Origin of the sequence: Micromonospora sp. CPCC 205558 (assembly GCF_036902955.1) — a bacterium.
In the GTDB taxonomy this organism is placed as follows: domain Bacteria; phylum Actinomycetota; class Actinomycetes; order Mycobacteriales; family Micromonosporaceae; genus Micromonospora.
In genome coordinates this window covers 458741-516411 of the sequence record NZ_JBAKHR010000001.1, presented here as the reverse complement: position 1 = coordinate 516411, position 57671 = coordinate 458741, and the positions used below count along the sequence as shown (strand labels likewise).

Sequence of the window (57671 nt, the reverse complement as noted above, 5' to 3'; positions counted from 1 at the left end):
CGACCGGCGCCTGCTCGATCTGCGTGGCTGCGGCGACTCCAACGGGGTGTGGGCACCCGACCTGACGTACCACGACGGTCAGTTCCACCTCGTCTACAGCGACGTGGCCAGCTTCGCCAGCGGTTACTGGGATCCGCAGAACTTCCTGGTCACCGCCGAGGAGATCACCGGCCCCTGGTCCGATCCGGTGAAACTGCACGGTCGCGGGTTCGACGCGTCGCTGTTCCGTGACGACGACGGCACCACGTGGCTGCTGAGCATGAGCGCGGACTGGCGACCCGGCCGCGACCGCTTCGGCGGCATCGAGATCCAGCAGTACGACCTGGCCGCGCGCCGCCTGGTCGGCAGCCCTCGCATCCTGTTCACCGGTTCTCCGGCCGGGCTCACCGAGGGTCCGCATCTGTACCGCCACGACGGTTGGTACTGGCTGATCACCGCCGAGGGCGGCACCAGCTGGGAGCACCAGGTCACCATGGCGCGGTCCCGGGAGCTTTTCGGGCCGTACCAGGTGGACCCGGACGGGCCGCTGTTGACCTCCTGCGGGCGGCCCGACCTGCGGTTGCAGAAGGCGGGGCACGGCAGCCTGGTCCGCACCCAGCACGACGAGTGGTACCTGGCCCACCTGGTTGGCCGCCCGTACTCGCCGCTGGGCAACTGCGTGCTGGGCCGGGAGACCGCGATCCAGCGGGTCGAGTGGCCCTCGGGTGGCTGGCCACGGGTCGCCGGAGGGGTGCCCGCGGATGAGGTGGTCGCACCCGACCTGCCCGCGCACCCGTGGCCGGCGGAGCCCGAGACGGACCACTTCGACGCCCCCGAGCTGGGCCGGTGCTGGTCGACGCTGCGGCGGCCGGCCACGGCGGACTGGGTCGACCTGCACACCCGCCCGTCGTACCTGCGGATAGACGGCGGGCAGTCGCCGGTCGGCCGCCAGGCGCCCAGCCTGGTCGGGCGACGCGTCGGCGCGATGGAGTGTTCGCTGGAGACCGTGGTGGAGTTCGAACCGGCCGACCACCGTCAGCTCGCCGGGATCACCGCCTACTACAACACCCTCAACTGGCACCACCTCTACCTGACCCGGGCCGACAACGGGCGGAAGGTGCTGGAGCTGCTCAGCTCCGACAACGGGCGGCGCACCGCGTACCCGGAGCTGACCGTCGATGTCGGCGGTGTCACCCGGGTCGGCCTGCGGGCCGTCTTCGACGGGCCGGTGGTGCGTTTCGACCACGACCTCGGCACCGGTTGGCAGCGGCTACCGGTCGAGCTGGACGCGACCATCCTGTCCGACGAACACGCCGCACTGATCATCGACGGTGAGCCGGCGGCGTGGGGCTTCACCGGGGCGTTCCTCGGCCTGTGGGTTCAGGACCTGGGCGGCGGCGACGGCGTACACGCCGACTTCGACCTCGCCACCTACCGGGAGCAGTGACCACGCGGACGGCACTCGGCGGGTGCCGTCCGCGTTGCCACTCGTCCTACTTGACCTGGGCGGCGACCGTGCGCAGCTGGCCGAGGGTGGTGCGGAAACCGTGGCCGGACGCGCCCGGGTCCTCGGCGAGCAGGCCGCTGACGGCCATGGCCTGCGAGCGGGTCACGGCGACGGCCTCCGCGCCGGTGCCGCTCACGTCGAACACGCCGAAGTCGCCGCTGAGCGTCTGGAACGTCGGGGCCGCCGGGTCCTTGGCGAGGTAGAGCACCACGACCTGGCCCGCTTCGAGCTTGGACATGTTCGCCATGTCCGGCACACCGGCGGGCAGGCTGGCGAGCGTGATCCGCGCTCCGGCCTGCACGGTCGACCCGGTCGCCGCGCGCAGCACCTCGTCGACCCGGAAACCGGCCGCCTCGACCTCGCCGCGTACGACCAGGTCCGCGGCCTCGCTGAGCTGCTGCACGGTGCCGTACCCGCGCAGCTTGCCCTTGATCGGCGGCACGGCGTTGGTCGGTACGGCGTTGGTCGGGGCGGCGCTGCTCGGCGCGGCGCTGCTCGGGGCGGCGCTGCTCGGCGCGGCGCTGCTCGGCGCGGGTGCGGCGGCCTTGTCGGCGTCGGCGCTACCGCAGGCGGACAACGCCGCCGCGGCGAGCACGGCGGCGGCGGTGGCCACCAGAGGCCGGGTACGGCGCAGGTCGACTGCCATGGAACGCTCCTTGCGTCTCGGTGCCGTCCCGGGTCGTCTCGCTCGGAACGCGGCACTGCTTACGCCTTCTATCTGTGCGCCCCGGGTGCCGAGTTCCATCTTTTTCTGGGCTCAGCCGCGCTCGCGGGCGAGCTGGCGGAGCTCGGCCAGCGTGGTGACGAACGCGCGGCCCGCCACGGTGGCGTCCTCGGCGCGCAGACCGGTCACCGACATCGCCGACGATCGGCTGGTGGCCGTCTCCCCGGCGAGGTCGAAGATCCCGAAGTCGGCGCTGAGCGGGGCGTAGACGCGCGCCTCCGGGTCGCTGAGGGCCAGGTAGAGGACGGTCGGCTGGCCGGGTGGCGCGACCGATTCCGTGTCCAACGTGATCTCGGTGGAGACCGGGGCGACCGGCGCGCGGTAGAGCACCTCGGCCACCCGGTAGACGGTCCGCCCGTCCGTCACCGACACGACCTCGCCACGGACCACCAGGTCCGCCGTGTCGGTGAGTTGGCGCACCGTGCCGTACGCCTGGATCTTGGCGAGCGCACCCGGCGGCGTGGGCCGATCGGCCGAGCGGGTCGCGGCCGGCGACGGCTGTGACGCCGGGGGTTCGTCGCTCGATCTGACGGCGAGCCCGGCACCCCCCGCCGCGACCACAACCAGCGCGGCCAGCGCGAACGCGGGGCGCAGCAACGGCCGGCGCGATGTGTGGGTACGCGACTCCTGCGCGATCGCCGTCAGCAGCCGGCTCCGGTGCAGCTCATGCCGGCCCGCCGGCAGGTCGTGATCGCCGGGGTGGGGGGCGATCTCCGCCCACTCGGCCGGGTCTGGCGCGCTCACTGGCTGCCCTCCTGCACGAGCGAGGCGTCCACGACCGGCGGTCGCGCGGCGCGCGGCGGGGCGTCGACGAGGGTACGGAGCCGGGCACGGGCACGTGACAGTCGGGACCGCACCGTGCCGACCGGAACGCCCAGTGCCTCCGCCGCGGACTCGTAGTCGAGGCCCTCCCACAGGCACAGGGTCAGCACCTCGCGCTCGGGTCGGCGCAGCCGGGCCAGCGCGTCGATAGCGGCGGCGATGCGTCGGCTGTCGTCGAGTCGGCCAGCGACCTCGTCGGCGTGGTCGGGCAGGGTGAAGTCGGAGGCGAGCAACGCGGAGGCCACCCTGCGGTAGCGGCGGTTGCTGCGGGTGTGGTTGCGGGCCTCGTTGGTGGCGATGCCCAGCAGCCAGGGACGCAGCGACCCGCCCTCCTCGGTGACCCGCTCCCGGGACCGCCACGCCTGCAGGTACGTGGCAGCCATGACGTCCTCCGCCGTGGCCCAGTCGGCGGTCAGCCGGAACGCGTGGTTGTACACCGAGCGCGCGTACTGGTCGAACAGCTCGGCGAACGCACCGGGGTCACCGGCTCGCACCCGAGCGCGCAGACTCGACTCCATGACCATCTTCTGTCCGTCGGACGGTGCTGGTTCCGATGGACCGGCCCGTTGGTCAGTTACGGACCGACGATAGCCACCGGCACGGACACCCCGCCAACGACGGGGTGAACAGGCGGTGTCACGCCCTGCGGTCGCCGATTGACGAGATATAGACATGCTGGTATCTGTTAATACAGTTTCCTGATGCTTGGCCCGGCGCGGCAGTTCGGCGCCGCAGGGCACCGCGAACCGACCGGCTGGCGGCACGCCGCCCCTTCCCCGAGGAACACCATGGTTCACCAGAGAACAGCCGCCTACATCGTGGGAGCCCTGCTGATCGGCGTCGCCGCCGTCGGCTACGGCCTGCCGTCGGCGAGCGCCGCGACCGCCGGCCCGATCACCGGGCTCGGCGGTAAGTGCGTCGACGTGGCCGGCGCCAACCCCGCCAACGGCACGCCCGTCCAGCTCTACGACTGCAACGGCAGCGCGGCCCAGACGTGGACCGTCGGCAACACCGACACCTCGATCCGAGCACTCGGCAAGTGCCTCGACGTGACCGCCGCGTCGACCGCCAACGGCGCCAAGGTGCAGCTGTACGACTGCAACAACACCGGCGCGCAGAAGTGGACCGCCAGCAACGGCGCGCTCATCAACTCCGGCTCCGGCAAGTGCCTCGACGTCACCGACCGGAGCACCGCGAACGGCGCCCGGTTGCAGATCTGGACCTGCGGCGGCACCACCAACCAGCGGTGGACCCTGCCGGGCGGCGGCACCCCCACCACTCCCCCGCCCACCACCCCGACCGGCACCAACCTCGACGACCCGGCGAAGAAGAACGTCGCCATGCAACTCGTCTCGGCCGCGGAGAACTCCTCGCTCGACTGGCGCGCGCAGTTCTCCTACATCGAGGACATCGGCGACGGGCGCGGCTACACCGCCGGCATCATCGGCTTCTGCTCCGGCACCGGCGACATGCTCGAACTGGTCGAGGCGTACACCCGCACCAAGCCGGGCAACGTGCTCGCCGGCTACCTGCCGGCGCTGCGCAACGTCAACGGCACCCCGTCGCACTCCGGCCTCGACCCCAACTTCCCCCGCGACTGGCGGACCGCGGCCACCGACTCGGTCTTCCAGGCCGCCCAGGAGGCCGAACGCGACCGGGTCTACTTCAACCCGTCGGTACGCGACGGCAAGAACGACCAGGTCCGGGCACTCGGCCAGTTCGCCTACTACGACGCGGCGGTCATGCACGGGTACGAGGGCATGCGCCAGATCCGCAACCGCGCCCTGAATCGGGCCAAGCCGCCGGCCCAGGGCGGCGACGAGCGGACCTGGCTCAACGCCTTCCTCGACGAGCGGGTCATCGAGATGAAGAAGGAGGAGGCCCACTCGGACACCTCGCGCGTCGACACCGCCCAGCGGGTGTTCCTCAACAACGGCAACTTCAACCTCAACACCCCGCTGGTGTTCGCCGTCTACGGCGACCAGTTCCGCATCGGTTAGTTCGCAGAAATGGTGGCGGGGTCGCCGGCAGGGAGTTTCCGTTCGTCGACGGCCCCGCCACCTGGCGCGGCGCATCCAGACGTCCAACGAGCCGCGATCGCGGCGGCGGGGTGACACTGGCAGGCTTGGTCTCCATGAACGACGGCAAGGACTGGTACGCGTGGCACGGCCCTTACGCCGATGGCGACTCACCCCTGGCACGCCGGCTACGTCTGGTTCAGCAGCACATCGCCGCGTGGCTCGATGAGCGACCGGACAAGCCCAGGTCGGTGGTCAGTATGTATGCCGGCCAAGGTCACGACATTCTGGACGTACTGGCCTCGCGCCCTGGCGCTATGCGGGTCGATGTCACGCTGATCGAGTACGACCCCCGCAACGTCGCGGCGGCCCGAGCCAGAGCAGCCGCCGCGAACCTCGACACGGTGACCGTCATGCAGGCCGACGCGGGCGACCTCGGCTCCTACCGGCAGGCGGTGCCCGCCGACCTTGTCATCATGGCGGGAGTCCTGGGCAACATCAGTGACGCCAACGTCCACGCCACCATCAACGCGTTGCCACAGCTCTGCGCCGCCGAGGCCACGGTGATCTGGACCAGGACCCGACGCACGCCTGACCTCACATCAGAGGTCCGAACCTGGTTGGCCGACGCCGGGTTCGCCGAACAGGCCTTCCACGCCCCCGACGGCGTGCTGTTCTCCGTCGGCGTTCACCGCTTCACCGGCACCCCGCAGCCGCTGGCTTCCCAGGGCAAGATCTTCGAGTTCATTCAGGACACGGCGCGCAAGCGTGTCGGCACACCGCCGACAGGGACCCGACCCTGACATCGGATCAGATCTCTCAGACGGGCACTCAAAGTGTCGTACGTCTGTTCTAATCTCGGGTCATGGTTGAGGAGTTGGCGCAGGCAGACGACGCGATCGCCGCGTGCGTTGACGCCGCCGCCTGGGCTCTCAGCGAAGATGATCTGATCGCTGCTCTGGAGGCCGCGCACCGTTTGGAGCAGCGTTTCGCCGCCGTGAAGCTGGCCCTGGTCCGCGAGGTCGACGGCCGCGGCATCGCCCGCGTGCAGGGGGCGTGTTCCACGGCGGTCTGGTTGCGGGAACGACTGCGGCTCACCGTCCCGGCCGCCCGCCGGCTCGTCGACCTCGCCGCGGCTCTCGACACCGGCAATCCCGCCATCCGGCAAGCGCTTGCTGATGGCGCCATCAGCCTGGACCAGACCCGGGTCATCGTCGACACCGTCGACACCGTGACCAGGTCGGCCGACGCCGAGGCCGCTGACAAGGCGGTCGGTGTGCTCGTCGACTGGGCCGGGCAGTTCGACCCCACCCTGCTCCGCAAACTCGGCACCCGCATCCTCGACCACGTCGCCCCCGACCTCGCCGACGCCGCCGCCAAAGCGGCAGTGGACGCCGATGCCCGCCGCGCCGACCGCGACCGCCACCTCACCCTGTCCGAGCAGACCGACGGTCGACTCCGGCTCACCGGCACCCTCGACGCCGAAACCGCCGGCCTGTTCCGCGCCGCCATCGACCCACTGACCGCCCCGTCCGGCCCGGACGACTCCCGGTCCCCCGGTCAACGACGCCACGACGCCCTCGGCGAGGTGTGCCGACTCGCCCTCCGGACCGGCGAGCTGCCCGACAGCGGTGGCGATTCCGCCCAGATCGTTGTCACCACCAGCTACGACGGGCTGAGCCGGCAGCTGTCCACCGGCGCGCTCGACACCGGTCTACAGCTCACGCCCGAGGCCGTGCGTCGGCTCGCCTGCGACGCAGGCATCCTGCCCGCCGTCCTCGGCGGCACCGGCCAGGTCCTCGACGTGGGCCGACAACGCCGGCTCGTCGCCGGGCCGCTCCGCCGCGCCCTCGTGCTGCGCGACCGCGGCTGCGCCTTCCCCGGCTGCGACCGACCACCGCGCTGGTGCGCCGCCCACCACATCCGGCACTGGGCGGACGGCGGCACCACCAACCTCGACAACGCGGTTCTACTCTGCGGCCACCACCACCGACACATCCACCAGACCGACTGGGTCGTCCGGCTCGGCGACGACGGCCGTCCGGAGTTCATTCCACCGTCCTGGCTCGACCCCGACCAGCTCCCCCGGCGCAACCACTACCACCGACGCACATAGGATCCGCCAGCTGAGAAAGCCACCTTCGGGTCGGACGTCGTCCGCACCGAGTTGCCGCATTCCGCGCGGCGACTTGACCTCAAGCTCGGGTGAGGTCCTAACCTCCGGTATCGGAGGTAAGGCATGAGCATGGAAGTTACCGCGTGGACGTCCCTGCACCACGCGATGAACGCGCGGGACGAGCGACCACTGTCCCGCGCCACCTTGAAGCGGATCGCGCAGTTCGCGCGACCGCACCGTACTTTGATCATCAGATTCCTGTTGCTGAGCGTGGTGACGGCGGCCCTCACGGTGGCGGCACCCGTTCTCGCCGGCCGGGTGGTCGACGCGATCGTCGACGGCGCCGACAGCGGCGTCGTGATCCGGTTGGCGGTGCTGATCGCCCTGATCGCCCTCGCCGAGGCCGGCCTGGGTCTGGTGACACGGTTCCTCTCCGCGAGCATCGGCGAGGGGCTGATCGTCCAACTGCGCACCGCGGTCTTCGACCACGTTCAGCGCATGCCGGTGGCGTTCTTCACCCGTACCCGCACCGGTGCTCTGGTCAGCCGCCTGAACAACGACGTGATCGGCGCGCAGCGGGCCTTCAGCGGCACGCTTTCGAGTGTGGTCGGCAACGCCGTCACGCTGACCCTGACGTTGGCGGTGATGCTGACCTTCAGCTGGCAGATCACCGCTCTGGCGCTCGTTCTGCTGCCCATCTTCGTCATCCCGGCCCGGCGGATGGGTTCGCGGCTCGCCCAGTTGCAGCGCGAGGCGGCCGAGCACAACGCAGCCATGAGCACCCGGATGACCGAACGCTTCTCGGCCCCCGGCGCCACCCTGGTGAAGCTGTACGGGCGGCCGGCCGAGGAGTCCGCCGAGTTCGCGGCGCGGGCGCGACGGGTACGCGACATCGGCGTCCGCGCGGCGATGCTTCAGTGGGTCTTCATCACCGCGCTCACCGTTGTCGGATCGTTGGCGCTGGCCCTGGTCTACGGGCTGGGTGGTTTCTACGCCCTGCGGGGCAGCCTCGACGCCGGGACGGTGGTGGCTCTCGCGCTGCTCCTGTCGCGGCTCTACGCACCGCTGACGTCGCTGGCCAGTGCTCGGGTCGAGGTGATGAGCGCGCTGGTGAGCTTCGAGCGGGTGTTCGAGGTCCTCGACCTCAAGCCGCTGATCCTCGACAGGCCCGACGCCCGTCCCCTTCCGGAAGGGCCGGTGGCGGTGGAGTTCAACGGGGTACGGTTCGGCTACCCCTCAGCCGACAAGGTGTCGCTCGCGTCGCTGGAGGATGTGGCGAAGCTCGATACGCGCGGCGGTGAGGAAGTGCTGCACGGGGTGTCGTTCCGCGCCGAAGCGGGGCAGATGGTGGCGCTCGTTGGCTCCTCCGGGGCGGGCAAGTCGACGATCGCGCAACTCGTGCCACGCCTGTACGACGTCGAGGACGGTGCGGTGAAGCTGGCCGACGTCGACGTACGTGAGCTGTCGGCCGAGTCGATCCGTAGCGCGTTGGGTGTGGTGACCCAGGACGGGCACCTCTTCCACGAGAGCATCCGCGCCAACCTGGCGTTCGCCCGGCCGGACGCGACCGAGGACGAGATGTGGGAGGTGCTGCGGCGGGCCAGACTCGACGCCCTGATCCGCTCCCTCCCCGATGGGCTGGACACCGTCGTCGGCGAACGCGGATACCGGCTGTCCGGCGGGGAACGGCAACGGCTCACCATCGCGCGCCTGCTGCTGGCCCGGCCACGCGTGGTCATCCTCGACGAAGCCACCGCGCATCTCGACTCCACCTCGGAGGCGGCGGTTCAGGACGCCCTCGCCGAAGCCCTGACCGGTCGGACGAGCGTGGTCATCGCCCACCGACTCTCCACCATCCGGGCGGCCGACCAGATCCTCGTCGTCGAAGACGGACGGATCGTCGAACGCGGGCGGCACAGTGACCTGCTCGCCGCTGGTGGCAGGTACCACGAGTTGTACCGCACCCAGTTCGCCCAGGACCAGCCGACGGTCCAGGACCAGCCGACGGTCCAGGACCAGCCGACGGTCCAGGACCAGCCGACGGTCCAGGACCAGCCGACGGTCCAGGACCAGCCGACGGTCCAGGACCAGCCGACGGTCCAGGACCAGGCGACGGTCCAGGAGCAGGCGACGGTCCAGGAGCAGCGCGTCGCGCTCTGACGGCCCTCGCCCACCTGAGACGGTCGCGGCGGCCGGCCATCCACCGAGGACGAGCCGGACCGCCGCGTTGCCAGGTGAATCGGCAGCGCCGCCCGCCCGGGAGAGCATTCCTGGGCGGGCGGCGGCCGGTCAGTCGTTGGCTCAGTCGTCGTCGTTGTCCTCGTTGTCGTCGTCGTCGTTGTCGTCATCGTCGTTGTCGTCATCGTCGTTGTCGTCGTCGACCGGCTCCTGCTCGGCCTTGACCACCGACCCGTTGTCCCGGTCGACGTCCACCTCGTGCTCGGTGTCGCCCGCGACGATCTCGATGCTCCACACCGGACGGCCGTTCTCCTGCTCGGCTTCGACCTCGACGATCTGACCGCCACCGGCCTTGGCGAGCGCGATCTCGCCGGCGCGCTTCTCGTCGACCGCGCTGCCCGCCGGCGCGCTGCCGGTCGACGGCGTACCGGACGGCGTTGCGCTCGACGGCGTACCCGATGGGGTGCCGGCCGACGGCGTACCGGTGATTGCCGGCTCGTCGGTGGCGGTCGGCGCGACAGTCGCCGCGGCGAGTGCGGTGTCGCCGGTCCGCGAGCCGTTCGCGGCGTTGACGCCGAGCGCGACCCCGGCCACCGCCAGCACCGCCGACCCGCCGACCGACGCCAGAAGCAGATTGGTGCGCTTCATCGTGGTGTCCACCTTTCCTCGGTTGTCGACTCCGAGGATCGGCCAGATCGGGATAGCACCGCGCTGTCCGGACGCTAAGGCCGGGTTAAGACGGTCGACGAGCCGGGTCAGCCGCGCCGGTTGAGTTCCGCCTCCAGCCGCTGGACGAGCGTCTTGCGGTCCTTGCTCGCGCGCTCGTTGCGCAGCGCGGTCCTGAGCTGTCGCGTGTCGAGGCCGCGGACCAGCTTGGCCGCTTCCGCGACCGACATCTCCGACATCCGGCCAGCCGTGGTGGCGTCCCGACGCGCTCGTTTGGCCGGCCCGGTGTTGGCGACGTACTGCTTACCGGATCGGGACGCTTCGCGCTTCTTGGTGTCGGTTGCGCGTTTCTGGCTCTCGGACATCTCCTCCCAGGCCTTCTTGGGCAGGTAACGACTCGTCGTGTCGCCCTTGCGCGCCCGGGTGTCGCCCTCCTTCGTCTGCCACTTCTCGTTGCCCCAGCGCTGGAGAGACTTCTGCCGCTCGTCCTTTTCGCCCAGGAATCCGCCGCCGCGCTTCTTGTACTCCTGAGTGACCAGCTGCGACTTACGCGCCGACCACTGCCCCGGTCGTCCGCCCTTGTCGGAAGCCTTGACCTCTTCCTTGATCTGCTCTCTGAGCTCGGGTTTCGTATACCGCGCCATGACTGGCAGCTACCCGGCACCGCAGCGCCTATGCGTCCCGGCGCGGCGTCGGAGGCCCCAACCGGAGCAGCACCCGCGCACCGCCTCCCGGGCCGGCTCGCAACTCCAGCCGACCGCCGGCGGCCTGCGCGGCACGCCGGGCGATGTCCAGGCCGAGGCCGGTGGAGCCGGCCGCACTGGCCCCCCGCCGAACCGCGCCGGCTGGCATTCCCGGGCCCTCGTCGGCGACGGTGAGCAGCACCTCACCCGCGTCCTCGGCGAGCCGGACAGCGAAGGGCGACCCGTCGGGGGTGTGCGCGAAGACGTTGCCGAGCAGCGCGTCCACGGCCGCCGTCAGGTCGTCCGCGGGCACACCGACGAGCAGGGGTCCGTGGGCAAGGTCGAGGGTGACGGCCCGGCCGGTGTCCTCGGCCAGCACCGACCAGAACGCGACCCGGTCGGCGACGATCGCCGCCGCGTCCGCGACCACCGGTCCCGCCGCCGGTGAGTGGTGCCAGCGCGCCTGCCGGATCAGCCCGGTGACCGCGCGTTCGAGCCCGTCGGCGGCGGCGGTGATCCGCGCGGCGTCGTCCGGGTCGCGCAACGACTCCGCCTCCAGCCGCAACGCTGTCAGCGGCGTCCGCAACCGGTGCGACAGGTCGGCGACCTGCTCGCGCTCCTGAAGGAGAAGGACCTGGATCCGGTTGGCGAGGTGGTTGAGCGCGCCGGCCACCTCGCGTAGTTCGGGTGGGCCGGCGGGCGTGACCCGGGCGTCCAACTCGGCGTTGGCCAGCCGGTGTGAGACGGCCGAGAGGTCGCTGATCGGCCGGACCAGGGTGCGCGCCAGCCGGTCGGCGACCAGCAGCCCGATCAGCACGAGGATCACGCCGAGCAGGGCCAGCACCAGCCAGGCCCGGGTGACCCCGGCGGTCAGCTCGTGCTGCGGCACCGCGATCCGGATCACCCCGGTGCCGTCCGCCCGACCCTGCACGGCGATGACCACCTCCCGGCCGGCCGCCGACTCCCCGGTGAGGCTCTGTCCGCGCGCGGCGAGGGCCACCGCGGGCGTACGCGGTGTCTGGGCGCCGAGGACCGTGCCGTCCGGCAGGAAGACGCTCACCGGTCGACCGGACTCCGCGGCGAGTTGCTCGACGGTGAGCCGGATGGTCGCCGCGTCGGCGGTGCCGACCACCGGCACCAGGCTCTGCGCGTCGGCGGTGGCCCGGACGGTGGCCCGGTCCTCGGCGACGGTGCGGACCAGCAGTGCCAACGGCACCAGGAACGCGATGAGGGTGAGGACGCTGACCGCGGCGACCAGCAGCGCGAGACGCGCCCTCACGGCTGCGCCGCCGGGGCTTCGAGACGGACCCCGACACCCCGTACGGTGTGCAGGTAGCGGGGCTGCTGCGCGTTCTCCCCCAACTTGCGACGCAACCAGGACAGGTGCACGTCGACGGTCTTGTCGGCACCGCCGTACGGGATCTGCCACACCTCGGTGAGCAGCTCACGTTTCGTGACCACCTGGCCGGGTCGGCCGGCGAGGTGGTGCAGCAGGTCGAACTCGCGGGGCGTCAACTCGACCGTCGCCCCGTCGAGGGTGACCTGCCGGGCCCGGGGGTCGACGCGGAGCCCGCCGACGACGAGCGGCGGGTCCTGCCCGTCGACGCCGGAGGGGCCTCGCCGTAGCACCGCCCGGACGCGGGCGTCGAGCTGCGCCGCGGTGAACGGCTTGACCACGTAGTCGTCGGCGCCCGCGTCGAGCACCCGGACGATCTCGGCCTCGTCGTCACGTGCGGTGGCCACGATGACCGGCACCGAGCTGACCGCGCGCAGCATCCGCAGCAGCTCGCGGCCGTCCAGGTCGGGCAGGCCCAGGTCGAGCACGACGAGGTCGGGTCGGTCCTCCAGCGCGTCGCGGAGCCCGGCCATCGCGGTCGAGGCCGCGCCCACCGCGTGGCCGCGTTCGCGCAGGGCCCGGATCAGCGGGGTACGGATGGTCAGGTCGTCCTCGATGAGCAACAGGCGGGCCACAGCTGGCAGGCTAACCGCTGCCGCTGGCAGTGCGGCGCACGTTAACCATGCCTTAGCGTGCGGATGTGCCAACGACAAGGACGGATCGGGGATAGTCAGGGGATGGGCCGTCGTTCGTTCCTCGTCGCCACCGGGTGGGTGGCCACCGCCGCCATCGCGACCCTGATCGGCCTGGGCGCGATCCGGTTGGTTGGCGAGAGCCTCACCGGCACCCCGGGTGGGGTGCGCAGCGAGGCCGAGATCGAGCGGGCGCTCGCCGCACCCGAGCCAGCTCCGAGCAGCACCGCCTCGGCCAGGCCGGGCACGACAGGCACCGCCTCGGCCGGGCCGGGCACGACAAGCCCTGCGCCGAGCGCCAGTTCGGGGGCCCGCCGGGGTTTCGCCACCGACGGCGGCACGGCCGTCGCCGAGTGCGGCCCCGGCGGCGTACGCCTCGTCTCCTGGGCGCCCGCGCAGGGTTACCGGGTCCGCGACGTGGACCGGGGCCCGGACGACGACGTCGAGGTCACGTTCCAGGGGGCGACCCGGGAGTACGAGTTGAAGGTGCGCTGCATCGGCTCGGAGCCGGTGGCCGTCGCCGACGACTGACCACCTTCACTGACCCGTTGACTGCTCGCGGTCGGCGTCTCGGCCGAGGGCGACCATGTGCAGGGTCTCCTCTCGACGTCGCACGAGCAGTGCCCCGGCCAGGAAGGTCACCGGCGCGACGAGCACCAGCATCGCCCACTGCGCCGGCACCAGGGCGATGGCGCGTCCGATGTGAGCGGTCGAGGTGACCCACCCGGCAAGGGCGCTGTCGATCACCAGGGCGAGGGCTGGCACGGGCAGGAGCATGACGACGATCCGTCGGCGCACCTCCGGAGCGAGCGTGACCACCGCGATCACCATGGCCGACGCGACGACCGCCAGGCCCGCGACGTAGAGCCAGATGATCAGCTCACTGCTCGCCTCCAGTCGGCGGCGGCGGGTCGCCGCTGGCCCGGCCGCGCACCGGCGAGGAGCACGGCCAGCATCTCGTCCTCGTACACCCGATGGTGTTCCCATGGGTAGACGGCCAGCAGCCGGCGGTAGCGGCGCTCCAGATCGTCGCTGCTCATGCCGCCCCTCCGTTGGTCAGTAGGCCGCTACGGCGCAGCCGCGCCCGAGCGGCGTCCGCGTTGTGTCGCAGCCGGGACGCCTCTTCGGGAGTGACGGACGTGGCCGGCACGGATTACCGTGCCGGCCACGTCCGCTGGTGGTTCAGCTGGTGTACGCCTCCACCTCCCAGAGCGAGTGGCCGTATCCGGTGCCCCGGGCGGTGCCGTGGATCCGCAGGTAGCGACCGTTGGCGCCGAGCCCGGTGTGCTCGTCCACGCCGCCGTCGGCCCCGGTCACCGTCTTCACGGTGGTCCAGGTGGTGCCGTCGTTCGAGGTCTGAATCTGGTACGCGCTGCTGTACGCCGCCTCCCAGCTCAGCTTGACCCGGCCGATCGCCGTGGCGCTGCCGAGGTCGACCCGGATCCACTGCGGATCGGAGAACGTGCTCGACCAGCGGGTGGTGAGGCTGCCGTCGACCGCCTGGGCGCCGGTCACGTCGGCCCCCTCGTTACTGGACGTCGTCGTCGGCTTGTTCAGGAGCAGATTGCCGGTCGGGCCGGTCGGGCCGCCGGTGCCGCCGTACACCTCGAACTCGAACAGCGAGTAGCCCCAGGGGGTCCCCCTCGTGGTGCCGAGAAGCCGGACGTACCGGCCGGACCCGCTGAGCCCGGTCAGGTCGTCCACCCCGCCGTCGCCACCGGTCACCGTACGGATCGTGGTGAAGGTGACCCCGTCCGGCGAGGTCTGGATCTGGTATCCGCTGCCGTACGCCGCCTCCCAGCTCAGCTTGACCCGGTTGATGGCGTACGTGGCGCCGAGGTCCACGTCGATCCACTGCGGGTCGGCGAAGGCGCTGCCCCACCGGGTGCCGGCCGCGCCGTCGAACGCGTTGCCCGCGACGAACGCGCCCTCGAAGCTGGACGCTCGCGCCGGCTTGCCCCGGGCCAGGTTGGTGCCCGGCTCGGGGTCCGGGTCCGGGTCCGGCCCGGGTCCGCCGGGGCTGGTGGAGAGGGTGAACTCGTCGATGTCGAAGTACGGGCCGGTGCCCTTGAAGACCAGGAACAGCGTCCGGGTGCCGGTGGGGGCGGTGACCCCACCGGTGACCGTGGCGAAATTGGCGTACCCGCCGGTCGGCACCACGGTGGCCGAACCGACCAGTGGACCGGTGGGCGAGTCGACCCGCAACTCCAACGTGCCGCCACCGCCGGCCGGTGCGCCGACCCGGGCACTGAACGACTGGACGCCGGTCAGGTTGTACGGGCGGAACGAGATCCAGTCGTTGTTGTCGACGTAGCCGACGGCGGCCCCGCCGTGCCCGGCCGCCCCGGCGACGATCTGGATGCCGGACGAGTCACCGAAGTGCTCGGCCTGGCGTACCCGTGGTTGCAGCACCGCCTGGGTGTGCGTGGTCAGCGGCGGCTGGCCGCCCCCACCCAGGTCGGTGTACTCGGCGTCGATGATGCCGAAGATGTTCGCCGCCGTGTCGTGCTCGCCGTCGGCCGAGGTCTGGATGACCCCGGTGCAGCCCTGCACGCTGCCCAGCTGGTGGCCGTGCGAGTCGTGGCCGAGGACGTAGTTCACCTTGACCCGGGCGCAGTTGATCGACCCGTCCTGGGCGTCGGTGACGGTGACGGAGAACGGCACCGCGTCCCCGAAATTGAACGTCTGCCCGTTCAACGGGGTGTTCACGGTGACCACCGGGGCGCTGTTGCCGACGGTGACGACCACGCTCGCGGTGGCCGTCTTGCCGGTGGTGTCCCGGACCGTCAGCGTCGGGCTGCGGGTTCCGTTGGTGGTGTACGTGAAGCTCGGGTTCGCCGCCGTCGAGTCGGTGGTGCCGTTGTTGTCGAAGTCCCAGGCGTAGGTGAACGGATCACCGTCCGGGTCGAGGGTGCCCGCCGAGGAGAACGCCACGGTCAGCGGCGCGGTGCCGCTTGTCGGGGTGGCGGACACCTTCGCGACCGGCGCTCTGCCCTCACGGGCGTACTCGATGCGGTAGAGCGCCGAGTTGGCGTCACCGTTGAACCAGCCGGTGCCGTAGTCGAGCACGTAGAGCGCGCCGTCCGGCCCGAACTCCATGTCCATGACCTGGGTGCCGGTCCACGGAAACGGGTTGATCTTCAGCGGCTCGCCGGCCGGGTCGAGCTTGATGTTCTTGATCCAGCGGCGGCCGAACTCACCGGCGAAGTAGGTCCCGTCGTAGTACTCCGGGAACGCCACGGGCGAGGTGTTGCTCGGGTCGTACCGGTAGACCGGCCCGCCCATCGGCGACAGACCACCGCCGGTGAACTCCGGCGGCGAGCCGGAGCCGCCGTACGGCAACCAGGCGGGGATGGCCGGCGGCAGCTGGGTGATGCCGGTGTTGTTGGGCGAGTTGTTCACCGGCCCGCCGGCGCAGTTGAACTTCGCCCCGGACGGTCCGGACGGGAAGGTGTAGTCGTTGTAGGCGTCGTTGCGGGCGGTGCAGTACGGCCAGCCGTAGAAGCCGGGCCGGTCGATCCGGGCGAACTCGACGTTGCCGGCCGGCCCCCGGTTCGGGTCGGCGGTGCCCGCGTCGGGGCCGTAGTCACCGAGGTAGACGATGCCGGTGGCCTTGTCCACGCTCATCCGGAACGGGTTGCGGAAGCCCATCGCGTAGACCTCCGGGCGGGTCCGCGCGGTGCCCGGGGCGAACATGTTGCCGGCCGGGATGGTGTAGCCGCCGGCCGCGCTCGGCTTGATCCGCAGGACCTTGCCGCGTAGGTCGTTGCTGTTCGCTGAGGTGCGCTGCGCGTCGAAGGCGGGGTTACGCCCGGCCCGCTCGTCGATCGGGGTGAAGCCGGCCGAGTCGAACGGGTTGGTGTCGTCACCGGTGGACAGGTAGAGGTTGCCGGCCGCGTCGAAGTCCATGTCGCCGCCGACGTGGCAGCACATGCCCCGGCTGGTGGGCACGTTGAGGATCAGCGTCTCGCTGGCCAGGTTGATGGTGTTGTCCGCGTTCACCGTGAACCGGGCCAGCCGGTTGACGCCGTCCCAGACGGCGAAGTCGGCCGGGGTGCCGGTGGCCGGGGCACCGCCGCCGGGGGTGCTCAGTGGCGGGGCGAAGTAGGCGTACACCCAGCGGTTGGTGGCGAAGTTCGGGTCGGCCTTGATGCCCTGCAGGCCCTCTTCGTCGCCGGTGTAGACCGGCAGGGTGGCGGCGATCTTGGTGTTGCCCGCGGCGTCGGTGTGCCGGATCACGCCGTTGCGGCTGGTGTGCAGCACGCCCCGGTCCGGTAGGACGGTGAGGCTCATCGGTTCACCGGTCTCGGCCGCGCCCTTGGCCAGCTCCACCTGTTGGAAGCTGCTGGTGACGGTGGGGCCACAGTCGGCGGTGACCGCGCCGGCGGCCGTCCGGATGCCGCCGAGCAGGTGCTGGCGGAAGTTCGCCTCGGTGTACGACGCGTCGGTGTGCCCCAGGCCGGTGTACCAGGCTCGACCGCCGGAGTAGTTCTGGCACCAGGAGATCGGGTGGTCGGCGCCCATGCTCCCGCCCGTGTACGTGCTCTCGTCCAGGGTGGCCAGCACGTGCACGTTGCCACGGGGGTTGGTGCGGTAGTTGTACAACTCGTCGAACCGGCTCCACCGCTGCGGCAGCGTCGCGGTGGACGGGTGCACCTGGTCGGCCACCTTCACGGTGACGGTCTGCTCGGCCGGGTGCGAGGCGAAGTACGCCCCGACCAGTCCGCCGTACCAGGGCCAGTCGTACTCGGTGTCGGAGGCGGAGTGCACGCCCACGTACCCGCCGCCGCCGGTGATGTAGCGCTCGAACGCGGCCTGCTGGGCGGAGTTGAGCACGTCGCCGGTGGTGGAGAGCCAGATCACCGCGGCGAACCGGGCCAGGTTGGCGTCGGTGAACTGGGCGGCGTCCTCGGTGGCCTCGACGGTGAAGCCGTTGGCCGCCCCGAGTTGCTGGATCGCGGCGATGCCCGGGGTGATGGATCCGTGCCGGAATCCGGCGGTCTTGCTGAAGACCAGCACGGTGAAGGGCGCGGCGCTGGCCGTGGGTGGCGCGGCGACGATGCCGCCCGCCACGAGGATCGCGCTCAGCGCGACGCCGAGCCACGATCTCAGGGATCTGCGCACGGTGGGGGTCCTTTCGCAGTGCGGGGGGACGGCGTGCGCCGATCACGCCTGGCGGTGATGGAACCGGACATGCAAATGCATCGTTGCGCCTGGATCACGGCCGCGTCAAGCGCTTCCCCGCCATCCGTGAGAGCGTTATCTCCGCAGGTCAGGGGCGACCGTACGGAGTGAGATCGAATAACGGTTTTCGGGCCGGGAAACAGGTTGGCGAACCATCTGGGCGCGTGCCCGCTCAGCGGCCGCCCGCAGCCAGCTCGGCGATCATCCCCTCGCAACTACGAACCACGACCTGAGCCCCGCGCCGCTGCGCCAACGGGAGCAGCGGATCCTCCGCCCGGTCCCGCCACCGCCACTGCGCGTCGGCAGCGACCTCCCAGAGCCGCCGAACGTCGGCCTCATGCTCGACACCGAGTCGAGCCGCCAGGCCCACCCCGTCGCCGCCGACCAGCCGCTGCGCCTCTGCGGCCAGCTCCGCGTCGAACCCCAGCCGGGTGTTGCGCAGCGCCACCAGCAGGCGCAGCTCCCGGAACTCGTGCGCACCGGCGAGGATCTGCTCTACCGCGCCGACCAGCTCGGCGGACCCCCGGGTGGGCTCGGCCCGCAGCAGCGCCTCCACCGCGGCCAACGCGGACCGGGCCTTGAGCGCGTCGCGACGATCGATGAAACAGCGCGTCACCGACTCGCGCAGCTCGGTCAGACCGCTGCGCCGAATCAGTTCGGCGGACAGCTTCACCCGGCTGTCGAACCCGCTGCGCACCAGCGTGGCCGCCAGCCGGACACCGAAGACCCCGAACCGACCAAGCAGCGCGGCGCGCACCTCGGTGTCCAGCCGTACCGGCAGCTCGCCGCCGAGGAAGCGGTCGGCGGAGATGAGGTGGGCGTCCAGCTCCGCGCGGGGCACCTGGGCCAGGGTCGCGAGCGCGGCGAAGTCCGACTCGCCGAGCATCCGGCCCGCCAGGCCGAGCATTCCACTGCACGCGACGACGTTGACGCTGAGCGCGTTCACCCTCGGGTCACGGTGCTGCCGCCGGGCGAGCTGGCGTGCCGTGAGCAGGCCGTCGATCCGGCCTCCGCCGGTCTCGTCGGCACGGGACAACACCATGATCACGTTGACCGGGGCGGACTGCCCGACGGCGCTGTCGCGTGCGGACTCCAGCACCCGCAGATCGCTGTCCCGACCGTCGCGGGTCAGGTACAACACCGCGTCCGAGTCGCGCAGCACCCGCTCCAACACCGGCGCCCGGCCCTGCTCGGCGCCGCCGGTGACCGCCGGGGTGTCGATCAGCGTGATCTGCCGCAGCGCCCGCGTCGGCCACCGCACCACGATGTCCCGCACGTCCCCCGCGCCCCAGCCCAGATCCACCCGCAGCCCGGTCGCCGACTTCACCACGGCCAACTCCTGCGGTGGCTGCCCTTCCGGGTAGGCGGTGGCTCTCGGCGCGGCCCCGTCCTCGTACCAGGTGAAGGCGCCGTCAGCCCGCTCGACCGGGGCGACCTCCTCGCCCATCAACGCGTTCAACACCGTCGACTTGCCCGACCGCCACGGGCCGACGATGGCGATCCGCAGCGGCTGCTCCAACCGGGCCACCTGATGCCGAAGCTCCGCCACGGCCCGGGGATTGTCCTGGTACAGCTCGATGGCCTGGTGCAGCAACCCCCACGCCGCCTCGTCCAGGCGCACCCCGACCGTCATGCCTGCGGCTCCAGCAGCAGCGGGGCGGACCGGGCGGCGGTCAACTGCTGAGCCTGCTCGTACACCGCCGCCAACCGGGTCATCTTCAGCCGGATCTCACGCTGCCGCTGCTCGCGCAGGGAGGCATCGGTGTCGGCCTCCTGCTTCGCGCTGCGGAAGGACTGCACGATGGCCTCCTGAAGTTCCTCGGTCAGCCCCGTGAAGTGGTCCCGCAACATCCGCTGCACCTGCCGGGCGGCGTCACGGCAGTCTCTGATGATCCGGACGAAGAAGTCGTCGACATGCCGCTGGATGGCCGTCTTGACGGTCGCCTGCCGGCGACGCAGCAACTGCTTGCTCTCGTCGCGGATGCTCTTGCCGCCGAAGAGCGCCCCGATGCCGACCGAGACCGGATTGATCATCGGCATCCCGGCCAGGGTGGTCGCCAACCCGAACATCAGCATGCCGCCGTACGAGCCCTTCATGCCGGTGAACAACTTCTGGCCGGTGGTGAACCGGTCGATCGTCGGCCGTTGCAGCTCGGGCAGCCGCTCGCCGATGTCCTCCGGCATCGTCATGGACCAGGGCGGCAGCACGTCGTAGCCGTACCGGTCGAAGTTGGCGGCCACCCGCCGGGCGATCCAGTCGCAGCGCTGGATCAGCCACTCGTGGTTCGTCTCCGCCGCCTCCACCAGGCTCCGCTCCAGCCATTCCTGGAAGGTGTCCCAGGCGACCAACGGGTCGGCGGTGTCGAACGCCTCGTCCACCGCGCGCAGAATCTGACGGGTCCGGTCGCGCAGGTCGTACTCGAGGTCGGCGAGCAGGTCGGTGATCTCGTCGGTCAGCGTGTTCTGCCACCGGGTGGAGCACCGGCGCAGCTCGTCGACCTCGCGCTGCGCCGCGTGCAACCGGGAGATCGGCCCGGACTGCTCCTCGGCCTCCTGGGTGGCCAACTCGGCGCGCAGCGGCGCGGCCAACTGCTCCACCACCGTGCGGGCAACCGTCTGCACCGCCGCTCGGGCCAGGTGGTCCGCCTTACCGGCCAGGTCGTGTTGCAGGCGGGCGATCAGCGCGGGGAACCCGGACTCGGCGTTGAGAGCACGGTCGTCGGCAGCGGCGGCGCGCAGTCGCAGCGCCGCGGAGACCGGAATCAGCGTCGCCGCCACACCCGCCTCGGCCAGGTGCTGCCGGTTACGCTCCGCGACCGTACGCCAGTCCGCCACCAGATCGGTCTTGCTCTGCACCACGAGCACGTTCGGATGCGAACGCATGATGTGCAGCAGCATGTTCAGCTCGGCGACGGACAGCTCCCGGGTGGAGTCGGAGACCAGCAGCACGGTGTCCGCGCGGGCGGGCGCGGCGACCGAGGCGGCCGCGCCGATGCCGGTGACCTCGTCGGTGCCGGGAGTGTCCACCAGCACCACTCCGGCGCCGAGCAGGGCGCGGGGCAGTCCGATCTCGACGTACGCCGGGCCGCCGCCCGGCCGACGACCGACCAGACCGGCCACACCTGCCGCGACCTGGTTGAGCGCCACCGGGGTCCGCTCGACTGTCACCGTGGCGGCGCCGGCGGGCTGACCCGGGGCTGGTGGCGGCACCTGGGCCACCGCCACGGCGGGAGCCTCGGCATGCTGCACCACGGTCGGCAGCACGGTCGTACGGCCGTCGCCGACCGGGCAGGCCGGAGCGTTGATGATCGCGTTGATCAGCTGACTCTTGCCCTGGTTCGGTTCACCGATGACCAGGACACGCAGCGTCGGGTCAAGCAGTTGCGTACGCTTCTGCCGCACCGTCTGGAGCAGGTCACCGCGACCGTGTGCAGCGCATGTGCGGGCGATCTCGTCCAGCACGTCCAACCAGATCCCGGCCATCACCGCACCAAGTGTGCGGATTTCGGCTCAATTATCAAGAGGGACCGGATGTGGAACCCGAGAGGGCCGGATCGCCCGAGACGATCCGGCCCTTCGCTCCGCCCGGAGATCCGGGTCAGAGCAGACCGCCGGTGAGACCCAGCAGCCCGTGATCGGACGAGGCGTGCGGGTCGCCGCCGAGCACACCATCGGTGACCCCACCGGTCACGTCACCGACCGTGTCGGTGACACCGGGGAGGAGGCTGTCCACCTGGTGCGTCACGCCGCCCACCGCCGACGACACGTCGAGCGGCGGGACCACGCCGCCGACGACACCGTCGCCGTGCCCGAGGCCCAGCCCGCCAAGGGTGTCGTCGACACCGAGGGAGCTGACGACCCCGCCGAGCTGACCGTGGGTGCCGGAGAGGACACCACCGGTCAGGTCGCCGCCGATCAGATTCGGGTCATTAGCGCCGAGCAGACCGCTCGGGTCGCCGACCGTGCCGGTGACGTCGCCGAGCACCGGGTCCGCGATCGCGTCCACCGGCTGCACCACGTCCGCGTCGAGGGTGTTCGCCACGTCGGAGACACCGGCCAGGTCGGTGTCGAGGCCGGACGGACCGACGCCCAGACCGATGCCCGGCAGCACGGTGACCCCGGCGGCGGCGGTCGACGGGTCGACAGCGATGGCGCCGAGCACGCCGGCCTTGACGTCCACGCCACTGGGCGAGCTGGTGACGCTGATCTGCTGCGCCACACTCTGCAACTGACCCACCACGTCGGTGGTGTCGGTGAGCAGCGGGTCGAGCCCGAGCTGCCCGACCGGCGAGGCCAGCGGCGCGAGGCCCGCCCCCGGCGCGTAGTCGACGACCAGCGGCACGACGTCCTGCACGTCAGCGGCGGTGATGTCGGTGAGCCCGGCGCCCCGCAACGCACCCTCGGGGTCGAGGTCGAAGGCCGACCGCGCGTCCGGGTTCGTCAGTAGGTCGAGCACGAAGTCGTGGAGGGTCTGCTGCGAGTCCATGTACCGGTTCTCCTCGGATGGGGCATTGACACGGGGTGTCGTACGTCGACAGTGACGACGCTATTGCTGGGGGTCGCACCCGGGCATCGGGGCTGAGCCCGCATCCGGGCCGGTTGAACTAGGGGCTCCGCCACCTCGTACGTTAGGGGGACTGGGGGAAACCGTCCCGGCGAGATTAGGGTCCCGACCAGGGACTGATCTCTGGTACGAACGTAGGAGCCCGCGGGGTTCGCCGGGGGTGGGTCGTCGGGCAGCCGACACCATCGCCACCGACCGGCCGACTCACGGGGAGAGACAGAGACGATGCCGTACGTCCTGGGGATAGACATCGGAAGCAGCAACACGGCCGCCGCCGTCGCCCGCCGACGCGGCGCGACCTGGACACGTCCCGAGGCCGTCCCGCTGAGTGCCGACTCACCTCTCATGCCGTCGGTGCTGTGCCTGGCGGACGACGGTTCGCTGCGGGTCGGCGAGCCCGCGACCGACGACGGCAGCCGCACCACCCGGGACTTCGTCCACCGGATCGGCGACGACGTGCCGGTGCTGCTCGGCGGCGAGCCGTGTGCGCCGCAGACGCTGGCCGCCGAACTGGCGGCGTGGGTGGTGGAGCGGGTCTACACGCTGGAGGGCGGGGCCGCCGAGGCGATCGTGCTCAGCCACCCGGCCGGGTGGCGCCCCTACCGGCGGGAGGTGCTGCACCGGGCTCTGTCGGAGCTCGGCCTGCGGCACGTGACGTTGTTGCCCCGCACGGTCACGGTGGCCGAGAGCCACGCCGCTCGTGGGTTCGCCGGCAGCACGGCCGTGGTCTACGCCCTGGGGGGCAACAGCTTCGAGGCGGCTCTGGTGCGCCGCACCTCACGCGGCACCTACGAGACGTTCGGCACCCCGCAGGGTCTCGACTCGATCGGTGGCGCCGACTTCGACGAGGCGCTGGCCGAGCATTCCCGTACCGTGTTGGCCCGGGAGTTGGCCGCGACCGGACGTCGCGGGGCCCAGGCCGCGCTGCGCGGACTACGTGCGGAGTGTGACCGGGTCAAGCGGGTGCTGACCGTCGACCTCACGGCCGACGTGGTGCTGACCCTGCCCAGCGGCCCGGCCCGGGTGCCGGTGACCCGGGCACAGTTCGAGGCCATGATCCGCCCGACGGTGCAGGCCACCGTCGACCTCCTGCTCCGGGCCGTACGCAGTGCCGACCTGACCGCGTCGCAGCTCGACGGCGTCCTGCTGGCCGGCGGCTCCACCCGGGTCCCGCTCGTGACCGAGCTGATCGGCGCGGCCCTCCCGGTGCCCGTCGAGGTGGAGCCGGACGCACAGTTGACCGCCGCCACAGGGGCGGCGATGGCCGCCTGCCAGGTGGTGTCACCACGGCCTCGCCAGCCGGCGCCGGCCCGCGTCCCGGCCCCGGTCAGCGGTGCCGGGCGGGCCACCATCCCGGCGCAGCGCCGCCCCCAGCACACCGTTCCGGGTGATCCGCCACCGCGGCCCCCGGTCCATGTCCTCCCACTGGAACTGCCGAAGCCGTCCCGTCTGGCGCTGGCCCGCGCCCGGGGGCGCGAAGGATGACCCCAATGATCATGAATGACCTCGCCGTACCAGGGTTGACCCTGGACAAGGGGTTGCAGGCCCTGCTGGACACGGTCGCCCAAAATCCGGCCGGCCCGCTGGCCGTCGGCATCGCCGGCCCGGCCGGTCACGGAAAGACCGCACTGCTCGGCGAGCTGGAGCGCATCCACCAGCGCGCCGGGATCGCCGTGCAGACGGCCGCCCCGGAGCCGGGTGCGCCGGCCGACCCCGACACGGTGCTGCTGGTCGACGACGCGCACCTCCTCGACGACGCGCGGATCGAGGCGCTGCTGGGTCTGGTCGCCGGTCGTCGACACCGGCTGGTGGTCGCCCACCGCCCGTGGCCGCGGTCGGCAGCGTTCAGCGAGCTGGTCGACGCCCTGCGTCGCGACGGGCAGGCCGTGCTGCTCACGCCCTTCACCCGGGAGCAGACCGCCGCCTACCTCGCCGCCACACCCGAGCTGGGCCGCCCCGCCGACCTGGTCGACTTCGTCCACACGCAGACCGCCGGCGTACCCCGGGACGTCGAGCGGCTGGCCCGCGGACTGGCCGGCGCGGAGACCCGGCCCGGCGCGATCGTCGACCCACCCCGGTCCGTCATCCTCGACTTCGCACCGGACCTGGAGGTTCAGCCCACCGAGGTACGGCGACTGCTGCTCGCCGTGGCCGCCGGCGGGGCGCTGCCGGTCAGCATGCTCGGCGCGCTGCTGGGCCTGGACCCGGCCGGGGTGGACGAGTTGATCGCCACCACCAGGGCGGCCGGGCTGCTCGGCGCCGACGGCCGGATCGCGCCGATCGTCCGGCGGGCCGTCGCGACGCTCAGCCCCGCCACCGAGCGGACGGCGGTCTGGCGTCGGCTCACCGAGTTGCAGCTCGCCCGGGGCGGCGCCGTGCTGCCGCTGGTCCGCTCACTGCTCGCGGTCGGCGCGCTCGGCGACTGCCCGGCCGCGACCCTGGCCGCCGCGGCCGGCGAGGCGCTGGCCGACGAGCCGGCGTTCGCCGCCGAACTGTTCGCGGCGGCCACGGCCGCCGGACGGCCGCCCAACGCCCAGCAGGCGCTCGCCGCCGCGCTCGCCGGTGACCTCGACGACGCGCTTCGGTTGGCGGACCGACTGCTGGCCACGTCCGCTCCCCCGGACCGTTCCGAGGCGGCCATGGTCGCCGCCACCGCGCTTGCCCATCGTGGGCACGTCGGTCGCAGCGTCGAGCTGTTCCGGTGGTCGGGCACCGCCTCGGCGAGGGCGTTCGCCATCGTCGGCGGGCTCGCCACCGGCGACCTGGCCGCCACCACCGAGTCACCGGCGGGCGACCCGGCGGGCGAACCACCCACCCTGCACGCCAGCGCCGCCCGACTGATGGCCACCGGCGTACGCGAAAGCGTGACCGGCCCGCCGACCGCCGCGCTCTCCGCGCTCGTGCAGGCCGCCGCGCTGCTGGAGCCGGACGGCCGAGCGGCGCTCCTGCCGGACAGCCCGGCGGCCCTCGCCGCGTTGACGGCCGTGCACTCCGGTGAGCTGGAGATCGCCGAGCGGGTGCTGCACCGCGCCCTGGCCGCCGGTGTCGGCGGCCCGCTGATGGCACGCCGCCACCGGCTGTTGCAGGCCTGGATCCTGATGGTCCGTGGCGAGATCCACGCCGCCGGCGAGATCCACGCCACGGTGACGCTCGACGGGCGGCACCTGGAGTCCCGCGACCAGCTCTTCGCCGCCGCGATCCGGATGGGCATCGGCCGGCGCAACAGTGACCTCGGGGCGCTCAAGCGGGGTTGGGGGCAGGCGCTGGAGGCCGTGGTGCGGCACCCCGTCGACCTGTTCACCCTGCTGCCGCTGGGTGAGCTGGCCATCGCGGGCGCGCGGCTGGGTGACCTGGCCCGGCTGGAGCCGTACCTGCACCAGGGGCGTGCGCTGCTCGACCGCCTCGACAACCCACCACTGTGGAGCGTGCCGGTGCACTGGAGCGGCCTGCACGCCGCCATCCTGACCAGCGAGCCGACGGTCGCCGACGAACACGTCGCGGCGTTGCTCGCCGCCGCCGGCCACAGCCGGTACGCGGCCGTGGTGGCCGCCGCCGCGGAGAGCTGGGTGGAGGTGCTCCGGGGGGTCGTCGACCCGACCCGGGTGGAGGCCGCCGCCCGCGGGTTGCACGACACCGGGCTGTGTTGGGACGGCGCCCGACTCGCCGGGCAGGCCGCCATCCGCACCGCCGACCGGCGGGCGATGACCACCCTGTTGGAGTGCGCCCGAGCGTTGCAGGGGCGGCCCTCCGGTGGGCACGGCGGGCAGACACCGACATCCGGTGCGGGCACGACACGAGTCGCCGGCCCCACTCAGCACGGGCTCAGCGACCGCGAGTACGAGGTTGCCGAGCTGGTACTGGCCGGGTTGACCTACCGGGAGATCGGCGACCGGCTCTTCATCTCGGCCAAGACCGTCGAACACCACGTGGCGCGGATGCGCAACCGGCTGAACTGCGCCAACCGCACCGAGCTGCTGGCTCTGCTGCGTACCCTCGTCGCCGACCGGGCCAGCGACTCCGCTGGGCAACCATGGCCGCAGCGGGCGGGCCGATGACCAACAACGATGGTCGGCTGCTCCGGACCAGGCTGGCCGTGCTGGCCGCCGTACTGATCACGCTCTGGTCGTACGCGGCCTACGTGTCCAGCCAGGACGCCGTCGACCTGCTGCGCGTCCGGGCGTTGGCGGACACCCTGGGACAGCCCATCGACCGTTTGATCCTGAGCCTGCAGACGGAACGCCGGATCACCGCCGAGACGATCGCCGGGGCGGGCCAGGCGACGCCCGAGCTGGTCGAGGCTCGGGAAGCCACCGACCGGGCCGCCGCCGAGATCCGCGAGTTCACGAAGGGGCGTGACCTTCGGCTGCTCAGCGCCGGCGCGGTCCGGGACCGGGCCGGCGAGCTGGTCCGACGGCTCGACGGCCTCGGCACGATTCGGTCCCAGGCGGACACCGGGCGGCTCGGCCAGGCCGCGGCAATCGACGGGTACGACGAGGTCGTCGACGTCGCGTTCCGGGTGTACGGCCCGGAGTGGGGCGCGTACGAGAGCGGGTTGGCCGCCGACACCCGCGCGGTGATCGCGCTGGCCCGCGCCCGGGAGTTGCTGGCCCGGGAGGACACCCTGGTCAGCGCGGCCCTGACCGGCGCACGGCTCGGCGTCGAGGAGCGGCGTCGGTTGACCGCTCTGGTCGACATCCAGCGGTACGCGCGCGCCGAGGCCGCGGCCGACCTTCCGGCCGACGGTCAGGCCGAGCACCAGCGCCTCGCGACCGGCCCCGAGTTCACGGCTCTGCTCGCTCTGGAGGACCGGCTGCTGCTGCAGTCGGGCACCACCAACACCCTGGCCGGTCTCACCGTCGAGGGCTGGCGGGAAGCGGCGGACGCGGCCCTCGCCGCGCTGCAGACACTGGTGACGAGCACCGCCCGCAGCAGCGTCGAGCGGGCCACACCCGGTGCCGCCGCGCTCATCGCGCGTACCGGCGCCGTGGTGGGGCTCGGCCTCATCGTCGTGCTCGTGCTCCTGCTGAGCTGGGCGGGCACCATCCGACGCCTGACCGAGGAGCTGACCAGGCCGGCCGCCGGCCTACCGGCCCCGGCACAGGACGCTCACGCCCCGGCAGACGACGCTCCCGCCCCCGGGCAGGGCGCTCCGTCGTCGGGGGGTGACGCTGAACGGGAGCTGTTCCTGGGGCTGACCAGACGCAACCAGGTTCTGCTGCGCGACCAACTCAGCCTGCTGGACGGAATGCAACGTCGGGAGCGGTCCACCGAGGAGACCGGCGAGCTGTTTCAGCTCGACCACCTCACCACCCGGGTCCGACGCAACGTGGAGAAACTGATCACCCTGGCCGGCGCGACACCCGCCCGTCGCTGGCGACGCCCCGTGCCACTGCTCGACGTGGCACGCGGCGCGGTCGCCGAGGTGCCGGACTACCACCGCGTCCTGATCGCGCCGCACTGGCCGTGGTCGCTCGCGGGGCCAGCCGTCACGGACGTCATCCACCTGCTGGCGGAGCTGATCGAGAACGCGTTGACCTTCTCCGGGGCGGACACTACCGTCCGGGTCAGCGGCGAGCAGCGACCGCAGGGGTGCGCCGTCCTCGTCGTCGACGACGGACCCGGCCTGGACGCCGCCGCGCTGGCCGAGGCGAACCACCTGCTCGGCAACCCGCCACCGGACGGCCCGCCCACCGGCCTCACCGGTTGGTACGCCGCCGCCGTACTGGCCGGGCGCTGCGGCGCCCACGTCTCGCTGCGCCCCAGCCAGCGCGGTGGGACGGCCGCGATCGTGCTCCTGCCCTCCCGGCTGGTCACCGTCACCGACAGCGGCCACACACCGGCCAGCGCACCACCCGACACCCCGTACCCACCCGCCCGCGCCGACGCCGACCTGCCCGACCCAAGCGGCGACGGCGCGTTGCCGATGCGGGTCCGCCACCCCGGGCCGGTCGGCCCGGAGCACAGCAGGACCAGCCTCGACACGGTCGAGTTGCCCGTCGCGAGAACAGCAAGGAGACATCAATGACGTCTGCAGTGGTCACCGAGGACGGCCTGACCGACGCCCTGAACAGCCTGGTCGACCGCGTGCACGGCGCGGAGTTCGCCGTGGTGCTGTCGCCGGACGGGCTGCCGCTGGGCGGCTCGCGGCGGGTGGGGGAACAGCTGGCCGAGCAGATCTCCGGCGTGGTCGCGGGCCTGATCGCGTTGGGGCTGGCCGCCACCCGGACCTGCGACGCGGGTCGTCTGCGCCAGGTCGTGGTGCAGATGTCGCGGGCCTTCCTGTTCATCGCCACCATCCCGAACGGGACCATCCTCACCGTGCGGATCGCCGGTGACGACGTCGAGGTCGGTGACATGGCGTACGAGGTGGCGCTCTTCGTGGGCCAGGCCGAGCGGCACCTGCCGATCACTCTGGGGCCGGCCTCCTCGGTGACGATCGGGGACACTGGTGCACACCAGCGGCACCACTGACGAGGCGTGGTACGACGACGACGCGGGCCCGGTTGCCCGGCCGTACACGATGACCGGGGGGCGCACCGCGCCCGCACGCGGCCAGTTCGACCTGATCTCACTGGTCGTCGCCCGGCGAGGGGTCACGCCCCCCACACCGCTCTTCCCCGAACAGGCGCGGATCGTCGAGTTGTGTCACCATCCATTGTCGGTGGCCGAAATCGGTGCCGAACTGGACCTTCCGCTGGGGACCGTCCGGGTGCTGCTCGGTGACCTGCTCGCGGCCGGGCTGATCGAGACGCACGAACCGCCGATGCTGTCGGAGCTGCCGACCGAGGATCTGCTTGAGGCGATACTCGTCGGGCTTCGCGGGCTGTGACCGGGCAACTGCCGCCCGGGACCCGGACGGATCGTGGGCACGCGCCCGGCGACGAACTGAAGGAGAGACTGGCAGTGCCGGCAACACCACCCCAGCCACGCCGTACCGTGGCGATCATCCTGCTGGATCGGGTCGTGGCCCTCGTCACGGCCGCACGGCGGGTGCTCACCGGTCGGGAGGATGTCTCGCGGGCCACCTGGGTGGCGGTCATCGCAGCGCTCGGGGTGCTGATCGCGACGGCCGTGTCCGTCGTCGGGGTGCTGCGTACGCCGGAGAAGCTGACACCGGTGACCCTCGACCCGCCGCCGTCCGTGGAGCAGGTGGGCGTCTCCCCGCCCGACACGCCCCAGGCCCAGGCGCGACCGGGGTTCACCAGCCCGGCGGTGCCCGCTCCCCCGCCCGCCTCGGCCTCCTCGGTCCCACCGACCGCCAGCGCGTCGAGCCGGCCCACGCCAACCCGCGCGACGGCCGAACCCACCGCGGCGGCCCTGGGCGCCGACTTCGCCATCACGGACAACGCCCTGCTCAGCTACGGCGCGACCGTGACGATCAGCAATCCCGGCTCGGTCCCGGCGCCGCGGTGGACGCTGGTGGTCACGCTGCCCCGGGAGTCGCTGGGGGTCAGCGGGGTCGAGGGGGCGCAGGCCAGTCATGACGGTGCGGTGTGGACGTTCGTGCCGGACGGAGACACCGGTCAGGTGCCCGGTAGCGCCTCGGTCCGGGTGACGTTCCGGGTCAATGGCTCGTTGACGGGTTCCGCCCCCAGGGCGTGCACAATCGACGGGGTCGCCTGCGCCGGCCTGTCGAACTGAACCGAGACGCCCGGTCGAGCGAGGTACACCCGACGTTCCGGCGGCAGCCACGCATGATTGATCATTAGTTCGGGCGGGCTTCGTACCGTTCCGACCATGACTGTCCTACCCGTATCAACGTCGCTTCGCCGCGCCGGGTCGCGCCTCGGCGCCCTGCGTACCCGGGCCGCGGCCTCCGTCGCCGTCCTCGCCGTCACCGGCGCGGGCGTCGGGGTCGCCGTCGCGACCTCGTCGCCCGCCATCGCCGAACCGGGCCACGTCGTCGTCTCGGAGAACTTCTCGGCCGGGTCGCTGCCCGCCGGTTGGAACGCGGTCGACGGCACCTGGAAGGTCGAGAACGGCCGACTGTACGGAACCTCCGCCAGCTCCGGCGAGAACAACAAAATCACTTTCGGTCGGCACCTGAACGACTTCCGCCTTGAGGCGACGATGCGCTTCGAGTCGGTCTCGGCCGCCACCCGCTGGGCCTCGCTCGGCATCGACGTCCCCGCCAACGGCGCGACCCCCTGGTGGATCGCCACCATGCGAAGCGGCACCACAGCCGCCAACGGGCTCGAATTCGCCCAGCGGACCACGGCCGACGCCTGGGCGGTGACGAACACCGCCTCCGCCCCGTCCGCCGCCGGCACCGGTCGCGACGTCCGGGTCGCCGTGGAGGTGCACGGCAACCAGGCCCGCTGGATCTTCGACGGACGGGAGGCGATGCGCACGAGCAGCCTCCAGCGCTCCGCCGACGGCGTCCAGGGGCTCTTCGTGAACGGCGCGACCGTGTCGTACGACGACGTCACCGTCACCGAGCTGGCACCGAACGGCTACCTCCGCCCCGAGGGCAGCCCGTTCACCGTGATCGCCCACCGGGGCGCGTCCGCCGCCGCACCGGAGAACACCCTCGTCGCTCAGGAGATCGCCCGTAAGGGCGGCGCCGACTGGATCGAGAACGACGTCCAGCCGAGCAAGGACGGCATCCCGTTCATCCTGCACGACGGCACCGTCGACCGGACCACCGACGGCACCGGCAACATCCGGGACCTGACCGCCGCGCAGATCAAGGCACTCGACGCCGGCTCCTGGTTCGGCCCGCAGTACGTCGGCGAGCGGGTGCCCACCCTCGCCGAGCAGCTCGCCGACCTGCGGACCCGGGGTGGCAACCTGCTCGTGGAGATCAAGGGCAAGCACACCCGCGACGAGGTAGCCACGATCATCCAGGTGATCCGGGACGAGCAGATGATGGGCCGGGTCTTCATTCAGAGCTTCGAGGTCGACGCCCTGAAGGACACCTACGCGATCGCCCCCGAGCTGCCGCTCGGCCTGCTCCGCAGCACCCTCGACGCCGACCCGGTGGCGATCGCGAAGGAGCTGCACCTGACGGCGTACAACCCGGACGGCAACGCGCTGCTGGCCAAGCCGGAGGTCGTCGCCCCGCTGCACGCCGCCGAGGTCGCCGTGATGGCCTGGACGATGGACTCCGCCAACCTGTGGCAGCGCCTGGAGCGGATCGGCACCGACGCGATCATCACCAACCGCACGGCCGAGCTGGTCGGCTGGAACTCGGCGTTCCTCCAGCGGGCCTCCGCCGAGCCGACCGTGCAGATCACCTCGCCGGCCAACGAGGCTCGGTTGGACCGGGCGCAGTCCCCGGTGATCGCCGTCGCCGCGACCAACGCGGACACCGTCACCGTCACGCTGGACGGCAAGAAGTCCGCCGCCGGGCGCAAGCTCGACCTGGCCAAGCTGACCGCCGGCCGGCACACCATCTCCACCGAGGTGACCGGGCCCGAGGGCACCGCCACCGCGACCAGCACCTTCACCGTGACGGTGAGCCAGGCCGGCCTCGGCTACCTGATCCTCACCTCGGGCGCTGACCCGGCCGCCGTCACCGCGATGACCACCAAGCTGGCCCACGCCCAGTACCCCCAGCTGGCGTCCTACGTCGACCGGCAGGCCGGCAAGCTGGTGCCGGCCGAGGTCGCCAGCGTCATCGCCGCCGACGCCCGTACCCTCGCGTTGAAGTAGGAGCCTCCGGTCGCGGCGCTGGCCCCCCAATGACCTCGGGGCCAGCGCCGGCGGCTGCCTCGAACGCCGCGCCGGAGCACGCCGTGGAAGGGTTTTCGCGTACCTTGCCGGCGCGGTCAGGTGGCGAGCATGCTTCATGCTGGAGTGGTGATTCGTTTCGTACTCAATGTGCTGTGGCTCGTCTTCGGCGGTGGCATCGTCCTGGCGGCCGGCTACGGCATCGCCGCCCTGATCTGCTTCGTCCTGGTCATCACCATCCCGTTCGGCGTCGCGTCGCTGCGCCTCGCGGTCTACTCGCTGTGGCCCTTCGGCCGCACCCTGGTGCCCAAGCCGGGCGCGGGGGTCGGCTCCGGCCTGGCGAACATCCTCTGGGTGGTGCTGGCCGGATGGTGGCTCGCGCTCTCCCACATCCTCGCCGGCATCGCCCTCTGCGTCACGATCATCGGGATCCCGTTCGGCATCGCCAACTTCAAGCTGGTCCCGGCCGCGTTCTGGCCCCTCGGCCGCGAGGTCGTCGACGCACCGTGACCCGCACCGGGGGCGCCGGCCACCGGGCCGACGAACCGCCCTGAACACGAAAAACGGGAGACACCAGGTCTCCCGCCACTTCTAACTTATACCGCACTGGGGGGCTTGCGGCAAGACCCCGTTTATGACGCAGAATCGTCGGCCGAGGCCAGATTCTGCCGAAATGGAAGTCATGAATTGGATTCCTTGCCGCCTACCTCCGTCTTCGAACTCCCCGATCACCTCTCCCCCAAGGCCGAGCCGGCGCTCATCGCCTCAGACGAGCGGCACTTCGCGGCCATGGCGCAGAGCCTTGCGCAGCTGACCGCCGAGCTGTCCGACCGGCTGGACACGGCACGTCGGGCGCCCGGCGGCAAGGGTCGGCAGGCCGTCGACCGGGACGATGAGGTACGCCGGCTGACCGCCCGCCTGCGCTCACTGAGCCGCTACGGGCTGGACCTGTGCCTCGGCCACGTGGTCGAGGCGGACGACCCCGAGCCGACGTACGTCGGCCGTCGCGGCCTCACCGACAGCACGGGCCGACGGCTGCTGCTCGACTGGCGCTCACCGGCCGCCGAGCCGTTCTTCGGCGCGACCCACGCGAACCCGATGGGCCTGGCGAGCCGCCGCCGGTACCGCTGGACCCGCGGCCGGATCAGCGACTACTGGGACGAGGTGTTCACCCCGGACGGGTTCGTGGGGCACGCCGCCGCGCTCGACGACCAGTCCGCGTTCATCGCGAGCCTGGGCAGCGCGCGGTCGGCCCGGATGCGCGACGTGCTCAGCACGATCCAGGCCGACCAGGACGCCATCATCCGAGCGGGGTCGGCCGGCGCCCTCGTGGTCGACGGTGGTCCGGGCACCGGGAAGACAGTCGTCGCCCTGCACCGCACCGCGTACCTGCTCTACTCCGACCCGCGCCTCGGTCAGCGCCGAGGTGGGGTGCTCTTCGTCGGGCCGCACCAGCCCTACCTGGCCTACGTCGGCGACGTCCTGCCCAGCCTCGGCGAAGAGGACGTGCAGACCTGCACGCTGCGCGACCTCGTCGGAGAGGGGGCGGCGGCAACCGTCGAGCGCGACCCGGAGGTGGCCCGGTTGAAGTCCTCGGCCGAGCTGGTCCGGGCGATCGACGCGGCCGTCCGATTCTACGAGGACCCGCCGGTCGCCCCGATGACGATCACACTCGGCGACTCCGACATCCGGCTGAGCGCCGACGACTGGGCCGACGCGTTCCAGGCGCCTGGTCCGAGCACCCCGCACAACGAGGCGCGCGAGGAGATCTGGGAGGAGTTGCTCACCATCCTCACCGGCAGGTACGACGGCGACGAACCGGACGACGTGCTCCGCGACTCGCTGCTGCGCAAGCGGGAGTTGCGGGCGACGATCAACCGTGCCTGGCCCCTGCTCGACGCGGCCGATCTCGTGGGCGACCTGTGGTCGGTGCCCGCGTACCTGCGCAAATGCGCGCCGTGGCTCAGCCCGGAGGAGGTCCGCAAGCTGCAGCGTGACGAGCCCCGGGCGTGGACCGTGTCCGACCTGCCGCTGCTGGACGCGGCACGGCAACGGCTCGGCGACGCGGAACGCTCGGGTCGTGCCCATCGGCGTGACCCGGCCGCCGCCGTCGAACGTGAGCACATGGCCCGGGTCGTCGACGAACTGCTCGCGGCCGACACCTACGACGACGGCGAGGGCCTGCTGACGATGCTGCGCCAACCGGACCTGCGCGACGTGCTGGTCGACGATTCCGCAGTGCCGGACGCCGACCCGGACCTGCTGGCCGGCCCGTTCGCGCACATCGTCGTCGACGAGGCGCAGGAGCTGACCGACGCCGAGTGGCAGATGCTGCTGGCGCGCTGCCCGTCGCGCAGCTTCACCATCGTGGGCGACCGCGCCCAGGCCCGGCACGGGTTCACCGAGTCGTGGCAGGAACGCCTCAAGCGGGTCGGGCTCGACCGGATCACCCTGACCTCGCTGACCGTCAACTACCGGACGCCAACGGAGGTCATGGCGGAGGCCGAGCCGGTCATCCGGGCCGTCCTTCCCGACGCCAACGTGCCGACCTCCATCCGCGGCAACGGGCTGCCCGTCGTCCACGGATCGGTCGCCGAGCTGGGGTCGATCGTGGACACCTGGCTCGCCGCACACGACGACGGGATCGCCTGCGTCATCGGCGACCCGACGTTCCCGGCCACGGCCCGGGTCCGGTCACTGAGCCCGGAGCAGGCCAAGGGGCTGGAGTTCGACCTGGTCGTCCTCATCGACCCGGAAGCGTTCGGCACCGGCATCGAAGGGGCGGTCGACCGCTACGTCGCGATGACCCGGGCGACCCAGCAACTCGTCCTCCTGACCAGCGACTGAGCGACCTCAGCCCAGCCGGGTGGGCTCGCTCCTCCTCCTCAGGTCGTAGGCGCATTGCCGTCCTGCGCCAGATGGTTGGGGGCGCTCGCTCGAAGAGGCTTGTTCCAGGGCAGCGGGTGATGCCACACGGACCTGTTCCGGACACCCGTTCGCCCGGAAAGGCTTGGGCCCGCGATGCGTCCACTTTCTCTTCTTCCCACCCGCCCACCCCGGCCTGCCGTCCGGCTCGGCGCGGTGTTGGCGACCGCGGTCGTCCTCGCCGTGAGCTCTGCCGGCTGCGGCACGCCCCAGCACGACCCCGCACCGCCCATCCACGCTCCGGCGGCACCCGCCGCCGCGAGCGGGACGGCTTCCGCCCTGACCGACACCGACGTCAACGCCTGGCTCGACGGCCTGCTGCCGGCCGCGCTCGACCGCACCGGCATCGCGGGAGCCACGGTCGCCGTCGTGAAGGACGGCAAGATCGTCACAACCCGGGGGTACGGGTACGCCGACACCGGTGCCGGCGGCGACCCGGCCGTGCCGGTCGACCCGGACCGGCACCTGTTCCGGATGGGATCGGTGTCGAAGCTGGTCACCGCCACCGCGGTGCTGCAACTCGTGCAGAGCGGAAAACTCGACCTCGACGCCGACGTCAAGACGTACCTCGACTTCGATCTGCCGCGCCACTACGAGCGGGCCGTCACCCTGCGGCACCTGCTGACGCACACCGCCGGCTTCGAGGAGCGGATCGCCGGCCTCATCGGCACCGACGGCGGCAACGTCGACCTGCGCAAGGCCCTGGTGACCGACCCACCGGAGCAGATCTACGAGCCGGGCACCGTCCCCGCGTACTCCAACTACAGCAACGCGCTCGCCGGTTACATCGTCGAACGGGTCAGCGGGACGCGCTTCGAGGAGTACGTCCAACGCAACGTCCTGGACCGCGCGGGCATGCCGTCGTCGACCTTCGAACAGCCGCTCCCACCGGCGCTGCGCGACCGGATGTCCAACGGGTACGACACGTCCGCCGGGCCGGCCGCGCCGTTCGAGATCGTCGGCACGCCCCCGCCCGGTGCGCTGAGCGCCCCGGCGACGGACATGGCGCGGTTCATGATCGCCCAGCTCGGCGAGCCGGTGGGCTTCGCGCCTCTGCTGGACCAACCGACCCGCGAGCTGATGCAGCGGCCGGCACTCGACTCGACGTCGCTGGGCACGCTGGCCGACGGACCCCGGATGACCCTCGGATTCTTCACGGAGGACCGCAACGGTCACCGCATCCTCGGCCACGGCGGCGACACCAAGTACTTCCACTCCCACCTGCAGATCTACCCCGACGACCGGGCTGGCATCTTCCTGTCCCTCAACAGCAACGGCTCCGGCGCCCTCGACAGCAACGAGCTTCGCGAGTCGATCGTGAACGGCTTCGCCGACCGCTACTTCCCCGCCCCCGGCGACCGGTCGACCACCACTGTGGACCCGGCGACCACGGCCAGGCACGCCGCGTTGGCGGCCGGCACGTACGAGTCCTCGCGGGCGATCAGGAGCAACTTCCTCACGGCGATCGGCCTGGTCGGTCGGACGACTGTCAGCGTCGCCGACGGCGACCGGTTGCAGATCGAGCCGGGCCCGCTCTCCGACTCCCCCGCCCGTTACGAGGAGGTGGCGCCCTGGGTCTGGCGCGAGGTCGGCGGGCAGCGCACCATCGCCATGCGGGCCACCGACGACCGGGTCGAGGCGATCAGTTTCGACTCCGCGTTCGCGTTGCTGCCCGTCGAGCCCGCCCGTGCCTCCTCGGTGGCCGTTCCGGTGCTGGGCCTGTCGACCGTGGTGCTGCTCCTCACCGTCCTGTCCTGGCCGGTCGGCGCGATCGTCCGGCGTCGGCTCGGCCGCGCTCCCCGGGAGCGGTCGGGGCGTACCGCGCGGATCCTGAGCCGCCTCGCCGTCGCCGGCACGCTGCTCGCGTTCGCCGGTTGGGTGCTCAGCATCGGCAGCATCCTGGGCCTGCAGGACGTTCCCGACGCTGTCCTGCGCACCATCCAGGTGCTTCAACTGGTCGGCCTGCTCGGAGTGCTGCCCGCCGCCGTCCGGCTCGTCGACGAGGTGCGACGCCACGTCGGCTGGCGACGGATCGCCGGCAGCGGCCTGATCCTGCTCGCTCTCGCCGGGGCGGGTTGGTTCGCCGTGGAGTTCCACCTGCTCGCGCCTAGCATCTCCTACTGACCCGCCCGACCCGGGACGATCCGGAGCAAGGATGCGCACCGCATGAGGGATCACACCGACACCGAACCCGGCACACCCCGACTGACGAAGTGGCTCGACGGACGGCTCACCCGACTCGGGCTGAACGGAGTGTTCCCCCGGGACTGCCTGCTGGCGGCGACGCTGACCGTCCTGACCTTCGTACTGCTCACGGTGCTGTTCTGGTTCGTGGCACCGGCGGACGGGGTGTCGTTCGCGCCGACGCGGGCCTGGCTGCTCGTCGCCGTCTGCTGCGCGCAGGCGATGCTGCTGTGCCTGCGTCGGGTCCGGCCGCTGCTCTGCCTCGCGCTCATCGTCGGCCTCCAACTGCCCATCATCGGCGTCTCCCTGCCCGAGGCGACCATCCGGGGCATCGCCCCGTTCGTGGTGGCGTACACCGTCGGCTCGATGCTGCCGGTCCGACGTGCGCTGCTCGCCGTCGGCGCGGCCGTGGCGGTGGAGTCGATCGGCGCGGCCGCCGTGGTGATCCCGGATCTGCTGACGGCCGTCGCGTACGTCTCGGCGAGCGCCCTGACCTACGCCAGCGCGGCAGTCGTCGGCAGCTACCTGGCCACCTACCGGCGCTACGTCGAGTTGGTCCGGGTGCGCGCGGACGAGGCGATCCGGGAGCAACACACGAAGGTCCAGGCGGCGATCGGCGCGGAGCGCTCCCGGATGGCCCGGGAGTTGCACGACGTGGCGGCCCACCACCTCTCCGGAATGGTCGTGCAGGCGGCGGCGGTCGAGCGACTGATCGACCGTGACCCGGCGGCCGCGAAGGCCGGCGTGGCCTGGATCCGGAGCCAGGGCAAGGAGACCCTGGACAACCTGCGGCTGGTCGTCGGTGTGCTGCGCGGGAGGCCGGGGCACGAGGGCGGCGACGGTGCCGCCCCGGTGCCGGGGCTGGGCATGCTCGACGACCTCGTGCGCACCGCGGGTAACCTCGCCGGCCCGGTGGAGTTCGTCCGGGAGGGTGAGCAACGCGAGGTGCCGCCGATCGCCGACGTGGCGCTCTACCGGATCGCGCAGGAGTCGCTCAGCAACGCCCGCCAGCATGCGCCGGGCGCTGCGGCGCGGGTGGTGCTCCGCTTCGAGCCCCGCTCGGTGTCGCTGGAGGTGGTGAACGACCCGGCCGCGCCGCGAGGCGTACCGGCGGCCCGCACCGGTGGCGTCGGCCTGGTGGGCATGCGCGAGCGCGCCCAGCTGATCGGGGCGACGTTCACCGCCGGGCCGACGGCCGCCGGTGGCTGGTCGGTCACCGCGACACTCCCGACGAACGGTCCCGCCACCACGCGGGCGAAGGAAGAGGCCCCAGCATGATCAGAGTGATGCTCGTCGACGACCAGGCGGTCGTCCGCGCCGGCTTCCGCGTCATCCTGGAGCAGGACGGCGAGATCGAGGTCGTGGCCGAGGCGTCGAGCGGATCCGCCGCGGTCGAGCTGGCCCGCCGGCTGCAACCGGACGTCATCTGCATGGACGTCCGGATGCCGCACGGCGATGGGCTCACCGCGACCCGGCAGATCGTCGCCGAGGCACCCGGGACGCCGCCGGCGGTGCTGGTCGTGACGACCTTCGACCTCGACGAGTACGTCTTCGGCGCGTTGGAATCCGGTGCCAGCGGGTTCATCCTCAAGGACTGTGAGCCCGAGGACCTGATCGAGGCGATCCGTCGCCTCGCTAGTGGCTACGGGCTCGTCGACCAGGCCGTCACCCGTCGGGTGATCTCGGAGTTCGCCAGGCGTACGCCCGCTCCCCGCTCCGACGCTGCGGCGGCGCATCAACTGACCGCGCGGGAGACCGAGATCGTGGAACTGCTCGCGCAGGGTCTGTCGAACGTCGAGATCGCCGAGCAGCTCTTCATCGAGACCAGCACTGTCAAGTCGCACCTCGGGCGAGCCATGGCGAAGATCGGCGCACGGGATCGGCTACAGACCGTGGTGTGGGCGTACCAGAACGGGGTGGTCCAACGGTGACAACGACGCCGAACCCACCTCGCGACACGTGGGGCGGGGCCAGGCTGGCCAGGCCGCAAGTCCTACTGATTCAATAGGACTTGCCAACAAACGACACCCAGGGAGGACACCGGTGACGCTCTCCCTCCCGTCCCGCACGGACGCGACGATCGCCAAGCCGCTGCCCCCAGGGCTGCTCACCCCCCGCGACGGCAACGCCGAGATGCGCTGGGAGGCCATGGCGGGGCAGGGCTTCGCGGTCCCCACCGACCGGTTCTTCGTCCGCAACCACACCCGCAGTCCGCTGCTGGACGTGGACACGTGGCGTCTGCGCCTGTTCGGCACCGGCCTGCGGGGCGCGCCGACCAGGGACAACGCGATCGAGTTCGACTACGACGACCTGCGGGCCATGCCCGCCGCGGAGACCGCGGCCCTACTGGAGTGCGCGGGCAACGGCCGCCGCTTCCTCGCTTCCCAACAGGGCCGCCCCGCACCGGGGGTGCCGTGGGGTCTCGGCGCGGTGGGGGTGGCGCGCTGGCGGGGCGTACGGCTGTCGACGGTCCTGCGCCACGCCGGCCTCACCGAGCACGCGGTCGACGTGCAGCCCGAGGGCCTGGATCCGGACTTCCTGACCAACGGGGAAAACCTCGGCCGGGTGCGTCGCCCGATACCGATCGGCAAGGCCCTCGACGACGTGCTGCTGGCGTACGAGATGAACGGGGAGACGCTGCCGATCGACCATGGTTTCCCGGTGCGGGTCGTGGTGCCGGGGTGGATCGGCGTCTCCTCGATCAAATGGGTCGGCCCGATGGAGGTCTCCGCGACACCCCTGTCCTCACCGTGGAGCACCCGCTTCTACCGGCTGTTCGGACCGGGCCATCCGGTCGACGGCAGGTTCGTGACGACCCCGGTGGTCAAGAGCGCCTTCGAGCTGCCGTGGGACGTCCGCGTCCCGAGCGGCGACCAGTTGCTGATCACCGGCCGGTCCTGGTCCGGCAACGGCCCGATCCGCTCGGTCGACATCAGCACCGACGACGGGGTGACCTGGCACCCCGCCGACCTCGACCCGGACGACGAGGGCGTTGTCTGGCAGCGCTGGACGACGCTCTGGCGTCCGCCGCGACCCGGCCGATGGACGCTGAGGGCCAGGGCCACCGACGTCACCGGGGCCAGCCAACCGGACGAGGCCCGTCCCAACGCGCTCGGGTACCTGTTCGACGGTGTCGTCCGGCACCCGGTGACGGTGTACTGACACGCACCCGGATCACTCGTTCCACTCCTTGGCCAGCAGCTCGTAGGAGCTGACCCGGTCGGTGTGGGCGTGAGTGATCGTGGTGACGAGCAGCTCGTCGGCGGCGGTGACGTCCCGCAGGGTGCGCAGCCGCTCGACGACCGTCCCTGCTGATCCGACGAACTGGGTGTCCACCCGGTCGGCGACCAGCAGGCGGTCTTCGTCGGTCCAGGGCAGCACGGCGACCTGTTCCGGGCTCGGGAACGGGATCGCGCCGTCGCCGGTGCGGATGCTGCGCACCCACGGCCCGTACGGTGCGGCAAGCCGGCGGGCGGCGGCGTCGGTCTCGCCGACGACCACGTCGGCGGAGACCACCACGTACGGCTCGGTGAGCGCGGTCGAGGGTCGGAACGCGGCACGGTAGGCGGCGACCGCGTCGAGTACGGAGGAGGGGCTGACGTGGTAGTTGGCGGCGAAGGGCAGCCCGAGCGCACCGGCGAGTTGTGCGCTCTCCCCTCCGCTGCTGCCCAGCAGCCATACCTGAATGCCGGTGCCCTCCCCCGGTACGGCGTGTGCGTCCAGACCGTCGGCGTCGGTGTAGTCGCCGCGCAGCAGGGCCAGCACGTCGGCCACCTGTTCGGCGAAGGGCGGTGGCTGGGCGCCCGGTTGGTGCAGCAGGGCGTTGGTCAGGGCGAAGCGCGGTGAGGCGAGCACCTGAGCGTAGGAGAACGGCGATGGAATCAGCAGTCCGTCGACCACCCGGGCAGCCTCGACCTGCGGCGGGGTGGGCGCGGTGATCTCCCGGGCGGCTTCGACGCGCCGCTGACCGGAGCGGCCGAGCCCGAGGTCTATGCGGCCGGGGTGCAGCGCGGCGAGGGTGCCGAACTCCTCGACGACCGACAGGGCGGTGCGGTGACCGACCTGGACAGCTCCGGAGCCGACGCGGATCACACTGGTGGCCGCGGCGACCTGCCCGATGAGCACGGCCGGCGCCGAGCTGGCGACACCGGCGGCAAGGTGGTGCTCGGCCAGCCAGTAGCGGTGGTAGCCGGCCTGCTCCGCCCGCCGGGCCAGGTCGACGGTGTTGCGCAGGGCGTCGGTGACGGTGCCGCCGGCGGGCACCGGTGAGAGGTCGAGGATGGACAAGGGCGTGGAGGTCATGGTGGTCACCGTTTCTGGTCAGGCCGTGGCGACTGTGGTCACCGGCGGATGGAAGGGACGGCTGGGGATTTCCCGGCGCAGCACCGGCGCCACCTCGGCCTGGAACAACTCCAGGCTCTCCCGGTGCTGCTTGTCGGTCAGCCCGTCGTGGTCGGCCTGCAGGTGGATGACCTCGTGGCCGAACTGGTCGTGATAGCGCAGGACCTTGTCGACGAGCTGCTGCGGGCTGCCGACCAGGATCGAGCTGCGCTCCAGGGCGTCCTCCAGGGTGTCGAAGACCGGTGGCACGCCGAGCCGCCGGAAAGTGGCCAAGCGGGCGTCGAAGATCGGCCGGTACCGCTCGATCGCCTCCTGCGAGGTGCGGGCCACATGGAAGCCGGCGGTGCCCGCGCCGACGAGGGCGTCGGCCGGGTCGTGCCCGTAGTGCACCCACCGTTCCCGGTAGTGGCGGATGAGTTCGGCGTACGGCTCGATGGGGTTGGTGACGTTGGCGGAGAAGATCGGGTCGCCGTACCGGGCGGCGAGGTCGACGGAGTCCCGGCTGGTGGCGCTGCCGTGCCAGACCCGGATGGGCTGCTGCAGCGGGCGCGGCCAGGTCTCGGCCTCGGTCAACGACGGCCGGTACGTCCCGGACCAGGTGACCTTCTCCTCGCGCCAGAGTCGACGGAACAGCTCGTAGCCCTCCCGGTTGCGGTCCCACTGGTCCTCGGCGGTGACGTGGAACAGTTGCGCCTGAGCGGCACCGTTGCCCTTACCGATGATCAGTTCGAGTCGGCCGCCGGACAGGTGGTCGAGGGTGGCGTAGTCCTCGTAGGCGCGGACGGGGTCGAGCAGGCTGAGCGTGGTGACCGCGGTGAACAGCCGGATGGTGGAGGTGCGGGCCGCGATGTGGCTCAGCACCACCGGCGGCGACGATGAGATGAACGGGCGCTCATGCCGTTCGCCGACGCCGTACCCGTCGAACCCGAGCTCTTCGGCCAGGACTGCCGTGTCGACCACCTCCCGGAACCGCTCGGTGGTGCTCCGCCGCTGGCCGGTGACCGGGTCGGGCAGGTGGGTGATGAGCGTTATCAGTAGGAACTTCACGCCGCACCGACCTGGCTGACCGGCCGTGCAGCGCGGAGGCCCAGGTGGTCGCGCAGGGTGGTGCCGGCGTACTCGGTGCGAAAGACGCCACGTTCCTGAAGCAACGGGACGACCCGGTCGACGAAGTCGTCGAGCCCACCCGGGGTCAGGTGCGGGACCAGGATGAACCCGTCGGCGGCGTCCGACTGCACGAAGTGGTTCATCCGCTCGGCGACCTGCTGGGGCGTGCCGACGAAGGACTGCCGGCCGGTGACCTCGATGATCAGGTCCCGGATGCCCAGCCCCTTCTCCTCGGCGAGGGCCCGCCACTGCCGGGCGGTGTCGACCGGGTCGGCATACATTCCGGCCCGGCCGCGGCTGATCGCGTCGCCGGAGACGTCCGGGTCCTCGGTGGGCAGCGGGCCGTCCGGGTCGTACCCGGACAGGTCCCGGTTCCAGAGCTGTTCCAGCAGCAAGATCGCGGTCTGAGGGCTGACCTGCTGCCGGCGGATGTGGTGGGCGCGTTCCTGCGCCTCGGCGTCGGTGTCACCGAGCACGAATGTGACACCGGGGATGATTTTCAGATCGTCGGGTTGGCGGCCGTACCGGGCGAGCCGGGACTTCACGTCCCGGTAGAACTCCTGGCCGTCCTCCAGGGTGCCGTGCCGGGAGAAGATCGCATCGGCGCTGGACGCGGCGAACTCGCGACCGTCGGGCGAGTCGCCGGCTTGGAGGATCACCGGGTGCACCTGCGGGCTGCGCGGCACCGTGAAGTGACCCGCGATGTCGAACTGGTCGCCGTGGTGGGCGAAGGCGCCGGGCGCGGCCTCGGTGACGTACCGGCCTCCGTCCCGATCGCCCGCGATCGCCTCCGCCGGCCACGACTCCCACAACCTCCGCGCGGTACGCACGAACTCGGCGGCCCGCTCGTAGCGCAGCGCGCGGTCGAGGTAGCCGCCCCGGCGGAAGTTCTCCCCGGTGAACGCGTCGGAGGTGGTGACGACGTTCCAGGCGGCCCGCCCGCCGGAGAGGTGGTCGAGGCTGGCCAACTGCCGGGCCAGCTCATACGGCTCCCGGAACGTGGTGTTGAGGGTGCCGGCCAGGCCCAGGTGGGTGGTGACCGCCGCGAGGGCGGCGAGCACGGTCAAGGTGTCCGGTCGTCCGACCACATCCAGGTCGTGGATGCGGCCCCGCTGCTCGCGCAGCCGCAGCCCTTCGGCGAGGAAGAGGAAGTCGAACGTGCCGCGCTCGGCGGTGCGGGCCAGGTGGACGAAGGACGAAAAGTCGATCTGGCTGCCGGAGTCGGGGTCACTCCAGACGGTGGTGTTGTTCACGCCGGGGAAGTGCGCGGCCAGGATGATCTGCTTGGGCATGATGATCTCCAGTAGTCAGGTGGTCGACGCGGCGGCGTAGCGGCTGGCCGGTCGGGGCAGGCCGAGCAGATCGCGCAGCGTCCCGCCTGGATAGCCGGCGCGGAACAGGCCCCGGTCCCGCAGTGCGGGCACCAGTGCCCGGGTGACCGCGGTCAGGTCGTCCGGGAGCACGGCGGGCCGCAGCCGGAAGCCGTCCACGCCGGCGCGGCGCCACTCGGCGAGCAGGTCGGCCAGCTCGCCAGGGGTACCGGTGACGATCGTCGCGTCTGACGTGAACTCGTTGCCGTGCAGCTCGTCGAGGCGGGTCCGACGGTGCCGGGCCAGCGTCGACGTCTCGTCGAGCAGCACGACCAGGTCGGCGATGACGCGCAGCGGCGCGTCGGCCCGACCGACGGTCTCCTCGGCCGCCCGTACCTCGGCCACGATCGCGGCGGCGTGGCCGGGGTCGGTCGGGGTGACGAAGACGATGTCGGCGTGCCGGGCGGCGAACGCGTACGGCACCGACGAGTGCGCGAGCGCGGCGACGACCGGTTGCCCCTGCGGGGACCGGGGCACGATGGATGGACCCCTGACGGAGAACCACCGGCCGGTGAAGTCGACGTAGTGCAGCCGCTCCCGGTCGACGAAACGGCCGGTCGGCACGTCCCGGATCACGGCGTCGTCCTGCCAGCTGTCCCAGAGCCTGCGGACCACCTCCACCGCGTCACCGGCTTCGGCGAAGAGGTCGCCGACGACCTGCACGGCTGCCGGTTCGTCGAGCCGGGCCAGGTCCAGTGCCGGAATGTCACGGCGGCCCAAGTGCCCGGCCTCGGCCCTGCGCGCGGAGACCCGGGGCCGCCAACCGGCCCGCCCAGCACTGATGTGGTCGAGGGTGGCTATCGCAGTGGAGACGTGGAAGGGCTCGGTGTGGGTGGTGCTGGTGGTCGGGATCAGCCCGATGTGCCGGGTCAGCGGGGCGAGCCGGGCCGCGATCTGCACCGCGTCGAGGCGGCCCCGGACCTCGTCGACACGGTCGTCCGGGCCGTCGGGACGCGACGACTGGAGGTCGAGGGTGTCCTCGATGGTGAGCAGGTCCAGTGCGGCATGTTCGGCCTCGCCGGCGAGGGTGTTCCAGTAGCGGGCGGTCAGCGGCGCGGTCGCGTCGGCGTGCGAGAGCCGCCAGGCGGAGGGGTGCCAGCCGAGGCCGTCGAGGGCCACGGCCAGGTGCAGACTCTTCTCGGTCATGGGTTTCTCTCCTCCGGTCGGCCGGCGGTGACCAGCGTCGGCAGCGCGTTCAGCAGGGATCGCGTGTAGTCGTGTCGGGGGTAGGTGAAGACGTCGCCGACCGGGCCCTGCTCGACCACCGTGCCCTGGTGCATGACCAGCACCCGGTCGCTGAGGTGGTGCACCACGCCCAGGTCGTGGGAGATGAAGAGCAGGGCGGTGCCGTCGGTGGCGCGCAGCTCGGCCAGCAGGTCGAGGACCTGGGCCTGCACGGAGACGTCGAGGGCGGAGACCGGTTCGTCACAGATGATCAGACTCGGTCGGGGAGCGATGGCGCGGGCGATGGCGACGCGCTGCCGCTGCCCGCCCGAGAGCTGCCGGGGATGCCGGTCGAGCAGGTCCGCGCCGAGACCGACGCGACGCAGCAGGTCGACCACGTGATCGCGGCGGTCCGCGCGGCCGACGTCAGGGCCGAGGTTTTCCGCGACGACCCGCCCGACGGTGTAGCGCGGGTCGAAGGAGCTCAGCGGGTCCTGCGAGATCAGCTGCAACCTGCGCCGCAGCGGGCGGCGGGCCCGCTCCGCCACGCCGACCCACGGCCTCTCCTCGAAGGTGACGGTGCCCGCGTCGGCATCGAGCAGACCGGCGACGATGCGGGCCACTGTGCTCTTACCGGAGCCGGATTCTCCCACCAGTCCGAGCGTCTCGCCCCGGGCGATGGTGAAGGAGACGTCTCGCACGACTGTGTGCTCGCCGTACCTCTTGGTGAGGCCGCCCACGTCGAGCACGGTGTCGTCGGCGCGGACCTCGGGCCGGGCGGGCAACGTCGCCCGGACGTCCCCGGCCCGCGCGGGCCCGGCGAGCCGGCGGCCCCGCGAGATCGCTGAGGGCACCGCGGCGAGCAACTGCCGGGTGTACGGGTGCGCCGGTGCCCGCAGCAGCCGGTCGGTGGGGCCATGCTCGACGATCCGACCGTCGCGCAGCACCAGGACCCGGTCGGCGACCTGGGCGACGACCGCCAGATCGTGACTGATCAGCAGCAGACTCACCCCGGCGGCGCGTCGCTCGGCGAGCAGCCGCAGGATCTGTGCCTGCACGGTGACGTCCAGCGCGGTGGTCGGCTCGTCGGCGATCAGCAGGACCGGCTCCCCGGCGATCGCCGAGGCGATCAGCGCTCGCTGCCGCAGCCCGCCGGAGAGCTGGTGCGGGTACTGGCGGGCCCGGCGCTGCGGATCCGGTAGGTGGACCTCGTCGAGCAGGTGGCTGACCCGCCCGGCTCGTTCCCGCCGACGGACGATCTCGTGGGTGGTGAGCACCTCACCGATCTCGGCGCCCACGGTGCGCAACGGGTCGAGGGAGACCAGCGCGTCCTGCGAGACCAGCCCGGCGAGGCGGCCACGGACCCGCCGCCAGTCCCGTGGCCGGTGTCCCCGTACGTCCCGGTCGGCCAGTTCGAGCCGGGCGGCGCGGACTCGCGCGCTCGGGCCGGCGAGACCGAGCAGGGTACGAGCGGTGACGCTCTTGCCGGAGCCGGACTCCCCGACGACGGCCACGCACTCGCCACGCTCGACGGTGAAGCTGATCCCGCGTACCGCGGCCACCCGGCCGGTCGGGGTGTCGAAGTCGACGTGCAGGTCCTCGACCGTGACCAGGGGAGCCATCAGCGCCACCGCCCGTCGAAACGTGCCTGCCAGTGACGGCCGACGACGGTCAGCGACACCACGGTGGCGGTGACCGCCAGGCCCGGCAGGATGCTGATCCACCAGGCGACCTGGAGATAGTTGCGTCCCTCGGAGAGCATCGCGCCCCACTCCGGCGACGGCGGCTGTGGGCCCATGCCGAGGAAGCTCAGCCCGGCGGCGGCCAGAATCGCCTCACCGAGCCCGATCACCGCGAGCACGGGCACCGGGCCGACCACATTGGGCAGTACGTGCCGCAGCACCAGCCGGGGCCGGGACTGTCCGAAGGTGATGGCCTGCTCGACATAGCCGGAGCCGCGGACGACAAGTGTCTGACCACGGACCACGCGGGCGTGGTGCGGCAGGGTGGCGATGCCGATGGCGACGATCAGGCTCGCGGTGCCGGGGCCGGCGATGGTGATGAACAGCAGGGCCAGCAGGAGCATGGGGAATGCCGACAGCGCGTCGAACGTGCGGCTCAGCGCCTCGTCGGCGACCCGGTGCGTGAGGCCGGCGAGCAGGCCGAGCAGCACCCCGCCGACCACCGCGAGCGCGGTGGCGGCGACACCTATGGTGAGCGAGTGCCCGGCGCCGTGCACCACCCGCGTCAGAACGTCGCGACCGAGGTGGTCGGTGCCGAACCAGTGCCCGGGACCGGGCGGGCTCAGCACGGCCAGCGGATCGGCCGCGAGCGGGTCGCCGGGGGTGAGCGCCGCCGGCCAAACCGCGGCGACCACCAGCAGAATCAGGTACACCTCGGCAGCGAGCAGGCCGGGTCGCGGCCGGGACCGTCGGCGTACTGCCGGTTCCGACGGGTCGGCGAGGACCCGCGTGGGGGTTTCGGTGAGCGGGGGGCCCACTGTGACGGTCATCGGGGTCAGCTCCTTCGCAGACGCGGGTCGACCAGCAGGTACGCCAGGTCGGCTGCGGTGTTGACCACGACGTAGACGGCAGCCGAGAGGGTGACCACGGCCAGCACCACCGGCATGTCCCGGGCGGTGACCGCGGTGAGGGTGACCTGGCCGAGGCCAGGGCGACCGAAGACCTGCTCGACGATCACGGCGCCGCCCAGCAGGATGCCGAAGAGCCAGCCGGCCAGGGTGACCGCCGGCAGGAGTGCGTGCCGCAACGCGTGACGCACCAACACCGTCCGTTCCCGTACGCCTCTGGCACGGGCGGTGAGCACGAACGGCTCGTCGAGGGCCTTGTCGATGCCGTCACGCAGCACCTGGGCCAGCAGCCCGGCGATGGGCAGCGCGAGGGTGACGGCGGGGAGCACCAACGCGGCGATCCCCCGGTCGCCGGAGACCGGGAAGAGCCCGAACCGAAACGACAGCACGCTGAGCAACAGGAGCCCGATCAGGAACGGCGGGGTGGAGACCAACAGCAGTTCGGTGCCGGAGCTGACCCGGCGCAGCCACGGTCGCCGGTCCCCTGCGGTGGCCACCGCGATGAGCAGGGCGAGCAGCACCCCGAGCCCGGCGGCGGCGACCGCAAGGGTGAGAGTGGGGGCGAGTTGTTCCCCGATCACCTCGGCGACGGGGCGCTGCAACAGGTACGAGCGGCCGAGGTCACCGCCGCCGAGCCGCCGGAGGTAGTCGAGGTACTGCACGACGGCCGGCCGCTCCAGGCCCCACTCGGCGATGATCTCGGCACGGATCTGCGGGGTGTCGGCGCCGTCTCCGACGATGTTGTCCACGGTGTCGCCGGGGGCGGCCAGCAGCGCCAGGTAGGCGGCGGTGGCCGCGACCCAGAGGACGACGAGGCCGGCGCCGAGTCGGCGGGCCACGGCACGTACGGAAGGGCGGCTCATGTCACTTGCCGATCCACAGGTCGTACGCGCTGGCGGGAACGCCGGCGGTGGGCTCGAAGCGCACCCCGCCGACGCCGGTGCTGGCGGCGATCTGGTCTGCCGGGGCGTACAGCGGCAGCAGCAGAGCCTGTTCGGCGACGACCTGCTGTTGCAGGTCGGCGTAGATGCCGGCGCGCTTCGTCGGGTCGGCGGCGGCTTGACCGGCCTCCAGGAGCTGGTCGATCCGCGGATCGTCGACGTGGGTGCGGTTGATGCCGCCCTTCGAGTGCAGCAGTAGGTTGAGCGCGGCGCCGGCGTCGGTATCGGCGCGCGAGTTGTCGAAGACCTCGTACTCGTTGCGTTGGAACGCGTCGGTCGCGGTGCCCTGGTCGACCAGCGACACCTTGAGGTCGATGCCGGCGCTCTGCTTGACGGCGGCCTGTACGGCCTGGGCCAGGACATCGCGGCGGTCCCGGACGAAGGGCGCGGACTGCACGAGCCGTACGGTGAGCCGCTTGCCGGCCTTCACCCGGTAGCCGTCGTTGTCGCGGGAAGCCCAACCAGCCTGGTCGAGCAGGCTGTTCGCCTTGGCGGTGTCGCCGCTGTAGCGGTCTTCGAGGCGCTTGTCGTACAGCGGGCTGGATGGGCTGATCACGCTCCAGGCGCGGGTGGCGGTGTCTCGGTAGACGGACTTCAGGACGGTGTCGACGTCGACGGCCTCCCGGAACGCCTGCCGGATCCGCAGGTCGTCGAAGGGCGCACGGGAGGTGTTGAAGTAGTAGGAGTAGGCAGAGCCGGAGTTGAGCTCGCGGCTCAGGCGTAGCGTCCGGTCTCCGCTGATCAGCGGCTGATCGGTGGCCGGCACCCCCTCGATGAGCTGCACCTGGCGCGACGTGAGCGCGCCGACGCGTACCGCCGACTCCTTGAGGAACCGATAGGTGATCCCGTCGAGGTGGGCCGGGCCGGTGTGCGTCGCGGTGGGCGGTGCCCAGTCGTACCTGGCGTTGCGCCGATAGTGCAACTCCTGACCGGGGACGTAGCGGTCCAGCACGAACGGCCCGGTGCCGACCACGTCGATGCCACCGGCCTTCAGGTTCTTCGCCTGCTTGAGCGACGTCGGGGCGATCTGCGCGCCCTGCGGGGAGGCGAGGAAGTCGAGGATGAGCACGTCCGGTGCGCTCAGGAGGAGCCGGACGGTGCGCGGGTCGGCCGCCTCGACGGCCTTGAGGTTGCGTAGTTGGACGGCGGCGACGGCCGGCGCGTACCCGGGTTCGCGGAGCTTGTCGATGTTGGCCTTGACGGCGGCCGAGTCGAAGGGTGTGCCGTCGGAGAACGTGACCCGGTCACGCAGCGTCAAGGTGTAGGACAGCCCGTCCGGCGTGACCGTCCAGCCGGTCGCCAGCCAGGGCACCAGTTTGCCCTGCTGGTCGTAGGTAAGCAGCGACTCGAAGGTGTTCCAGACCAACAGGCGGGCCTTGGCCTGGGCGTACTGGTGTGGGTTGAGGGTGACCGGCTCGGTCTCCACGGCCCAGGTGAGGGTGCCGTCGGAGCGGGGCTGTCCGGCCGCCTCCGCGGCCGGGGCGGCGCCGGTGGAGCAGCCGGCAACGACGGCGAGCAATGGGGCGAGCGCGGCGGCGGCCAGGGTTCGCAGACGGTTCGCGGGCATGGTGAGATCTCCTGTCCAGGCAGGCGGAAGCGGGTATGCCGACACCCGGCTCGACGCATGGGCGTGGGCCGGTGAGGGTGTCGGGTGCGGCGGTGGCGCGGCGGTGCGCCCCACCCCGGCGGGCCGTTGCGGCGGGCCGGGCTACGGGCGAGGGTGCCGGGTCAGGCCAGACAGGAACTCGACCACACCCGACCGAAGTCGATGTGGCCGCGGATCGTCAGCCGCAGCTCGCTGGACATGAGACCGAGTCCACCTCCAGCGCGTGGGTGGTGTCAACGAATCCGTCGCTGGATGTCGGCTATCGCACGGGATGACGTCGATCCGTTGACGCATAACCCACTAGACCTATAGGGTTTGCAGGGATTGTGTCGCTCAGGCGGCCGGACGGCGGGCCACCCCGGGCTGGTCGCCAGCGAGCCCGGCGTAGCGCCCCCGGTGGTACAGCAGGGGCGAGCCGACGTCGGCGTGCCGGAGCACCTCCGGCTCGGCCAAGACCACGGCGTGGTCGCCGACGGTCACCCGGTCTACGACCCGACAGAGCAGCCAGGCCAGGGTGTCGTCGAGGATCGGCACCCCCTGCGGACCGGACTGCCAGCGGGTGGGCGCCGCGAACCGGTCGATGCCACTGGTCGCGAAGGTCCGGGCCAGATCCTGCTGATGGTGGGCAAGCAGGTGCACGGCCACGTGCCGGGCACGGGCCACCGCGGACCAGCTCGATGACCCGAGGTTCAGGCAGAACGAGACGATCGGCGGGGCCAGCGACACCGAGGTGAACGAGGTGGCGGTGAAGCCGACCGCCGGCGAACCGGGGGCGGTGACCACCGTGACGGTGCTGGCCTGGTGGCGCAGCAAGGTCCGCAGCGCGTCGCTGTCGGCGTCGATCGGGGCGTCGGTGGACTGGGTCATAACGATCCTCCCGAGGGTTGGTCCGCTGGCCTATCGACGGTCGGTGGAAGGGTCCGCCAGCCGCTCGTACGGGGTCTTCTCGCCGGCCTCGACGGCGATCGGCAGCCGGTTCTCCGCCGGGGGCAACGGGCAGGTCGCGAGGTCGGTGTACGCGCACGGCAGGTTGACAGCCCGGTTGAAGTCGAGCGTCACCCGGCCCTGCTCGTCCGGCGGGTCGATCGCCAGTGACCGGTTGGCCGGATAGGTGGTGACGCCTGACGTGCTGTCGGTGAACAGCACCGACAGGCTCCCCGGCCTCCCGCCGTCGAACGCGGTCAGGTTCAGCGGCAACCCGTCGACGGCGAACTCGATCCGACCGGGTGCGTCATAAACGTGCTCGAGCCCTTCCACCGCCGCACCGACGGTGGTCGGCCGCGGACTGTCGAACGGTACGTACCGTCCACTCACGACCCAGCGCGGGTGCGGCGGGTACGTCGGGGTGCCCCGGTAGCCGAGGCGCAGCGGGTGGTCCGGGCGTCGAGGGCGGAGGATGTCGTGCCCGCCCCGGCGGGCCACCTCCAGTACGCCACCGTCGATACCCACGGTGACGCCGGCACGCTCGGCGATCGGCCCGAACTCGTGGCGACCCCGAACCCGCCGGCCGTCGAGCACGAACACCTCGTCGTCGGCGAGAGCGACCACCGGCCCGCCCGTGCCGGTGTGCCACTCCCCCGGCAGGTCGGGGAACCGCCGCGGCACCGCGGTGAGCCAGTGCAGACTGGTGACGGCGAGGAAGCCGTGTGGGTCGGCCCGAGTCTCCTCGTGGCGCCGATGCCACTCCTGCCAGTCTTCCGTGAGCTCGCGCCGGGAATCCGCGGCGGTGGACGGTGCGGCATCAATACTCAAGACGGATCCTCTCGGCGAGGTGAACTCTGCACTGGCGGGTCACGGGGAGACCGGTCGGGAACGCGCGGCGGCGACGAGGTCAGCGGTGCCGGGGTACCGAGCAGGCGAGGGCCGGTACGGCCCGTTCAGGCCCGGATGGGCTCGCCGGGACAGAGCTGCGCGGCGACCCGCATCAGGTCGACGACCCGGCGGGAGGTGAACAACCGTACGGGCAGCATGCGGTCGATTTTCCTACCAACAAGGTAGGATTTCAAGCCCTTCGGGGCCGACGATGCCAACCGCCATTCGACAGTGGACATCGCCGGAGTACGATCCCGCTCGTACCGCTGTGGTGGACCTCCAGCTGACGACCCCTCGATAGGAGCCAGGCATGGCCGGCCCGGACCCCGAACTCGCCGCGAAGCTTCAACCCGACGTGCCGCACGCGGCACGAATCTGGAACTACTGGATGGGCGGCAAGGACAACTTCCAGTCCGACCGGGCTGCCGGCGACGCCGTCGCCGAGGTCTACCCGGAGATCGTCCTGATGGCGCAGCAGTCGCGGGTGTTCCTGGTACGGGCCGTGCGCCACCTCGCGGCCGAGGCGGGCATCCGGCAGTTCCTGGACATCGGCACCGGCCTGCCCAGCATGCAGAACACGCACGCGGTCGCGCAGGGCATCGCACCCGACGCGCGGATCGTCTACGTGGACAACGACCCGATGGTGCTGGTGCACGCTCGGGCGTTGCTGGCCAGCACGACGTCGGAGGGTGTCACCACCTACGTTCCGGCCGACTACCACGACCCGGAGAAGATCCTCGCCGAGGCGGCGCAGACGCTCGACTTCGACCAGCCCATCGCCGTGATGTACATGGGCGTGATGGGCTACGAACCCGACCTGAATGTGGTGCGTTCGATCGTCGGGCGCACGATGGACGCGATGCCCTCCGGCAGCCACCTCGTGCTCTGGGACGGCACCAACACCAGCCCGGCGGTGGTCGCCGGTGCCGACCGGCTGGCGCAGAGCGGCGGAGTTCCGTACATCCTGCGCAGCCCGGAGGAGCTGGCGAGTTGCTTCGACGGGTTGACCATGGTGGAGCCGGGCCTGGTGCCGATCCCGCTGTGGCGACCGGAAGACGATGACGCCGTCGGGATCGACGCCTACGGGGCCGTGGCCCGCAAGCCCTGACCGCGCCTGACGTCCGCCCCGCTCCCGCCGTCGCGCCGGAGCGGGGCGGACGTCGTTCACCGCTCGCAGGTCAGGGTCAGGGCGTCGGGCACGACGCTGGTCGCCACGAGCAGGCCGAACGTCGTCGCCCCGTCCAGCGCCAGCGTCCCGTTGTAGGGGGCGTTGCGGACCGTGACGTCGGCGCCGACGGTCTCGGCCACGCCACCCCAGACCGCCTGGATCCGCTCGTCACCGGACCATCGCCAGGAGACGCGCCAGCGGTCCAGCGATTGCGTCCCGGTGTTGCGGACCGTGACCGTGGCGACGAAACCGTTGCCCCAGTGGGCGTCGACCGTGGCGGTCGCCCGGCACGAGGTCAGCGGGGCGGTCCGGGCCGATCCGATCAGGTACGGATCCCGCTTGCCGTCGGGGTCGCTGAACCGGTACCAGTACTCGGTGTCGGGCCTCAGGCCATCGATTGTCACAGTGCCGCTGCGCTCCGGCCCGGAGACGGCCTCGGCCACCGGCTCCCGCCACTGTTGGGCGTCCTCCCGGCTGACGAAGAGGCTGACGGTCATCGGCGGGTCGTAGCCGCAGGGCGGGCGGAAGAAGATCGAGTACGAGATGGTCACGCTCGTGGCGGTGACCCCGGCGACGCTCGCGCTGATCGGCAGAGCCGGTGGGCAGGTGATGGTCGGTGACGGCGACGGCGTGGCCGACAGGGCGGGGGCCGGTGTCGCCTCGGCGCCGTTGATCGTTCCGGTCCAGACGGTGAGCGCCATGGTCGTGACAGCGAGGAACATGCGAAGCATCGGTACCTCCGTGGTTACCGGGGCACCGATGACCGAGGTGGTAGCCGGTGCCGCGCTCGGGTTTCCGGCCGCCGACGAGGGCTGCCCGGCACGGGCGGCGTGGCCACCTCGTGCGCCCCGTGGACCGGAGGAGATCTGGTGCGCGCTGGCTCCCCGAGCACGACCGAACCACAGCATGGCAGTCGACGCACATCGATACAAGCTGGTCCCAAAAGCCGCGTCGGGGTGCAACAGGTCCAGGGAGGCCCTGTTCTTCTCGGGGTGCCCGTTGCGGGTACCGTGGCGGCGTGGGCGACGCCGGCCGGCGTCACGAGCGTGGTGAGCCCCGCCGCGAGCAGCAGCGCCAGACGTGGGCGTCCGAGGTGCAGTGACCTCGTTGCCGCTCCCTTCCTGTTCCTGGCCTGGGCCGGGATGGTGGAGCCGGGCCGGCGGTCGACCGGACCGGCGATGATCTTCCTGGCCAGCCGATCATTCGGGGGTGAACACGGGAGGCTGTGGACGTGAACCGCCCGCACCGTCTTGATCAACTGCCGAGGCGGGTCGGTGGAGGCCGACGCGGTCCCCGGGGGCGCCAAAAAGTTTTGTGCACTTCCTACAACTGAGCGACGGTTGGTTCGGTGGTTGCGCCATAGCGCTGGCCGTCGCCACCCGGAAAGGTGATCACTGCGGGGAGCCGTCGTCTCGCAGCATGCAGGTCGAGGTCTAGCTAAGGGGTCTTTCGGGTGTTCAACCGTGTCGCCATCGTCAACCGTGGTGAAGCCGCCATGCGGCTCATCCACGCGGTCCGCGAGTTGGCCGCGGAGACCGGCATCCAGCTCGAAACCGTGGCTCTCTACACCGATGTCGACCGCAACGCCACATTCGTTCGCGAAGCGGACATCGCCTACGACCTCGGCCCGGCATCCGCCCGCCCGTACCTCAACCTGGCGGTGCTGGAGCGTGCGCTGACCGAGACCGGGGCCGACGCCGCATGGGTCGGCTGGGGCTTCGTCGCCGAGGATCCGGCGTTCGCCGAGCTGTGCGAGAAGATCGGCGTCACCTTCGTCGGACCGAGCGCGGACGCCATGCGCCAGCTCGGCGACAAGATTGGCTCGAAGCTGATCGCGGAGAAGGTCGGCGTGCCGGTCGCGCCGTGGAGCCGCGGTGCCGTCGAAACCCTCGCCGCCGCCCAGTCGGCGGCGGCCGAGATCGGCTACCCGCTGATGCTGAAGGCGACCGCCGGCGGTGGCGGGCGCGGCATCCGCGTGATCAGGAACGAGGCCGAGCTGGTCGACGCGTACGAGCGCACCAGCCAGGAGGCGGCACGGGCGTTCGGCAGCGGCATCGTGTTCCTGGAGCGCCTGGTCACCGGCGCCCGACACGTCGAGGTCCAGGTGATCGCCGACGGGCAGGGCACCGCGTGGGCGCTCGGCGTCCGCGACTGCTCGGTGCAGCGACGCAACCAGAAGGTCATCGAGGAGTCGGCGTCACCGGTGCTCGACCCGGCGCAGGCCGCCGAGCTGAAGACGTCGGCCGAGCGGCTGGCCGTGGCTGTCGGTTACCGCGGCGCGGCGACAGTCGAGTTCCTCTACCACCCCGGTGACCGGTTGTTCGCGTTCCTCGAGGTCAACACCCGGCTCCAGGTCGAGCACCCGATCACCGAGCTGACCACCGGGTTCGACCTGGTCAAGGCACAGCTGCACGTCGCCTCCGGCGGACGGCTCGAAGGTGCGCCGCCGGCCGAGCGCGGGCACGCCATCGAGGCGCGGCTCAACGCCGAGGACCCCGACCGCGACTTCGCGCCGTCGCCCGGCCGCATCGCCCGGCTGGACCTGCCCAGTGGCCCGGGCATCCGGGTGGACACCGGCGTCAGCGAGGGCGACACCATCCCGGCCGACTTCGACTCGATGATCGCGAAGATCATCGCGTACGGCCGCGACCGCGACGAGGCGCTCGGCAAGCTGCGCCGGGCCATGGCGAACACCACGGTGATCATCGAAGGTGGGGCGACGAACAAGAGCTTCGTGCTCGACCTGCTCGACCAGCCCGAGGTGATCGACGCCAGCGCGGACACCGGCTGGATCGACCGCGTCCGCAGCGAGGGCCGGCTCGTCACGCACCGCCACTCCGCGGTCGCCCTGGCGGCCGCCGCCATCGAGTCGTACGAGGAGGAGGAGCGCGTCGAGCGGCAGCGACTGCTGTCGACGGCGGCCGGCGGACGCCCGCAGGTGCAGCACGCCAGCGGCCGACCGTTGGACCTCAAGCTGCGCGGCGTCGGTTACCGCACCCGGGTGGCCCGCGTCGGCGCGCACCGCTTCCGCGTCGGCATCGAGACCGGTGCGGTCGTGCGCACCGCCGACGTCGAACTCGACCGCTTCGACCGGCACACCGGTCAGATCGTCGTCAACGGCATCCGGTACCGCCTGCTCACCGGCACGTACGGGCCCACCCACCTGGTCGAGGTGGACGGCGTGACGCACCGGGTCAGCCGGGACGAGGGCGGTGTCCTGCGCTCCCCGATGCCCGCGCTTGTCGTCGCCACGCCACTGGAGGTCGGCGCGGAGGTCGAGGCGGGCGCGCCGGTCCTGGTGCTGGAAGCGATGAAGATGGAGACGGTGCTGCGGGCGCCGTTCAAGGCGCGGCTCAAGGAGTGCGCCGTCTCGGTGGGCAGCCAGGTGGAGGCGGGTGCGCCGCTGCTGCGCCTGGAGCCGCTCGCGGACGATGCCGAGGAGACCGCGGACGACCCGAGCACCGAGACCGTCGAACTGGACCTGCCCACCGCCGCCGAGGACGTTCCGGCGGCCCAGCGCAGCCGACGCGGTCAGGAGGACCTTCGGGGTCTGCTGCTCGGCTTCGACGTCGACCCGCACGACGACAGCCGGGTGCTCGACGGCTACCTCACCGCGCGGCGAGCGGCCATCGAGGCGGGTCAGCCCACTCTGGCCGCCGAACTCGACCTCATCGAGGTGTTCGCCGACCTCGCCGAACTGAGCCGCAACCGGCCGACGGGCGAGGACGGCGGCGCCGCCCACGTACACAGTGCCCGGGAGTACTTCCACACCTACCTGCAGAGTCTCGACGTCGAGCGGGCCGGGCTGCCGGACGCCTTCCAGACCAAGCTCGGCAAGGCGCTCAGCCGGTACGGCGTCACCGACCTGGATCGCACCCCCGCCCTCGAAGCGGCCGTCTTCCGGATCTTCCTCGCCCAGCAGCGCGCCTCCGCCGACGCGCAGGTCATCGCGGCGCTGCTGCGCGCCTGGCTGCGGGAGACCCCGCCGGACGAGACACTGCGCGAGCCGGCCGGCCTCGCCCTGGAGCGGCTGATCGCCGCGACGCAGGTCCGCTTCCCCGCGGTCGCGGACCTCGCCCGGGGCGTGGTGTTCGCCTGGTTCGCCCAGCCACTGCTGCGCCGCAACCGCGCCCGCGTCTACGCCGAGGTCCGTGGGCACCTGCGGCACCTGGACGCGCACCCGGACGCGCCGGACCGCGCCGAACGCATCGCCGAGATGGTACGCAGCACCGAGCCCCTGGTCCGGCTGCTCGGCCAACGGCTCGTTCGCGACCACCTCGACAACGCGGTGATGTTGGAGGTGCTGACCCGGCGGTACTACG

44 protein-coding genes and 1 pseudogene (2 of these 45 running past the window's edge) are annotated in these 57671 nt (G+C 71.8%); 21 read left to right on the top strand and 24 right to left on the bottom strand.

The window, feature by feature from the left end; translation table 11 throughout:
- Nucleotides 1–1426, top strand: the 3' portion of a protein-coding gene (locus V6U86_RS02190) for a glycoside hydrolase family 43 protein (RefSeq protein WP_334497768.1). The gene continues 203 nt to the left of window position 1, outside the view; 1426 of the gene's 1629 nt are visible here — the last part of the coding sequence; its start codon lies beyond the left edge, outside the window; it ends in the stop codon at nt 1424–1426.
- Nucleotides 1427–1472: 46 nt separating this feature from the next.
- Here the strand turns inward: V6U86_RS02190 and V6U86_RS02185 are convergent, their stop codons facing one another.
- The 3 genes from V6U86_RS02185 to V6U86_RS02175 all read right to left on the bottom strand — a co-directional run bounded on the left by V6U86_RS02185 (nt 1473) and on the right by V6U86_RS02175 (nt 3550).
- A complete protein-coding gene (locus V6U86_RS02185) occupies nt 1473–2132 on the bottom strand; it encodes a hypothetical protein (protein WP_334497766.1) in 660 nt (219 codons plus the stop codon).
- A gap of 111 nt (nt 2133–2243) precedes the next feature.
- The gene (locus tag V6U86_RS02180; RefSeq protein ID WP_334497764.1) at nt 2244–2954 is read right to left on the bottom strand and encodes a hypothetical protein; all 711 of its coding nucleotides are present in this window, start codon (nt 2952–2954) and stop codon (nt 2244–2246) included.
- Nucleotides 2951–3550, bottom strand: coding sequence for an RNA polymerase sigma factor (locus V6U86_RS02175; protein ID WP_334497762.1), 600 nt, complete (start codon nt 3548–3550; stop codon nt 2951–2953). Before V6U86_RS02175 ends, V6U86_RS02180 begins: the two co-directional genes overlap by 4 nt.
- A 270-nt stretch (nt 3551–3820) precedes the next feature.
- Here V6U86_RS02175 and V6U86_RS02170 point away from each other — a divergent pair, with 270 nt between their 5' ends.
- The 4 genes and pseudogenes from V6U86_RS02170 to V6U86_RS02155 form a co-directional block, all read left to right on the top strand.
- Nucleotides 3821–5032: a chitosanase gene (locus V6U86_RS02170; protein ID WP_334497760.1), complete on the top strand. Its 1212-nt coding sequence runs from the start codon at nt 3821–3823 to the stop codon at nt 5030–5032.
- Nucleotides 5033–5166: 134 nt separating this feature from the next.
- Complete coding sequence (locus V6U86_RS02165) at nt 5167–5853, top strand: class I SAM-dependent methyltransferase family protein (protein ID WP_334497758.1); 687 nt, start codon at nt 5167–5169, stop codon at nt 5851–5853.
- Between the two features lie 62 nt (nt 5854–5915).
- Complete coding sequence (locus V6U86_RS02160; protein ID WP_334497757.1) at nt 5916–7166, top strand: HNH endonuclease signature motif containing protein; 1251 nt, start codon at nt 5916–5918, stop codon at nt 7164–7166.
- A 123-nt stretch (nt 7167–7289) separates the two neighbouring features.
- Nucleotides 7290–9239, top strand: a pseudogene (locus V6U86_RS02155) (ABC transporter ATP-binding protein); the annotation flags it as partial.
- 228 nt (nt 9240–9467) lie between these two features.
- Here the strand turns inward: V6U86_RS02155 and V6U86_RS02150 are convergent.
- The 4 genes from V6U86_RS02150 to V6U86_RS02135 all read right to left on the bottom strand — a co-directional run bounded on the left by V6U86_RS02150 (nt 9468) and on the right by V6U86_RS02135 (nt 12664).
- Nucleotides 9468–9992 (bottom strand): PepSY domain-containing protein, encoded by a 525-nt coding sequence (locus tag V6U86_RS02150; RefSeq protein ID WP_334497755.1) that lies wholly within the window; start codon nt 9990–9992, stop codon nt 9468–9470.
- Between the two features lie 107 nt (nt 9993–10099).
- Complete coding sequence (locus V6U86_RS02145) at nt 10100–10654, bottom strand: DUF5872 domain-containing protein (protein WP_334497753.1); 555 nt, start codon at nt 10652–10654, stop codon at nt 10100–10102.
- A 28-nt stretch (nt 10655–10682) separates the two neighbouring features.
- On the bottom strand, nt 10683–11972 hold the full coding sequence (locus V6U86_RS02140; RefSeq protein ID WP_334497751.1) for a sensor histidine kinase: 1290 nt from the start codon (nt 11970–11972) through the stop codon (nt 10683–10685).
- Nucleotides 11969–12664, bottom strand: coding sequence for a response regulator transcription factor (locus V6U86_RS02135; protein ID WP_334497749.1), 696 nt, complete (start codon nt 12662–12664; stop codon nt 11969–11971). The genes V6U86_RS02140 and V6U86_RS02135 overlap by 4 nt, the downstream gene beginning before the upstream one ends.
- Before the next feature lie 102 nt (nt 12665–12766).
- On the opposite strand from V6U86_RS02135, the gene V6U86_RS02130 reads away from it, so the two are divergent.
- Entirely contained in the window at nt 12767–13252 is a 486-nt protein-coding gene (locus V6U86_RS02130) for a septum formation initiator (RefSeq protein WP_334497747.1), read from the top strand.
- Nucleotides 13253–13258: 6 nt separating this feature from the next.
- On the opposite strand, the gene V6U86_RS02125 is transcribed toward V6U86_RS02130, so the two are convergent.
- The 6 genes from V6U86_RS02125 to V6U86_RS02100 form a co-directional block, all read right to left on the bottom strand.
- Nucleotides 13259–13540 carry a hypothetical protein gene (locus tag V6U86_RS02125; protein ID WP_334497745.1) on the bottom strand — a complete coding sequence of 94 codons (282 nt, stop codon included), beginning with the start codon at nt 13538–13540 and terminating at the stop codon, nt 13259–13261.
- Between the two features lie 56 nt (nt 13541–13596).
- Entirely contained in the window at nt 13597–13761 is a 165-nt protein-coding gene (locus V6U86_RS02120) for a hypothetical protein (RefSeq protein WP_334497743.1), read from the bottom strand.
- A 142-nt stretch (nt 13762–13903) separates the two neighbouring features.
- Complete coding sequence (locus tag V6U86_RS02115; protein WP_334497741.1) at nt 13904–17845, bottom strand: ThuA domain-containing protein; 3942 nt, start codon at nt 17843–17845, stop codon at nt 13904–13906.
- A 232-nt stretch (nt 17846–18077) separates the two neighbouring features.
- Complete coding sequence (locus tag V6U86_RS02110) at nt 18078–19538, bottom strand: hypothetical protein (protein WP_334497739.1); 1461 nt, start codon at nt 19536–19538, stop codon at nt 18078–18080.
- On the bottom strand, nt 19535–21388 hold the full coding sequence (locus V6U86_RS02105; protein WP_334497861.1) for a dynamin family protein: 1854 nt from the start codon (nt 21386–21388) through the stop codon (nt 19535–19537). Before V6U86_RS02105 ends, V6U86_RS02110 begins: the two co-directional genes overlap by 4 nt.
- A 115-nt stretch (nt 21389–21503) precedes the next feature.
- Nucleotides 21504–22391, bottom strand: coding sequence for an IniB N-terminal domain-containing protein (locus tag V6U86_RS02100; RefSeq protein ID WP_334497737.1), 888 nt, complete (start codon nt 22389–22391; stop codon nt 21504–21506).
- A gap of 303 nt (nt 22392–22694) precedes the next feature.
- Here V6U86_RS02100 and V6U86_RS02095 point away from each other — a divergent pair, with 303 nt between their 5' ends.
- The 13 genes from V6U86_RS02095 (at nt 22695) to V6U86_RS02035 (ending at nt 40412) form a co-directional block, all read left to right on the top strand.
- Entirely contained in the window at nt 22695–23954 is a 1260-nt protein-coding gene (locus V6U86_RS02095; protein WP_334497735.1) for an Hsp70 family protein, read from the top strand.
- Nucleotides 23955–23959: 5 nt separating this feature from the next.
- Nucleotides 23960–26524, top strand: coding sequence for a LuxR C-terminal-related transcriptional regulator (locus V6U86_RS02090; RefSeq protein ID WP_334497733.1), 2565 nt, complete (start codon nt 23960–23962; stop codon nt 26522–26524).
- Nucleotides 26521–28494, top strand: a complete 1974-nt coding sequence (locus V6U86_RS02085) for a sensor histidine kinase (protein ID WP_334497731.1) — start codon at nt 26521–26523, stop codon at nt 28492–28494. The genes V6U86_RS02090 and V6U86_RS02085 overlap by 4 nt, the downstream gene beginning before the upstream one ends.
- Nucleotides 28491–28940 (top strand): roadblock/LC7 domain-containing protein, encoded by a 450-nt coding sequence (locus V6U86_RS02080; protein WP_124773771.1) that lies wholly within the window; start codon nt 28491–28493, stop codon nt 28938–28940. Before V6U86_RS02085 ends, V6U86_RS02080 begins: the two co-directional genes overlap by 4 nt.
- Nucleotides 28918–29298, top strand: a complete 381-nt coding sequence (locus tag V6U86_RS02075; RefSeq protein WP_334497727.1) for a DUF742 domain-containing protein — start codon at nt 28918–28920, stop codon at nt 29296–29298. Before V6U86_RS02080 ends, V6U86_RS02075 begins: the two co-directional genes overlap by 23 nt.
- Nucleotides 29299–29372: 74 nt before the next feature.
- On the top strand, nt 29373–30110 hold the full coding sequence (locus V6U86_RS02070) for a cellulose binding domain-containing protein (RefSeq protein ID WP_334497725.1): 738 nt from the start codon (nt 29373–29375) through the stop codon (nt 30108–30110).
- 96 nt (nt 30111–30206) lie between these two features.
- A complete protein-coding gene (locus V6U86_RS02065) occupies nt 30207–32123 on the top strand; it encodes a glycerophosphodiester phosphodiesterase (RefSeq protein WP_334497723.1) in 1917 nt (638 codons plus the stop codon).
- A gap of 147 nt (nt 32124–32270) precedes the next feature.
- Nucleotides 32271–32651: a YccF domain-containing protein gene (locus V6U86_RS02060; protein ID WP_208648924.1), complete on the top strand. Its 381-nt coding sequence runs from the start codon at nt 32271–32273 to the stop codon at nt 32649–32651.
- Between the two features lie 177 nt (nt 32652–32828).
- Complete coding sequence (gene helR / locus V6U86_RS02055) at nt 32829–34988, top strand: RNA polymerase recycling motor ATPase HelR (protein ID WP_442934862.1); 2160 nt, start codon at nt 32829–32831, stop codon at nt 34986–34988.
- 174 nt (nt 34989–35162) lie between these two features.
- Nucleotides 35163–37190, top strand: coding sequence for a serine hydrolase domain-containing protein (locus V6U86_RS02050; protein WP_334497718.1), 2028 nt, complete (start codon nt 35163–35165; stop codon nt 37188–37190).
- A 42-nt stretch (nt 37191–37232) separates the two neighbouring features.
- Nucleotides 37233–38528 (top strand): sensor histidine kinase, encoded by a 1296-nt coding sequence (locus V6U86_RS02045; RefSeq protein WP_334497716.1) that lies wholly within the window; start codon nt 37233–37235, stop codon nt 38526–38528.
- The gene (locus V6U86_RS02040) at nt 38525–39181 is read left to right on the top strand and encodes a response regulator transcription factor (RefSeq protein ID WP_334497714.1); all 657 of its coding nucleotides are present in this window, start codon (nt 38525–38527) and stop codon (nt 39179–39181) included. Before V6U86_RS02045 ends, V6U86_RS02040 begins: the two co-directional genes overlap by 4 nt.
- A gap of 112 nt (nt 39182–39293) precedes the next feature.
- Nucleotides 39294–40412 carry a sulfite oxidase gene (locus tag V6U86_RS02035; protein WP_334497712.1) on the top strand — a complete coding sequence of 373 codons (1119 nt, stop codon included), beginning with the start codon at nt 39294–39296 and terminating at the stop codon, nt 40410–40412.
- 12 nt (nt 40413–40424) lie between these two features.
- On the opposite strand, the gene V6U86_RS02030 is transcribed toward V6U86_RS02035, so the two are convergent.
- The 10 genes from V6U86_RS02030 to V6U86_RS01985 all read right to left on the bottom strand — a co-directional run bounded on the left by V6U86_RS02030 (nt 40425) and on the right by V6U86_RS01985 (nt 52121).
- Nucleotides 40425–41552, bottom strand: coding sequence for an LLM class flavin-dependent oxidoreductase (locus V6U86_RS02030; RefSeq protein ID WP_334497710.1), 1128 nt, complete (start codon nt 41550–41552; stop codon nt 40425–40427).
- 18 nt (nt 41553–41570) lie between these two features.
- A complete protein-coding gene (locus V6U86_RS02025) occupies nt 41571–42638 on the bottom strand; it encodes an LLM class flavin-dependent oxidoreductase (protein ID WP_334497708.1) in 1068 nt (355 codons plus the stop codon).
- Nucleotides 42635–43990, bottom strand: coding sequence for an NtaA/DmoA family FMN-dependent monooxygenase (locus V6U86_RS02020; RefSeq protein WP_334497706.1), 1356 nt, complete (start codon nt 43988–43990; stop codon nt 42635–42637). The genes V6U86_RS02025 and V6U86_RS02020 overlap by 4 nt, the downstream gene beginning before the upstream one ends.
- Nucleotides 43991–44005: 15 nt before the next feature.
- A complete protein-coding gene (locus V6U86_RS02015; RefSeq protein WP_334497704.1) occupies nt 44006–45214 on the bottom strand; it encodes an LLM class flavin-dependent oxidoreductase in 1209 nt (402 codons plus the stop codon).
- Nucleotides 45211–46854, bottom strand: coding sequence for an ABC transporter ATP-binding protein (locus tag V6U86_RS02010; RefSeq protein ID WP_334497702.1), 1644 nt, complete (start codon nt 46852–46854; stop codon nt 45211–45213). Before V6U86_RS02010 ends, V6U86_RS02015 begins: the two co-directional genes overlap by 4 nt.
- Nucleotides 46854–47744: an ABC transporter permease gene (locus tag V6U86_RS02005; protein WP_334497700.1), complete on the bottom strand. Its 891-nt coding sequence runs from the start codon at nt 47742–47744 to the stop codon at nt 46854–46856. Before V6U86_RS02005 ends, V6U86_RS02010 begins: the two co-directional genes overlap by 1 nt.
- Nucleotides 47745–47749: 5 nt before the next feature.
- On the bottom strand, nt 47750–48685 hold the full coding sequence (locus V6U86_RS02000; protein WP_334497698.1) for an ABC transporter permease: 936 nt from the start codon (nt 48683–48685) through the stop codon (nt 47750–47752).
- Nucleotide 48686: 1 nt separating this feature from the next.
- The gene (locus V6U86_RS01995) at nt 48687–50330 is read right to left on the bottom strand and encodes an ABC transporter substrate-binding protein (protein WP_334497696.1); all 1644 of its coding nucleotides are present in this window, start codon (nt 50328–50330) and stop codon (nt 48687–48689) included.
- Nucleotides 50331–50702: 372 nt separating this feature from the next.
- Nucleotides 50703–51236 carry a flavin reductase family protein gene (locus tag V6U86_RS01990; RefSeq protein WP_334497694.1) on the bottom strand — a complete coding sequence of 178 codons (534 nt, stop codon included), beginning with the start codon at nt 51234–51236 and terminating at the stop codon, nt 50703–50705.
- Nucleotides 51237–51266: 30 nt separating this feature from the next.
- Nucleotides 51267–52121 carry a DUF1684 domain-containing protein gene (locus V6U86_RS01985; RefSeq protein WP_334497692.1) on the bottom strand — a complete coding sequence of 285 codons (855 nt, stop codon included), beginning with the start codon at nt 52119–52121 and terminating at the stop codon, nt 51267–51269.
- A gap of 370 nt (nt 52122–52491) precedes the next feature.
- Between V6U86_RS01985 and V6U86_RS01980 the strand changes: the two genes are divergently transcribed.
- Nucleotides 52492–53289 carry an SAM-dependent methyltransferase gene (locus V6U86_RS01980; RefSeq protein ID WP_334497690.1) on the top strand — a complete coding sequence of 266 codons (798 nt, stop codon included), beginning with the start codon at nt 52492–52494 and terminating at the stop codon, nt 53287–53289.
- Nucleotides 53290–53345: 56 nt separating this feature from the next.
- On the opposite strand, the gene V6U86_RS01975 is transcribed toward V6U86_RS01980, so the two are convergent.
- On the bottom strand, nt 53346–54080 hold the full coding sequence (locus tag V6U86_RS01975; RefSeq protein WP_334497688.1) for a cellulose binding domain-containing protein: 735 nt from the start codon (nt 54078–54080) through the stop codon (nt 53346–53348).
- Between the two features lie 722 nt (nt 54081–54802).
- Between V6U86_RS01975 and V6U86_RS01970 the strand changes: the two genes are divergently transcribed.
- On the top strand, nt 54803–57671 hold the 5' portion of the coding sequence (locus tag V6U86_RS01970; protein ID WP_334497686.1) for an ATP-binding protein. The gene runs 2594 nt beyond the window's last position; 2869 of the gene's 5463 nt are visible here — the first part of the coding sequence; its start codon is at nt 54803–54805; the stop codon falls past the right edge of the window.

Bases quoted from the DNA above. Each gene is read 5' to 3' on its own strand.
- V6U86_RS02185 (WP_334497766.1), bottom strand. From the start codon at position 2,132: ATGGCAGTCGACCTGCGCCGTACCCGGCCTCTGGTGGCCACCGCCGCC.
- V6U86_RS02175 (WP_334497762.1), bottom strand. From the start codon at position 3,550: ATGGAGTCGAGTCTGCGCGCTCGGGTGCGAGCCGGTGACCCCGGTGCG.
- V6U86_RS02170 (WP_334497760.1), top strand. From the start codon at position 3,821: ATGGTTCACCAGAGAACAGCCGCCTACATCGTGGGAGCCCTGCTGATC.
- V6U86_RS02165 (WP_334497758.1), top strand. From the start codon at position 5,167: ATGAACGACGGCAAGGACTGGTACGCGTGGCACGGCCCTTACGCCGAT.
- V6U86_RS02160 (WP_334497757.1), top strand. From the start codon at position 5,916: ATGGTTGAGGAGTTGGCGCAGGCAGACGACGCGATCGCCGCGTGCGTT.
- V6U86_RS02150 (WP_334497755.1), bottom strand. From the start codon at position 9,992: ATGAAGCGCACCAATCTGCTTCTGGCGTCGGTCGGCGGGTCGGCGGTG.
- V6U86_RS02145 (WP_334497753.1), bottom strand. From the start codon at position 10,654: ATGGCGCGGTATACGAAACCCGAGCTCAGAGAGCAGATCAAGGAAGAG.
- V6U86_RS02130 (WP_334497747.1), top strand. From the start codon at position 12,767: ATGGGCCGTCGTTCGTTCCTCGTCGCCACCGGGTGGGTGGCCACCGCC.
- V6U86_RS02120 (WP_334497743.1), bottom strand. From the start codon at position 13,761: ATGAGCAGCGACGATCTGGAGCGCCGCTACCGCCGGCTGCTGGCCGTC.
- V6U86_RS02110 (WP_334497739.1), bottom strand. From the start codon at position 19,538: ATGACGGTCGGGGTGCGCCTGGACGAGGCGGCGTGGGGGTTGCTGCAC.
- V6U86_RS02105 (WP_334497861.1), bottom strand. From the start codon at position 21,388: ATGGCCGGGATCTGGTTGGACGTGCTGGACGAGATCGCCCGCACATGC.
- V6U86_RS02100 (WP_334497737.1), bottom strand. From the start codon at position 22,391: ATGGACTCGCAGCAGACCCTCCACGACTTCGTGCTCGACCTACTGACG.
- V6U86_RS02095 (WP_334497735.1), top strand. From the start codon at position 22,695: ATGCCGTACGTCCTGGGGATAGACATCGGAAGCAGCAACACGGCCGCC.
- V6U86_RS02090 (WP_334497733.1), top strand. From the start codon at position 23,960: ATGATCATGAATGACCTCGCCGTACCAGGGTTGACCCTGGACAAGGGG.
- V6U86_RS02085 (WP_334497731.1), top strand. From the start codon at position 26,521: ATGACCAACAACGATGGTCGGCTGCTCCGGACCAGGCTGGCCGTGCTG.
- V6U86_RS02080 (WP_124773771.1), top strand. From the start codon at position 28,491: ATGACGTCTGCAGTGGTCACCGAGGACGGCCTGACCGACGCCCTGAAC.
- V6U86_RS02065 (WP_334497723.1), top strand. From the start codon at position 30,207: ATGACTGTCCTACCCGTATCAACGTCGCTTCGCCGCGCCGGGTCGCGC.
- V6U86_RS02050 (WP_334497718.1), top strand. From the start codon at position 35,163: ATGCGTCCACTTTCTCTTCTTCCCACCCGCCCACCCCGGCCTGCCGTC.
- V6U86_RS02045 (WP_334497716.1), top strand. From the start codon at position 37,233: ATGAGGGATCACACCGACACCGAACCCGGCACACCCCGACTGACGAAG.
- V6U86_RS02040 (WP_334497714.1), top strand. From the start codon at position 38,525: ATGATCAGAGTGATGCTCGTCGACGACCAGGCGGTCGTCCGCGCCGGC.
- V6U86_RS02030 (WP_334497710.1), bottom strand. From the start codon at position 41,552: ATGACCTCCACGCCCTTGTCCATCCTCGACCTCTCACCGGTGCCCGCC.
- V6U86_RS02020 (WP_334497706.1), bottom strand. From the start codon at position 43,990: ATGCCCAAGCAGATCATCCTGGCCGCGCACTTCCCCGGCGTGAACAAC.
- V6U86_RS02015 (WP_334497704.1), bottom strand. From the start codon at position 45,214: ATGACCGAGAAGAGTCTGCACCTGGCCGTGGCCCTCGACGGCCTCGGC.
- V6U86_RS02010 (WP_334497702.1), bottom strand. From the start codon at position 46,854: ATGGCTCCCCTGGTCACGGTCGAGGACCTGCACGTCGACTTCGACACC.
- V6U86_RS02005 (WP_334497700.1), bottom strand. From the start codon at position 47,744: ATGACCGTCACAGTGGGCCCCCCGCTCACCGAAACCCCCACGCGGGTC.
- V6U86_RS02000 (WP_334497698.1), bottom strand. From the start codon at position 48,685: ATGAGCCGCCCTTCCGTACGTGCCGTGGCCCGCCGACTCGGCGCCGGC.
- V6U86_RS01995 (WP_334497696.1), bottom strand. From the start codon at position 50,330: ATGCCCGCGAACCGTCTGCGAACCCTGGCCGCCGCCGCGCTCGCCCCA.
- V6U86_RS01990 (WP_334497694.1), bottom strand. From the start codon at position 51,236: ATGACCCAGTCCACCGACGCCCCGATCGACGCCGACAGCGACGCGCTG.
- V6U86_RS01980 (WP_334497690.1), top strand. From the start codon at position 52,492: ATGGCCGGCCCGGACCCCGAACTCGCCGCGAAGCTTCAACCCGACGTG.
- V6U86_RS01975 (WP_334497688.1), bottom strand. From the start codon at position 54,080: ATGCTTCGCATGTTCCTCGCTGTCACGACCATGGCGCTCACCGTCTGG.